Genomic DNA, 54,785 nt, shown 5'->3' on the forward strand with positions numbered 1-54,785 from the left:
CGCCTTCCTGGCCAAGTTCGCGAAGGTCGCCGTGGTGGCGGGCGGCGCGGCGCTGTGGGGCCTCACGAAGCTCTTCAAGAAGAAGAGCTGAGCCTGCAGCAGCCCGCCGCGCTCAGCGGCCCGAGAAGCGCGGCGCGCGCTTCTCTGTGAAGGCCTTCACGCCTTCGCGCCCATCCGCGCTGCCCGCGCGCTGGCGCAGCAGGCGGTGCTCCATCTCGAAGTGTTCTTCGATCGGGCGCACGGTGGCACCGCCGCACAGCGCCTTGATGCCCGCGAACGATGCGGTGGCACCGTTCGCCAGCCGCGTCACCAGCGCTTCGGCGGCCGCCGCCAGTTCGGCGTCCGGGTACAGCGCATCGACCGCACCCGCCGCCAGGCAGCGCGCGCTGTCGATCGCGTCGCTCAGCATCAGCCACTGCTGCGCGCGCACCGGCCCGATGCGGCGCGACAGGAAATACGAACTCCCCGCGTCCGGCGAGAGCCCGATGGCCGCGTAGCCCGTGCGCAGCTTCATCGACTCGGTGGCGAGCACGAAGTCGCCGCACAGCGCCAGCCCCACGCCGGCGCCGCCGACCGTGCCGTTCACCGCCACCACCAGCGGCGCCGGGTTCTGGGCCAGCCGCAGCAGCGCGGGATGCAGCCGGTCGAGGATGGCGTCGACCAGTTCGGGCAGCTTGTCGCCGGCCGCCACGAAGCTGTCGATGTCGCCGCCCGCGCAGAACACGCGGCCCTCGCCTGTCAGCAGGATGGCGCGCGGCGCCGCTTCGAGCACTTCGTCGATGGCGCGCGCCAGCGCGTGGCTGCTTGCCAGCGAGACCGAGTTGGCGCGCTCGGGCCGCTTCAGCACGATGCGGCCGATGCCGTCCTGCACGCCCCAGGCAATGCCTTCTTCGAACTGCATCTCAGATCCCCGTGAGCCCGCCGGTGCACATGAGCGTCTGGCCGCTCACGTAGTCCGACTCGGGCGCGCACAGCAGGTACACCGCGCCGGCCGCCTCTTCGGGCGTGCCGCCGCGGCCCAGCGGGATCGACTGCTCCATCATCGCCAGCAGGCCAGGGTTGACGCCGACCTTGATCTCGCGCCCCTCGATGTTCGCGGTGGTGGCCTCGGCCGTGCTGGCCGTGAGCCGCGTCTGGATGAAGCCGAAGGCCACGCAGTTCACCGTGACGTTCATGCGGCCCCACTCCTTGGCCAGCGTCTGCGTCATGCCGACGATGCCGGCCTTGGCGGTCGAATAGTTGGCCTGGCCCGCATTGCCGAAGAGCCCGGCCACCGACGAGATGTTGACCACCTTGCGCACCACGCGCCGGCCCGCTTCGCCCTCGGTTTTCGCCAGCGCGCGGATCACGGGCTGTGCGGCGCGCAGGATGCGAAACGGCGCCGTCAGGTGCACGTCGATCATGGCGTACCACTGCTCGTCGGTCATCTTCTGCACGACGCTGTCCCAGGTGTAGCCGGCGTTGTTGACGATGATGTCCAGGCCCTTGAACTCGTTCACCGCCGTGCCGACGAAGCGCTCGGCGAAGTCCGGCGCCGACACGCTGCCGACGCAGGCCACCGCCTGCCCGCCCGCGGCGCGGATGGCCTGCACGGTCTCTTCGGCCGGTGCGGCGTCGAGGTCGTTGACGACGACGCGTGCGCCTTCGCTGGCCAGCTTGAGCGCGATCGCGCGGCCGATGCCGCGGCCCGAGCCGGTGATGAGGGCGACCTTGCCTTCGAGTTTGGGTGTCATGTCTCTTCTCTCTTCTTTCTTTCGTTCGTTCAAGGGGTCAGCGCAGCGCCACCAGGGCTTCGCCCGCGATGCGCGTCTGGCCGTGCTGGTTGGCGCTGAGCACTTCCACGCGCACGCAGCGCTCACCGTTGTGTTCCAGCTTCTCGACCACGCGGCCGGTGCAGCGCACGGCATGGCCCAGGTGCGTGATGCCCTGGAAGCGCACGTCGAAGCGGCGCAACTGCGCCTGTGGCACCCACTGCGTGAGCAGCCGGCCGAGCCAGGCCATGCCCAGCATGCCCTGCGCGAACACGTCGGGCATGCCCGAGCGGCGTGCCATGTCGGTGTCGATGTGGATCGGGTTGTGGTCGCCCGAAGCGCCCGCGAAGAGCGCGAGCGTCGTGCGGTTCACCGGTGGGAGCTGCAGCGCGGGAAGTTCGTCGCCGACCTGCACGGTGTCGTAGCGGAGGGTCATCGCAGGTTCTTTCTTCAGTGGCGGCAGACGATGACCGTGCGCAGCTCGGCCACGAGTTCGTCGCGCTGGTTGGTGGCGCGCGAGGTCTTCACGACGAATTCGAGCGCGCCGTTCTTCTTGTCGTAGATGTCGCTGATGGTGGAACGCACCGTCACCGTATCTCCCACGCAGGCGGGGCGGTGGTAGCTGAAGCTCTGCTCGCCATGCAGCAGCTTCGACAACGGAATCTGCAGGTCGGTGAGCAGCTGGTCCGACGCACCCGAGTCCAGTTCGGCGGCGAACAGGAAAGTGGGCGGTGCCGGCAGGTCGGGGTAACCCGCATCGCGCGCCGCAGCGGCATCGGTGTAGACCGGATCGGTCTCGCCGATGGCCTTGGCGAAGAACTGCAGCCGGCTGCGCTCGATGGGCAGCACCGAGGCGGGCAGCTCGTGGCCGATCCATTTCTTGTCGATCATGGGTGGCCCTGCCCTCAGACGCGTTCGTACAGCGTGACCACGCAGGCGCCGCCCAAGCCGAGGTTGTGCTGCAGCGCCATCCGCGCACCTTCGACCTGGCGCTTCTCGGCCGTGCCGCGCAGCTGCTGGACCAGCTCCGTGCATTGCGCGAGCCCTGTCGCACCGAGCGGGTGGCCCTTCGACAGCAGCCCGCCGGACGGGTTGGTGACGACCTTGCCGCCGTAGGTGTTGTCGCCATCGACCACGAACTTCTCCGCGCCGCCGACCGGGCACAGGCCCAGCGCTTCGTAGCTGATGAGTTCGTTGTGCGCAAAGCAGTCGTGCAGCTCGACCACGTCGATGTCCTGCGGGCCGACACCGGCCGCGTCGTAGACCTTCTGCGCGGCTTCCTGCGCCATGCTGAAGCCGACCACCTCGCGCATGTCGCGCGCCTCGAAGGTGATGGCGCGGTCGGTGGTCATGGCCTGGGCCTTGATGCGCACGCTGCGGTCCAGCCCGTGGCGTTCGGCGAAGCGCGGCGAGCAGACGATGGCGGCTGCGGCGCCGCAAGTCGGCGGGCAGGCCATGAGCCGCGTCATCACGCCGGGCCACATCACGGGCGCGGCCATCACCTCGTCTTCGGTGACGACGGTGCGGAACAGCGCCACCGGGTTGTTCGACGCATGGCGGCTGGCCTTGGCGCGGATCTTCGCGAAGGTCGACATCTGCGTGCCGTACTGCTGCATGTGCGCCAGGCCGGCGCCGCCGAAGTAGCGCAGCGCCAGCGGCACCTGCTCGTTGCCGACCAGCTCGTCGGTGATCGACTCGAAGTGATCGAACGGGCTCGGGCGGTCGTTGAACACCGCGCCCAGCGCGCCGGGGCTCATGTGCTCGAAGCCCAGCGCCAGCACGCAGTCGGCCGCACCGCTGGCCACTGCCTGGCGCGCGAGGAACAGCGCGGTCGAGCCGGTGGAGCAGTTGTTGTTGACGTTGACGACCGGAATGCCGGTCATGCCCACTTCGTACAGCGCGCGCTGGCCGGCGGTCGAATCGCCGTACACGTAGCCGACGTAGGCCTGCTGCACCAGCTCGTAGCCGATGCCGGCGTCTTTCAAGGCGGCGTTGGTGGCGTGCGCGGCCATCTGCGGGTAGGGCTGGTTCGCGCCCGGCTTGGTGAAGGGGATCATGCCGACACCGACGACGTGGACATCCTGGCTCATGAGGGGCTCCTGAAGTGAATGAGTGAGTGAAATGGGAAGAGGAACAGGGCTCAGGCTACGCTTCGTTGGCGCCCTTGCCAAAACGGTTCGCGCAACCGGGTCTTGAGCACCTTGCCCGCACCCGACAGCGGCAGCGCCTCGACCACCGCCACGCTGCGCGGGCATTTGTAGTTGGCGATCAGCGCCTTGCAATGCGCAATGAGGGCGTCGGCCGCCAGCTGCTGGCCCGGCTTGAGCACCAGCACCGCATGCACGGCCTCGCCCCACTCCTCGCTGGGGATGCCGATGACCGCGCAGGCCGCCACGGCCGGGTGCTGGTTGATGGCGTTCTCGACCTCGGCCGAATAGATGTTCTCGCCGCCGCTGATGATCATGTCCTTCAGGCGGTCGACCACGAAGATGTAGCCGTCGTCGTCCATGTAGGCGCCGTCGCCCGTGTGCATCCAGCCGCCGCGCACGGCTGCGGCCGTCTGCGCGGGCTGGTTCCAGTAGCCCTGCATCACGTTGGGGCCGCGCACCGCGACCTCGCCCACCGTGCCGCGCGGCACCTCGAGGCCCTCGGCGTCGACGATGCGCACCTCGGTGCAGTAGCTGGCGCGGCCGGCCGAGCGCAGCTTGCCCCGGCGCTGGCCTTCGGCCGTGTGGTTGCGCGCGGGGTTGACGGTGGCCAGCGGCGACAGCTCGGTCATGCCGTAGGCCTGCACGAAGTCCACGCCCGGGAAGGCCGCCATCGCGCGGGTCAGCACCGCCTCCGAGATCGGCGAGGCGCCGTAGGTGATGCACTTCAGGCTGCCGAGGTCGCGCGGCTCGCGCATCGCCGGATGGTCCACCAGCATCTGGATCATGGTGGGCACTAGCAGCGCGTGCGTGACGCGGTCTTGTTCAATGGCGTTCAGCACCGCCTCGGGGTTGAAGGCCGGGATGATCGCGTGCGTGTTGCCCTCCAGCCAGTGCGGCGCGGCCAGGCCCATGTCGGCCAGGTGGAACATCGGCGCGGCATGCAGGTAGCAGCCCTCGGGCGAGGCCAGGCCTTCGGCATGCAAGGCCAGCCCCGAGCTGCCCATGTTGGTGTGGCTCAGCATCACGCCCTTGGGAAAACCCGTGGTGCCGCCGGTGTAGAAGATGCCGGCCAGATCGTCGTCGCAGCGGCCGGCGTCGGGCACGGGCGAGACGGCCTCCAGCAGCGCCTCGTAGCCGAGCATGCCGGGCGGCGTGGGGCCGTCGCCGCAGTAGATCACCTCGCGCAGGCTGGTCGCCTGCCCGCGCATCTGCTCGACCACCGCGCGGAAGGTGTCGTCCACCAGCAGCAGCGTGGAGCCCGAGTCGTCCAGCGAGTACAAAATTTCGGCCGCCGACCAGCGGATGTTGCAGGGGTTGAGCACGCCGCCGCCCCAGGGCACGGCCATCTGGTATTCGAGGTAGCGCGCCGAGTTGAGCGCCAGCATGGCGACGCGGTCACCCGCCTGCATGCCGAGCCCCTGCAGGGCGCCCGCCAGGCGCGCGACGCGCTCGGCATACGCACGAAAGCTCAGGGTACGGCCGGAAGCGCGCACGGCGATCCGGTCGGGGTGCTGCTGCACGCTGCGGTGCAGCGACTGGGTCTGGTACATGGCGGTTGTCTCCGTTCGGTTCTTGTGTAGGCGCATGGTAGAAACCGCGCCGTGCCGCGGCGATTGCGCTTCGCATCGCCCGCATGGCAGAAAACCTCAATCGACACCCGCGCCGCCACCGGGTCTGATCTGCTCACGCATGCTGCAACCGCCTGTCACCATCCCGATCGTGTTCGTCCAGGGCATGCTCTCGGGCGTGCGTGCGCGCGGCGACGACGCGCCCATCTGCATCGACACCGCGCTGCAGGACGCCGGCATCGCCCCCGCCCTGCTCGACGCGCCGGGCGCGCGCGTCACGGCCGAGCAGTACGTGGCGCTGTTCGCGCTGCTGATGGAGCGGCTGGACGACGAGGCCCTGTGCTTCCTGTCGCGCCGCCTGCGCCGGGGCAGCTTCGCGCTCATGACGCGCGCCACCCTGGGCGCCCCCACGCTCGAAGTGGCGCTGCGGCGCGTGGCCCGCACCTTCAGCCTGCTGCAGGACGACCTCGAGATGGTGCTGCTGCACGAAGGGCCGCTTGCGGGCTTCGGCCTGCGGGTGCAGGGCATGCCGAGCGCGCCGCTGAACTTCCTGCACGAGCTGATGCTGCGCGTGTACTGGCGGCTCTTTGCCTGGCTGCACGGCGGCCGACTGACGGCGCGCCGCTTCGACTTCGGCTTCGAGCAGCCGCCCTACGCCGCGCGCTACAACAAGGTGTTTCCCGCGCCGCTGCAGTTCGGCCAGCCGCTGTCGGCCGTGTGGTTCGACGCCAGCGCGCTGGCCACGCCGATCCACCGCGACGCGCGGGCCATGCGCGACTTCTTGGCGGCGGCGCCGGCGCACGTGATCCTGCCGCCGCTGGGCGAGCTGGCGGTGAGCGCGCGCGTGCGCACCGTGCTGCAGCAGCACCGCCCGGCCTGGGTCGACCTGGCCACGGCGGCGCGCAGCCTGCACATGTCGGTGAGCACGCTGCAGCGCCACCTGGCCACCGAGGGCACCTCGTTCCAGTCGCTCAAGGACCAGCTGCGGCGCGACGTGGCCATCGTGCGCCTGAACACCAGCACCGTGCCGCTGGCGGCGCTGGCCGAGGAGCTGGGCTTTTCGGACAGCGCGGCGTTCCAGCGCGCGTTCAAGACCTGGACCGGTGGGGCGCCGGGGTCGTACCGGCGCCGGCCGAATCCGGAATCGGGCACCGACCCGCAGGCTTGAGTTTTCAGACAATCCTGAAACTACAGCCATCTCGCGCGACAATCCACCGCATGGCTTCCGCACCCGACCTCCCTCCCCTCAACCGCCAGTTCGTCGCCCACTTCGGCGAGATGGGCAGCAAGTGGGGCATCAACCGCACCGTCGGCCAGATCTACGCGCTGATCTTCCTGTCGGAGCGCGCGCTCAATGCCGACGAGATCGCCGAGATGCTGGAGTTCTCGCGCTCCAACGTGAGCATGGGTTTGAAGGAGCTGCAGGCCTGGCGCCTCGTGCACCTGCGCCACCACGCGGGCGACCGCCGCGAGTACTTCGAGGCGCCGAAGGACGTGTGGGAAATCTTCCGCGTGCTGGCCGAGGAACGCCGGCGCCGCGAGATCGAGCCCACGCTCTCGATGCTGCGCAACGCGCTGCTCGAATCGCCCACCAGCGACGCCGAGCGCCACGCGCAGGCCCGCATGCGCGAGATGCACGACCTGATCGACCGGCTGATGAAATGGTTCGACGACGTGCAGCGGCTGGCGCCCGAGACTGCGATGCAGCTCATGGGCATGGGCGCGACGGTGACGAAGGTGCTGACGCTCAAGGACCGCCTCACGGGCGGTGCGTCCAAGAAGAGCGGCAAGGGCCCCGCGGGCGAAACCTGAGTCGCGCCACGAGGCGAAGGAAACAGGCGAAGGGCTACGCCTTCACAGCCGTCACAGCCGTTCCTGTCCCTGCGGGGTTTCCGGCGTGCCGAGCTTTTCCTTGCGGATGGCCTCGTCGTCCATCAGCTCGTACCACATGGCGTTGAGCACGGCGAAGGCGGCGGCCAGCGGCAGGCCGAGGATCCAGGCGAAGTACCACATGTCTTTTTCCTTCCCGTTTCAGTAGGCGTGTCCGCTCTCGTCGCGGATGGCTTGCTCGTCGACCTTGCCCCACAGCACGTGGTAGACCCAGGTGGTGTAGGCCACGATGATCGGGATGAAGATCGCGGTGACCACCAGCATGATGAACAGCGTCAGGTGGCTCGACGACGAATCCCACACCGTGAGGCTGGCGCGCGGGTCGATCGACGAGGGCAGGATGAACGGGAACATCGACGCGCCCACGCTCAGGATGATGCCGGCGATGCCCAGCGCCGCGGCCAACAGCGCGAATCCCGGCCGGCGCAGCACCAGCCCGAGCAGCGCACCCAGCGTGCCGACGAAGCCCGCCGCCGGCGCGGCGATGGTCCAGGGGTGCGCCGCGTAATTGCCCATCCAGGCGCCGGCATGCAGCTCGACGGTCTTGAGCATCGGGTTCGACGGGCCCACCGCGTCGACCACGCTGCTGATGCGAAAGCCCCCGATGCCCATCGCCAGCCACACGCCGGCCAGCGCATAGAACACGAGCGTGAGCACCGCCGCGACCATGCCGTAGCTGCGCGCGCGCTCGGCCACCGGGCCGGCGGTCTTGAGCAGCAGCCAGGCCGCGCCGTGCATCACCAGCATCGCCACCGACACCAGCCCGCAGAGGATGGCGAAGGGGTTCAGCAGGCCGAAGAAGCTGCCGTCGTAGAAGATGTGCATGTCGGCGCCGAAGCGGAACGGCACGCCCTGCAGCACGTTGCCCACAGCCACGCCGCAGATCAGCGCGGGCACGAAGCCGCTGAAGAACAGCACGCCGTCCCAGCGCGCGCGCCACTGCGGCGACTCGCGCTTGCTGCGGAACTTGAAGGCCACCGGCCGCAGGATCAGCGCCGACAAGATCACGAACATCGCCAGGTAGAAGCCCGAGAACGACACGGCGTACAGCTGCGGCCAGGCCGCGAAGACGGCGCCGCCGCCCAGGATGAGCCACACCTGGTTGCCCTCCCACACCGGGCCCACGCTGTTGATGACCACGCGGCGCTCGATGTCGTTGCGCGCGGCAAAGGGCAGCAGCATGCCGGCGCCCAGATCGAAGCCGTCGGTCACCGCGAAGCCGACCAGCAGCACACCGATCAGCAGCCACCAGATGAAGCGCAGGGTGTCGTAGTCGAGGAGTGTGTGGAGGATCATGCGGCGCTCCCGGTCGAGGCAGAAGAGGAAGACGTGGCGGCACGCGCCGGCGGAATGTGCGAGCGCGCATCGCCCTCGGTGGGCGCATGCTCGACCTCGGGCCCCTTGCGGATGGCCTTGAGCATCAGCTTCATCTCGATGATGAGCAGCGTGGTGTAGATCGCGATGAAGCCCGCGAGCGTGATCAGCAAGGTCGTCACGCCCAGGTTCGACACGGCCACCGCGGTCGGCAGCACGCCCTCGATCACCCAGGGCTGGCGGCCGAACTCCGCCACCAGCCAGCCGGACTCGATGGCGATCCACGGCAGCGGAATCGCCCACACCGCCACCTTCAGCAGCCAGCGGTGGCGGTCGAGCGCGCGGCGCGCCGACAGCACGAAGAAGGTGCCCGTCAACAGGATCAGCAGCATGCCGATGCCCACCATCACGCGGAACAGCCAGAACAGCGGCGCCACCTGCGGCACGGTGTCCCATGCGGCCTTGGCGATCTGCTCGTCGGTGGCCTGGCGCGGGTCGTCCACGTAGCGCTTGAGCAGCAGCGCGTAGCCCATGTTGATGCCGTTGTCCTCGAAGTCGCCGCGCACGCCCTGCGTGACCTTGTCGGCGCCGCCGGCCTCGCGGATCTTCTGCAGCGCGTCGTAGGCCTTCAGGCCCTCGCGGATGCGGGCTTCGGCGCGCTTCACGAGCTCGTCGATGCCGGGCATCACGGTGTTGAGCGAGCGCGTGCCGATGAGGCCCATCACCGCCGGGATGTGGATCGCGTAGTGCGTCTCGCGCGCCTTCTGGTCGGGGAAGCCGATCACGGTGAAGGCGGCGGGCGCGGGCTGCGTCTCCCACATGCCTTCGATGGCGGCCAGCTTCATCTTCTGGTGTTCGCCCGAGAGGTAGCCGCTCTCGTCGCCCAGCACCGCCACCGACAGCGCGGCGGCCAGGCCGAACGATGCGGCCACGGTCATCGAGCGCTTGGCCAGTTCGATGTGGCGGCCCTTGAGCAGGTACCACGCCGACACGCCGAGCACGAACACAGCGGCGCACACATAGCCGGCCGACACGGTGTGCACGAACTTGGCCTGCGCCACCGGGTTGGTCAGCACGGCGGCGAAGTCGGTCACCTCCATGCGCATGGTCGCGGGATTGAAGGCCGCCCCCACGGGGTTCTGCATCCAGCCGTTGGCAATGAGAATCCACAACGCCGAGAAGTTGGAGCCGATGGCCACGGCCCAGGTGGCCGTGAGGTGGCCTACCTTCGAGAGCTTGTCCCAGCCGAAGAAGAACAGGCCCACGAAGGTCGCTTCCATGAAGAAGGCCATGAGCCCTTCGATGGCCAGCGGCGCACCGAAGATGTCGCCGACGTAGTGGCTGTAGTAGCTCCAGTTCATGCCGAACTGGAACTCCATCACGATGCCGGTGGCCACGCCCATCGCGAAGTTGATGCCGAACAGCACGCCCCAGAACTTGGTCATGTCGCGCCAGATGACGCGCCCGGTCATCACGTAGACCGTCTCCATGATGGCCAGGATGATCGACAGTCCGAGCGTGAGCGGCACGAACAGGAAGTGGTACAGCGCCGTCACGGCGAACTGCAGGCGCGAGAGCGCGACGATGTCAAGGTCCATGGGGGCTTCCTTTATGTGTTCTGTTCGTTCGTTGCTCGGTCGGTCAACTCATCAATCGGGGCGCAGGCCGCGCAGCGCAGCCTCGAAGGCCTCCGTGCCACGGCGCAGGTCGGCGACGATGCGGCCCTGCGCCATGCACACGAGGCGGTCGGCCAGCGCGGCTTCTCGGCGCAGGTGCGTGGCGATCAGCAGCGTGCGCGCGCCGGCCTGCTGCGCCAAGCGCTGCAGCACGTCGTGCGCGGTGGCGGCGTCGAGCGCCTCGGTCGGTTCGTCGAGCAGCCACAGCGGCACCGGGCGCAGCAGCAGCCGCGCGAGCGCGAGCCGGCGCGACTGCCCGCCCGAGAGGCCGAGGCCGCCTTCGCCCAGGCGCGTGTCGAGGCCGGTGGCCAGCGCGCGCACGTCGGCGTCGAGGCCGGCGGCGAGCAGCACGGTCCACAGGCGCTCGTCGCTGGCTTGGGGATCAGCAAGGCGAAGGTTGTCGCGCAGGCTGTCCTGGAAGAGTTCGGTGCGTTGGGTCAGCAGACAGGCCGGTTGCGCCTGCACCTGACCGGCGCGTGGCGTGAGGTCGCCGGCGACCACGGAAAGCAGCGTGGACTTGCCCGCGCCGCTGGCGCCGACCAGTGCGACGCGCTCGCCCGCGTTCAGGTGCAGCGACACGCCGCTGAGCACTTCGACGAGGCTGCCGGGGTGCATGACGGTGAGCTGGTCGACCTGCACGGCTGCCGTCTGTACGTTGCGAGAGGGGCGTGCGCCCTCTTCCACTGAAGGGTCGAGCCGTGGTGCCAGCCGGCGCACGGCCAGCCACGTGCGCCCCGCGTCGAGCGCGCCACGCCGCAGCGCCGCGAACGGCTCGGTGGCAGTGAGCGCGATCAGCAACGCGAGCGCCGCGCCGGGGGCGCCGATGACGCCTTCGCTCACCAATGCGCCGACAGCCAGCAGCACGCCGACCAGCGTCAGCGTGCCCGCGCTGCCATAGGCGAAACCGGCCGCGGCTTCGAGCTTGTTCAGTGCGAGATCGGCCTGCGCGAGGTGCGCGTCGGCATTCATGAGCGCGGCGCGCTGGGCGTCGAGCCGGCCGGCCATCGCGAGATCGGCCTGGCCTGCGACCAGGTCGACGGCGCGCGCGCGCAGCGCTTCCACGGCATGGGCGCGCTGCCGCGCCGGCTGCCGCGCACGCCGCGCGATGAGGAACGCCAGCCCCCAGCCGACGGCGCAGAGCCAGAGCGCGATCACCACGCCCATCCCCACATGCATGAAGCCGAGCACGATGCCCGCCAGCAGCGCCGCGCCGAACGCCGCGGCGGCGGGCACGAACAGGCGCAGGTAGAGCGACTCGAGCGCGTCGATGTCGGACGTGAGACGGAACAGCAGCCGCGCCGGCCGCATCAGCAGGTCGCGCGCGGCCTCGGGGCGCGCCCAGCCGCGGAACAGCCGCACGCGCAGTTCGGCAAGCACGGCGAAGGTGGCGTCGTGCGTGACCAGCCGCTCGCCGTAGCGCGACCCCGTGCGCCCGAGCGCCAGCAGCCGGATGCCGGCCGAGGGCATGAAGACATCGAAGGTGAAGGCCGTGGCCGCATGCAGGCCCGCGAGTGCGGTCGCGGTGATGAACCAGCCCGACAGGCCCAGCAGCGCCATGCCCGCGAGCACGGTGACAGCGGCCAGCAGGCAGCCCAGCAGCAAGGCGCGCGGCTGGGTCGCGAGGAAGGGACGCAGCACGAGGCGCAGGTCGCGCCAGCGGGGGGAACGGGTGGCGTGGCGGCTCATGCGGCCTTCTCCACCGGCGGCTCGGGTCCGAGGCTCACCGTGCGGTCCATGCGCGCGGCCAGCACCGGGTCGTGGGTCGAGACGATCAAGGTCCGGCCACGGGCGAGCGCCACCAGTGCGTCGGCCACGCGCGCGGCGGTGGCGGTGTCCAGGTGGGCCGTGGGCTCGTCGGCCAGGATCAGGTCGGCATGCGGATGCACCGCGACGCGCGCCAGCGCCAGCCGCACGGCCTCGCCGCCCGACAGGCCGCTGCCGCCCTCGCCCAGCGCGGTGCCGGGATGGGCCTGCGCCACGTCGTCGAGCGCCGCGAAACGCATCGCCTCGGCGACCTCGGGCGCGCCGATGTCGGCGCGGCCCAGTGCCACGTTGGCTTCGACCGATCCGGCGAAGACGTGGGGCTTCTGTCCCATCCACGCCGTGCGCTGGCGCAATGCGGCGGCCGTGTGTTCGGTGAGCGGCACGCCGCCAATGGCGATCTCGCCGCGTGTGGCCGGCATCAGCCCGGCCAGCAGCGAGAGCAGCGCGGTCTTGCCCGATCCGCTCGGGCCGGCCAGCGCGACATGCTCGCCGGCACCGATGCGCAATTCATACCCGTCGAAGAGCGGCGTCGACTCGCCGGGCCAGGAGAAATGCAGCCCATGGACTGTCACCGCAGGCGCGGCCCCTGCACCGGCGGCGCCGGTGGCTGCGCGCGTGACCGCGACGCCCGCGCCGGGCAACGGCAGCGCGCCGCCTTGCATGTCGTCGAGCGCCTGCAGCGCCGCCTCGCCGGCCGCGCGGTCGTGCCAGACTGCCGACAGCTCGCGCAGCGGCTCGAAGAAGGCCGGCGCCAGCAACAGCACGAACAGGCCTTCGCCCAGGCTGAGTTGCTGGCCCCAGGCACCGAAGCCGAGCGAGCCCAGCAGATGGAAACCGATGTAGACCGCAACCAGCGCCACGCCCAGCGCGGAGAACAACTCCAGCACCGCCGACGACAGGAAGGCGATGCGCAGCACCGCCATCGTGCGCTGGCGCAGCGACTGCGCGGAGGCACCGAGCCGGTCGGCCGTGGCGTCGACCGCGTCCAGCGCGCGCAGCGTGGCCAGGCCGCGCAGGCGGTCGAGCAGGAAGGCGTTCATGCCGCCCATCTCGACCATCTGCGCCTCGCTGGCCGCCTTGGCGCGCCAACCGACGATGGCCATGAAGATCGGGATCAGCGGCGCCGCCACCAGCAGCACCAGCGCCGCAGCCCATGAGAACCAGGCCACGGCCGCGAGCAGGAAGAGCGGCACCACCGTCGCGCGCCAGCGCGCGGGCTGGTAGCGCACGAGGTACGGCACCAGCGCCTCGGCCTGTTCGGCGAGCACGCTGGCCGCAAGGCCGGAGGGCGCGCGTTCGCGGTCCAGCGGCGAACCGGCCGCCAATGCGGCTGCGGTCTGCGCGCGCAAGGCCGTCAATTGCGCCCGCGCGCGCCCGAAAGTGCGGCGCACGCCCCAGGCTTCGCAGCCCGCGCGCAGCAGGCCGAGCAAGAGGATGCCCACCGCCGGCCACAGCACGGCGGCCATGCCCTCGCCGCTGGCCAGGCCCTGCACCGCCATCGCCAGCAGCGCCGCCTGCGGCAGCCACGCGAGCGCCGCGACGCCTTGCACCACGCTGCCGATGTCGGGCGACGTGAAAGCCTTCAACGGCGATCGTGGCGGCGATGGTTCTGTCATTCCTTGAGTTTGTGTATTTTCAGTATTTACTGAAAGATTCACAATCATACACAACAGGGGCAGTTCGCGCAGACTGCCCGCTCTGAAGCCCGAAGGCAACAGATTTGCAAAGGAATGGGAAGAAAAAGGGCCGCACCGCAGCGGGTGCGGCGCGCTTCAGTACGACACGATGAGGCCGCTGACGAGCAATGCGGCAAAAAGTGTGCAGACGCTGCGCAGCGACGCCGGCCGGGCTTCGACCCCGCGGTACAGCAGCACCGCGGCGCCCACCGACAGGCCGAAGGTCGCGACCATGCCCAGCAGGTCGACCCATGGCCCATGCGGCCCCAGGCCCGCCACCAGCGCGTTCACGGCGAGCAGCACCGGGAAATGGATCAGGAACAGCGAGTACGAAATGCGCCCCAGCTGCTGCAGCGGCACGGCCGCCGCGGGCCAGTGCGCGGGCGACAGCCACTGCCGGCGCTGCGCCACCGCGATCAGCAGCGCAGTGATCAGTGCGATGGCGATGCGGCTGCGCCAGTCGATGGCGAGCGCACCCGCCCCCACCAGCGCCAGCAGCGCGACGGCGCTGCACCAGGTGCTGGTGCGCGTGGCGCGGCCGACCCAGAAGGCCAGCATGCCGAGCCCGTAGGCGCCGAAGAAATAGAACGCCGTTTCGTCCAGCCGCGCCTGCCGGTTGAACAGCGCGAGCGACGCCACGGCCACGATGAACACCAGCGCCACCGGCGCCCAGCGCGCGGCCGAAGTGGGTTGTCGCAGCACGGCGGGCAGCCCGACCAGTGCGAGCGCCAGCGCGAACAGCTGGAAGTCGATCGCCACATACCAGACGCCGGTCGACAGCGACTCGTAGTTCAGTAGGTCCTGCAGCAGCAGCCCGTGCGCCAGCAGCTGACCGAGGCTCGGCTCGGCCGGCACCACCTCCTCACCCAGCCATGGCCGCGCCACCTCGGCCACCAGCACGCAGACCGTGAGCGCCGCCAGGTACGGCATGACCAGCCGGCCATAGCGCTGGAAGATCCGCGAGAGCGGTCGGTCCACGCGCAGCACGCCGTCGGGCGCCAGGCTCGCCGTGGCCAGGAAGCCGGCGATCACGAGAAAGACCTGCACCGCGAGCCGACCGTCATTCGCCAGCCAGCCGAAGAAATCGGGCGCCAGCACCTGCGCGCCGGCCGGCATCGGGCCGTAGCGCGCGAGGTGGTGCCCCACGATCAGCGCACAGGCCAGGCCCTTGACCACGTCGAGCAGCGGCATGCGCCCCTGCCGCGCAGGCACGGCCCCGCCGCCACCGCTCGCAGCGGAGGTCGATGCCGGTGCGTGCGAACCGTTCAAAGTGCCAATCGCTGTCGTGCTTCCTGGTATTCGCGCTTGAGCTTCTCGATGAAGGCACCCGCGCTCGCCACTTCGGTGATCGCGCCGATGCCCTGGCCCGAGCCCCAGATGTCTTTCCAGGCCTTGGCCTTGCTGCCTTCGCCGCCGCCGAAGTTCATGGTGGTCACGTCGCCTTCGGGCAGGTTGGCCGGGTCCATGCCGGCCTTGACGATGCTGGGTGCCAGGTAGTTGCCGTGCACGCCGGTGAACAGGCTCGAATAGACGATGTCGTCCGAGTTGCCGTCCACGATGGCCTGCTTGTACTCCTCGCTCGCACGCGCCTCTTCGGTCGCGATGAAGGCCGTGCCGATGTAGGCGAAGTCGGCGCCCATGGCCTGCGCCGCGAGCACCGCGCCGCCGGAGGCGATGGAGCCAGACAGCGCGATCGGGCCGTCGAACCACTGACGGATTTCCTGCACCAGCGCGAACGGGCTCTTCACGCCCGCGTGGCCGCCGGCACCGGCCGCCACGGCGATGATGCCGTCGGCGCCCTTCTCGATCGCCTTCTGCGCGAACTTGTTGTTGATGATGTCGTGCAGCGTCACGCCGCCGTAGCTGTGCACAGCATCGTTCACGTCGGTGCGCGCGCCCAGCGAGGTGATCACGATCGGCACCTTGTACTTCACGACCATCTCCATGTCGTGCTCGAGGCGGTCGTTGCTCTTGTGCACGATCTGGTTGATGGCGAAGGGCGCGGCGGGCTTGTCCGGGTTGGCCTTGTTGTAGGCCGCCAGCTCCTCGGTGATCTCGATCAGCCACTCTTCGAGCTGGGCGGCCGGGCGGGCGTTGAGCGCCGGCATCGAGCCGACCACGCCGGCCTTGCATTGCGCGATCACGAGCTTGGGGTTGCTGATGATGAACAGCGGCGAGCCGATGATCGGCAGCGGCAGGTTCGCGAGGACAGAAGGCAGCTTGGACATGTCGTCTCCGGGAAGGGGTTCGGTTTTATAAGAGCAAGGGGCCGCTGCCGCCCGTCAGATGGGCGACAGCAGCGTGTGCGTCAGAACGCTTCGAGCGCCAGCGCCGTGACGCTCTCGGCGCCTTCGACGATGCTGTCGCGGATGCCCGGCACCTTGTTCAGGATGTGTTCGGCGTAGAAGCGCGCGGTGGCGATCTTGGCCTGCATGAAGGCGACGTCCACGTTGTGCGAGGCCTGGTCCTGCGCCACGATCAGCGAGCGCGCGAGCTGCCAGCCGGCCACGAGGTTGCCCGCGAGCATCAGGTACGGCACGCTGCCCGAGAACACGGCGTTCGGCGAAGCCTTGGTCTGGCCGGCGACGAAGTCGACCACGTCGATGAAGGCCAGGCGCGCAGCGGTCAGGCGCTTGAGGACGGCTGCGGCCGCGGCGCTGTCGCTCTTGGCCAGCTCGGCTTCGGTCTTCTCGATCTGCGCGGCGATCGCCTTGGCGGTCTGGCCGCCGTCGCGCGCGGTCTTGCGGCCCACGAGGTCGTTGGCCTGGATCGCGGTGGTGCCTTCGTAGATCGTGAGGATCTTCGCGTCGCGGTAGTACTGCGCCGCGCCGGTCTCCTCGATGAAGCCCATGCCGCCATGCACCTGCACGCCCAGCGAGGTCACTTCGAGGCTCATCTCGGTGCTGTAGCCCTTCACGAGCGGCACCATGAATTCGTAGAAGGCCTGGTTCTGCTTGCGCGCGTCGGCATCGGGATGATGGTGGGCGGCGTCGTAGGCGGCGGCGGCCACCGAGGCCATCGCGCGGCAGCCTTCGGTATACGCGCGCATCGTCATCAGCATGCGCTTGACGTCCGGGTGGTGAATGATGGGCGCGCTGGCATTGATCGAGCCATCGACCGGGCGGCTCTGCACGCGGTCCTTGGCGTAGGCCACGGCGTGCTGGTAGGCGCGCTCGGCGATCGCGATGCCCTGCATGCCCACGGCGTAGCGGGCCGAGTTCATCATGATGAACATGTACTCGAGGCCGCGGTTTTCCTGGCCCACGAGGTAACCCACCGCGCCGCCGTGGTCGCCGTACTGCAGCACGGCGGTCGGCGAGGCCTTGATGCCCATCTTGTGCTCGATGCTCACGCAGTGCACGTCGTTGCGCGCACCGAGCGAACCGTCGGCGTTGACCATGAACTTCGGCACCACGAACAGGCTGATGCCCTTCACGCCCTCGGGCGCTCCGGTCACGCGGGCCAGCACGAGGTGCACGATGTTCTCGGCCATGTCGTGCTCACCGTAGGTGATGAAGATCTTGGTGCCGAACACCTTGTAGGTGCCGTCGGGCTGCGGCTCGGCGCGGCTGCGCACCATGGCCAGGTCGCTGCCGGCCTGCGGCTCGGTGAGGTTCATCGTGCCGGTCCACTGGCCGCTCACGAGCTTCTCGAGGTACACGGCCTTGAGCTCGTCGGAGCCGGCGGTGAGCAGCGCCTCGATGGCGCCGTCGCTCAGCAGCGGGCACAGCGCGAAGCTCATGTTGGCCGAGTTGAGCATTTCGCCGCAGGCCGCACCGATGGTCTTGGGCAGGCCCTGGCCGCCGAAGTCCGCCGGATGCTGCAGGCCCTGCCAGCCGCCCGACACGTACTGCGCGAAGGCGTCCTTGAAGCCCTTGCTGGTGGTGACTTCGCCGTCCTTGAACGACGAAGGGTTGCGGTCGCCTTCAACGTTCAGCGGCGCCACCACGTCCTGGTTGAAGCGCGCGCACTCTTCGAGCACGGCCTGTGCGGTTTCGAGGCCGGCGTCTTCGAAGCCGGGCAGCTTGGCGATCTCGCCGATGTTGGCCAGGTGTTCGATGTCGAACAGCATGTCCTTGAGGGGGGCGGTGTAGCTCATGTCTTCTCTCCAGGGGCCGCGGTGGGGGCGGCAGATGTAAAAAAGGCATCGCGAACGATGCCTTCTGGCTCAATGCGTTGAAGCGATCAGAGCGCCTTCACGAGTTCCGGCACGGCCGTGAACAGGTCGGCCACGAGGCCATAGTCGGCCACCGAGAAGATCGGGGCTTCTTCGTCCTTGTTGATCGCGACGATGACCTTCGAGTCCTTCATGCCGGCCAGATGCTGGATGGCACCCGAGATGCCCGCGGCGATGTACAGCTGCGGGGCGACGATCTTGCCGGTCTGGCCCACTTGCCAGTCGTTCGGGGCGTAGCCCGCGTCCACTGCGGCGCGGCTGGCGCCCAGGCCGGCGTTGAGCTTGTCGGCCAGCGGCGTCATCACTTCGTTGAACTTCTCGGCGCTGCCCAGCGCGCGGCCACCCGAGACGATGATCTTGGCGGCGGTCAGTTCGGGGCGGTCGCTCTTCGTGACTTCACGGCCCACGAAAGCGCTCTTGCCGCTGTCGGCCACGCCTTCAGCCGTTTCAACGGTGGCGCTGCCACCGGTGGCAGCAGCTGCGTCGAAGCCGGTCGTGCGCACGGTGATCACCTTGGTGGCGTCGGTGCTCTGCACGGTGGCGATGGCATTGCCGGCGTAGATCGGGCGCTCGAACGTGTCCGGGCTGTCGACCTTGGTGATGTCGCTGATCTGCGCCACGTCGAGCTTGGCAGCCACGCGCGGAGCGACGTTCTTGCCGTTGGCGGTCGAGGGGAACAGGATGTGGCTGTAGTTGCCGGCGATCGCCAGCACTTGGGCGGCAACGTTCTCGGCGAGGTTCTCTGCCAGCGATGCGCTGTCGGCAGCGATCACCTTGGACACGCCGGCGATCTGCGCGGCGGCCTTGGCGGCTTCTGCTGCGTTGGCACCGGCCACGAGGACGTGGACGTCGCCACCGCAAGCCAGGGCTGCGGTCACGGTGTTGAGGGTGGCCGGCTTGATGCTGGCGTGGTCGTGTTCGGCAATGACGAGTGCGGTCATGTTCGTTTCTTCCTCAGATCACTTTGGCTTCGTTCTTGAGCTTGTCCACCAGGGTGGCGACGTCGGGCACCTTGATGCCGGCGCCACGCTTCGGGGGCTCGCTGACCTTGAGGGTCTTCAGGCGGGGCTTCACGTCCACACCCAGGTCTTCGGGCTTGAAGGTGTCCAGCTGCTTCTTCTTGGCCTTCATGATGTTGGGCAGCGTCACATAGCGCGGCTCGTTCAGGCGCAGGTCGGTCGTGATGACCGCTGGCAGCGTGAGCGTCAGGGTTTCCATGCCACCGTCGACTTCGCGCGCGACGGTGACCTTGTCGGCTGCGAGGTCGACCTTCGAGGCGAAGGTGGCTTGGGGCAGGTCGGCCAGGGCCGCCAGCATCTGGCCCGTCTGGTTGGCGTCGTCGTCGATGGCTTGCTTGCCCAGGATGATCAGCTGGGGCTGTTCCTTGTCGACCAGCGCCTTGAGCAACTTGGCAACCGCGAGAGGTTGCAGCTCTTCGCTCGTCTCGACCAGGATGCCGCGATCGGCGCCGATGGCCATCGCGGTGCGCAGGGTTTCCTGGCACTTGGCATCGCCGCAGGAGACGGCGATCACTTCCGTGACCAGGCCCTTTTCCTTCAGCCGCACCGCTTCTTCGACAGCGATCTCGTCGAAGGGGTTCATGCTCATCTTGACGTTGGCAATGTCCACCCCGGTGCCGTCGCTCTTGACGCGCACCTTCACGTTGTAATCGACGACCCGTTTGACAGGCACAAGAACCTTCATTGACTTGACTCCATTGGATTGCAAAAAGGGGGGCTTCGAGAGCAGCCGGCCATTTTAGGACGCCGGCCTTGGCTGCCTCTCCATTCTTCTTGTCGGCCTCAAGGGCTGAAAAAAGAACGATCGTGCTTTTCCGTGATTATAAAACAGCGGGAGGCGCTGCGGCCACTCCCGCCGGCAAAGATTCCACTCGCAGCACCCGCTGCGGATAGGGAATGTCAATGCGGGCGGCGCGCAGCCCTTCGAGGATGGCGATGTTGATGGCCGAGCGCACGTTGTCCTTGCCCTTGTCAGGGTCGGCGACCCAGAAGTTCAGGCTGAACTCCAGGCCGTCGGGCGCGAAGGTGACGAGGTAGGCGATGGGCGCCGGGTCGGTCATGACGCGCGGCTGGGCCTTGGCGGCGTCGCACAGGATGCCCTGCACCTGCGCCACGTCGCTCTCGTAGCCGACCACGATGTTGGTCGTGATGTTGAACTTGCGGTCGGCCAGCGACAGGTTCTCGACCCGGCCGGTGATGAGCGATTCATTCGGCACGATGGCCTCGCGCCCGTTGCCCGCGCGGATGAGCGTGTAGCGCGTCTTGATGTCGGTGATGCGGCCTTCGAAGGTGTCGACCTTCACGTTGTCGCCGATGCGGATCGAGCGCTCCAGCAGGATCACGAAACCACTCACGTAGTTGGCCGCCAGCTTCTGCAGGCCGAAGCCCAGGCCCACGCCGAGCGCGCCGCCCAGCACCGACAGCGCCGTGAGGTCGACCCCCACCGCCGACAGCGCGAACAAGAGGCCGATCAGCAGCAGGAAGGCACGCACCGCGTTCGACGCCACCTTGCGCATCGACAGGTCGCTCACGGCCTCGCGCAGGATGCGTTTTTCGATGGTGCTGGAGATCCACAGCGCGATCATCAGCACCAGCCCCGCCGACAGCGCGCCCTGGATGATGGTCTGCAGGCTCACGCGGGTCTTGCCGAAGGCCAGCGTGATGTCGTCCAGTTCGGCCAGCACCGGCGGCAGCAGCCCGACGATCCACAGCACGGCGGCGATCCAGGCCAGCCACGAGATGGTGCGCTCGATCAGCCGCACCAGGCTCGAAGTCGGGAACACGGCCCGCAGCACCCGCGCGAACAGCCGGATGACGGCCAGCGACAGGAACACCGGCACGGCGATGCGCAGCACCAGCACCACGGGCAGCACATCGAGCGCCACGCGACGCGCAATGCCGGTGAGCACCAGCGCGAGCAGCGGGAACAGCAGGCCGTCGAAGGTGCGTTCGCCGAACCAGATCGAATCCTTGGGCTGGTCGCGCCCGAACCATTTGCACACCGCCCATGCCACGGCCACGCAGGTCACGAGCACGGCGAGTTCGATGCCCAGGCCGTGCGCGTCGACCTGTCGCAGGCGCTGGAGGAAGTCGTCGAAATTGAAATTCATCGATGAAAGAAACAGGGCGCCTCGCGGGCGCCAACCGGGTTACAGGTCCGCCAGCACGCGGATGTGCGCTTCCACGCTGCGCGCCAGGGCGTCGAGGTGATAGCCGCCCTCGAGCAGCGAGACGATGCGCCCGCGCGCATGGCGCTTGGCGACATCGCGCACGCGGCCGGTGATCCAGGCGAAGTCGTTTTCGTTGAGGCCGAGCTGGCCCAGCTCGTCCTCGCGGTGGGCGTCGAAACCGGCGCTGATGAACACCATCTGCGGCTTGAAGGCCTCGAGCCGGGGCATCCAGATCGCCTCGACCAGCTCGCGCACGTCCATGCCCTTGGTGTAGGCCGGGATCGGCAGGTTCAGCATGTTCGACGCCGGGTGCTCGGTGCCGCTGTACGGATAGAACGGGTGCTGGAAGAACCCGACCATCAGCACGCGCGGGTCGTTCGACAAGATGTTCTCGGTGCCGTTGCCATGGTGCACGTCGAAATCGACGATGGCCACGCGGTCCAGGCCGTGCACCTCGAGCGCGTGCCGCGCGGCGATGGCCACGTTGTTGAAGAAGCAAAAGCCCATCGCCTGCTCCCGGCAGGCATGGTGGCCCGGCGGCCGCACGGGGCAGAAGGCGTTCTCGATCTCGCCGGCCATCACGGCATCGGTGGCCGCCACGGCGGCACCCGCGGCGCGGCGCGCGGCCAGCAGGGTGAAGCGGGTCAGCACGGTGTCGGGATCGACCTGCGCATGGTCGGGGCCGCCGGCGGGCGCGTCGGCCACGAGGCGCTGCTGCAACTCCTCGAGGTGTTCGACATGCGCGTGGCTGTGGGCCCGGGTGATCTGTTCCAGCGTGGCCAGGGGCACCTCGCCCCGCGCCAGCGCGTCGCCGACGCCGGTCAACAGCAGCCGGTCTTCGATGGCATCCAGCCGCTCGGGGCATTCGGGATGCCCGTTGCCCATGTCGTGCTTCCAGAAGTCGCGATGCGTGAAGTAGCCTGTCTTGCCCATCTCTCGCCGTGTCTCGTGTCGTCGCGTCTAGACCTCACGCAGCATGGGGCCGCAAGGTCTTACGGTATCGTTTGCATATGGATACAAATATGGACGTTGCTGCGAAGCTAGCCACTTTGCTGAGTCAGCTTAACACGGTGATTGTTGGCAAAGAGGCCCAGGTGCGCGACTGCGTGGCCTGTCTGCTGGCGGGCGGGCACCTGCTGATCGAGGACGTGCCGGGGGTCGGCAAGACCACCCTGGCCCATGCGCTGTCGCACACCTTCGGCCTGCAGTTCTCGCGCGTGCAGTTCACGGCCGACCTGATGCCGGGCGACCTGTCGGGCGTGGCGATCTACGACCGGGGCCAGCAGGCCTTCGTGTTCCACCCCGGGCCGATCTTCGCGCAGGTGCTGCTGGCCGACGAGATCAACCGCGCCAGCCCCAAGACCCAGAGCGCACTGCTCGAGGCGATGGAAGAAAAGCAGGTCACGGTCGAGGGCGAGACCCGCCCCCTGCCCTCGCCCTTCTTCGTGATCGCCACGCAGAACCCGCAGGACCAGCTCGGCACCTTCGCGCTGCCCGAGTCGCAGCTCGATCGCTTCCTGATGCGCATCTCGCTGGGCTACCCCGACCGCGCGGCCGAGCGCCAGCTGCTGGCCGGCGCCGACCGTCGCGAGATGCTCGCCGGCCTGCCCGCGATGCTGACCGCCGGCGAACTCACCGCCCTGCAGCAGCGCGTGCAGCAGGTGCATGCGGCCGAGCCGCTGCTGAACTACCTGCAGGACCTGATTGCCGCGACCCGCTCGGGCCGCTGGTTCCTGCAGGGCCTGTCGCCGCGCGCGGGCATCGCCGTGCTGCGCGCCGCCAAGGCCCAGGCGCTGCTGGCCAACCGGAACTACGTGGCGCCCGACGACGTGCAGGCCGTGCTGCCGCAGACCATCGCGCACCGCCTCACGCCCGTGGGCGACGCCGGCCGCGGCGCCGTCGAACAGGTGCGCGCCATGATCGCCGAGGTGCCGCTGCCGTGAGCCCTGTCGGCGTCCTGCGCTCGCGCATCGACGGCTGGTTCCTCTCGCGCCGGGCCCCGTCGGACACGCTCGAACTCACCCAGCGCAACGTCTACATCGTGCCCACGCGTGCCGGCTGGACGCTGGCGGCCACGCTGCTGGTGCTGCTGGTGGCGTCGATCAACTACCAGCTCAACCTGGGCTACCTGCTGACCTTCCTGCTGGCCGGCAGCGTCGCGGTGGGCATGCACGTGTGCCACGCCACGCTGCGCGGGCTGGCGCTGCGCATGGTGCCGCCCGAGGCGCAGTTCGCGGGCGCCGCGGCGGTGCTGCGCGTGGTGCTGCACAACGAACGACGCAGCGTGCGCTACGGCATCGGCATGGCCGTGCGCGGCAGCGGCCAGTGGGCCTGGACCGACGTGCCCGCCGAAGGCACGGCCACGGTGGAGATCGCCTTCCAGCCCGAGCGGCGCGGCCTGCACCCGGTGCCGCCGCTGACCGCCGAGACGCGCTTTCCGCTCGGCACCTTCCGCGTCTGGACGGTCTGGCGCCCGGCCGCGCAGCTGCTCGTGTACCCGACGCCCGAAGCCCATCCGCCGCCGCTGCCGGCGGGCGAGCCGCTCTCCGGGCCCGCCGCCGCGTCGGCCGCGGTGCGGGCGCAAAACGCCGGCGAGTACGACGGCGTGCGCGCCTACCGCCGCGGCGATCCGCTCAAGCTCGTGGTCTGGAAGAAAGCGGCCCGCGCGCAGGCCAACGGCTCCGAAGACCTGGTGAGCCGCGACACGCAACACACGCAGCGCGAAGAGCTCTGGCTCGACGCGCACGCCGCCGCGCTGCCTGACATCGAGGCCCGCCTGTCGCGCCTGTGCGCCTGGGTGCTGATGGCCGACCGGCTCGGCGTGGACTACGGCGTGCGCGTCGCCGGCCGCACGGTGAAGCCGTCGCAGGGCGAGGCGCACCGGCGCGCCTGCCTCGAGGCGCTGGCGCTGTGCGCATGAACGGGGCCGCCGCATGAACCGGGTCGTACGCGAACTCACCGCGCTGCCGAGGGACGCACGGGACACGCTGTTCCTGCTGTGCGTCATCGGCCTCATCCTGCTGCCGCAGGTGGACGAGCTGCCCTGGTGGTGCTCGGCCATCACCGCCATGGTGCTGTTGTGGCGCGCCTCGCTGGCGGTGCAGGCGCGCCCACTGCCCAGCAAGTGGTGGCGCATCGCGCTGCTGGCGCTGGCGCTGGCCGGCACCTACGCCACCCACCGCACGTTGCTGGGCCGCGACGCGGGCGTCACGCTGGTCGTGTGCCTGCTGGCGCTCAAGACGCTGGAGCTGCGCGCGCGGCGCGACGCCTTCGTGGTCTTCTTCCTGGGCTTCTTCGCGATGCTCACGAACTTCTTCTATTCGCAGTCACTGCTCACCGCCTTCACCATGCTGCTGGCGCTGCTGGGCCTGCTGACGGCGCTGGTCAACGCCCACATGCCGGTGGGCCGGCCGCCGCTGATGCAGGCCGCGCGCATGGCCGGCTGGATGGCGCTGGCGGGCGCGCCGGTGATGCTCGCGCTGTTCCTGCTGTTCCCGCGCTTCGCGCCGCTGTGGGGCACGCCCGGCGACGCCATGGCCGGGCGCACCGGCCTGTCGAACACGATGCGGGTCGGCACCATCGCCGAGCTGGCGCTCGACGGGAGCATCGCCGCGCGCATCAAGTTCGACGGCAACCGCGCGCCGCCGCAAAGCCAGCTGTACTTCCGCGGCCCCGTGCTGGCGCAGTTCGACGGCCGCGAATGGACGGCGCTGCCGACCTGGGCGCGCAGCGGGCAGTCGGTGTCGAACCTGCGCACGCGCGGCGAGCCGGTGCGCTACGAGGTCACGCTCGAGGCCAGCCAGCGCCCGTGGCTGCTCACGCTCGACGCTGCGCCACGTGCGCCCGAGGTGCCCGGCTACGAGGTCACCGGCACGCCCGACCTGCAGTGGTTCGTGAACCGGCCGATCACCGACCTCGTGCGCTACCGCGCCGAGAGCCATCCACAGTTCCAGAGCGGCCCGATCGTGCGCACCGGCAGCCGGCTCCAGCCCTACCTGGCGTTGCCGCCCGGCAGCAACCCACGCACCGCTGCACTCGCCGCCCAGATGCGCGCCGACCCCGCGCTGGCCGGCGCCGATGCCAACGCCTTCGTGCAGGCCGCCTTGCGACGCCTGCGCACCGGCGGCTACACCTACACGCTGGAGCCCGGCGTGTACGGCAACGAGACCGCCGACGAATTCTGGTTCGACCGCAAGGAAGGCTTCTGCGAACACATCGCCTCTGCCTTCGTGGTGCTCATGCGCCACCTGCAGATCCCGGCGCGCATCGTCACCGGCTACCAGGGCGGCGAGCTCAACAACGTCGACAACTACTGGGTGGTGCGCCAGAGCGACGCCCACGCCTGGGCCGAGGTGTGGCAAGAAGGCGCGGGCTGGGTGCGCGTCGACCCGACCGGCTCGGTCGCGCCGGGGCGCATCGGGCAGTTCCAGCGCCTCACGCCGCAGCCCGGACTGCTGGCCGGCGCCATCGGCGTCATGAGCCCGACGCTGGTGCAGAACCTGCGCGCCGCCTGGGAGGCCGTGAACAACGGCTGGAACCAGTGGGTGCTCAACTACACGCAGAGCCGCCAGCTCGACCTGCTCAAGACCCTCGGCTTCAACGCCCCGAGCCTGGAAGACCTGGGCTACGTGCTGCTGTACCTGCTGGTGGCCGCGAGCCTGGCCGGCGCCGGCTGGACGCTGTGGGAGCGCAGCCGGCACGACCCGTGGCTGCGCCTGCTGGGCCGGGCCCGCGCGCGCCTGGCCAAGGCCGGCCTGCCGCTGCCCGAGACGGCGCCGCCGCGCCAGATGGCCCAGGCCGCCGACGCCCGCTTCGGGCCCGCCGCGCAGGCCGTGCGCGACTGGCTGCTGAAGCTCGAAGCCCAGCGCTACGCGCCCGCCGCATCCGGCCCATCGGCCTCGCTCGCCGCGCTGCGCGCCGAGTTCCGCCGGCTGCGCTGGCCGCCCACGCCGCCGCGCGCCTGAAGCGCGGCTGCAACCACATGTGTCGCCCGAAAGTGCGCATGCGCACGGGCGGCACAATCGTGCCCATGTCACACGCCTTTCCCACGCCCTTGCGCGCCGCAGTGGCCGCCACCGCCCTCCTCGCCGCCTGCGTCGCCTGGCCCACGGGAGCCCTGGCCCAGAAGCCCCAGGCCAACGGCCGCCCCGCCGTCACGCCGGTGCGCGGCAGCACTCCGTACGCCACGCGCGACGACGCCATGGCGTTCGCCGACGACGTCGCCCAGCGCCGCAACCTCGACCGCGACTGGGTGCGCGCCACCATCGGTGCCGCGCGCTTCCTGCCCAACGTGCCGCGCCTGATGCTGCCGGGCCCGGTCGGCACGGTGAAGAACTGGCAGACCTACCGCAGCCGCTTCATCGACCCGGTGCGCATCGCGGCCGGCGTGCGCTTCTGGCGCGCCAACGCCGACACGCTCGCGCGCGCCGAGGCCACCTACGGCGTGCCGCCGGAAATCATCGTCGGCATCGTCGGCGTCGAGACCATCTACGGCCGCAACATGGGCAACTTCCGCGTGATCGATGCGCTGGCCACGCTGTCCTTCGACTTCCCGCAGGGCCACCCGCGCGCGGCCGAGCGCATCGCCTTCTTCCGCGGCGAACTCGAGAGCTTCCTGAGCACCGAAAGCCGCACCGCCGACGACCCGCTCACGCCCGTGGGCAGCTACGCCGGCGCCATGGGCATGCCGCAGTTCATGCCCAGCAGCATCGCCAAGTACGCGGTCGACTTCGACGGCGACGGCCGCATCGACCTCGTGAACAACCCGGTCGACGTGATCGGCTCGGTGGCAAGCTACTTCAAGGGCTTCGGCTGGACGCCAGGCATGCCGTCGATCTATCCGGTGCATTTCGAGGAAGCCCGCCTGAAGAAGGCGCTGCTGCTGGCGCCCGACATCCTGCCCACCTTCAGCGCCGACAGCTTCGTTGCCGCGGGCGCCGTGCCCGAGGGCGAAGGCCTGAAGCACAAAGGTCTGCTGGCGCTCATCGAGCTGCAGAACGGCCTCGACGCGCCGCCGACCTATGTCGCGGGCACGCGCAACTTCTACGTGATCACGCGCTACAACTGGAGCAGCTACTACGCGATGTCGGTGCTCGACCTCGGCCAGGAGGTCAAGGCCGCGATGGAGCAATAGCCGCAATGACACCGCAGGCGCTGCACGCGAACTGGACCGCCGCCTGGCAGGCGCTCGGCGTGGCCGCGCCCGACGACGCATTGCGGCTCGAACTGCAACGCCGCTACGGCGAGCCGCAGCGCCACTACCACACGATGCAGCACCTGGGCGAATGCCTCGCGTGGTTCGACCGGGAACAGGCGCTGGCCGAACGCCCCGGCGAAGTCGCGCTGGCGCTGTGGTTCCACGACGCCATCTATGACGTGCATGCGCACGACAACGAGGCACGCAGCGCGGACTGGGCGAGGCAGGCGCTGCAGGCCGCCGGTGCGAGCGATGCGTCGGCCGACCGCGTCCACGCGCTCGTCATGGCCACGCGCCACGACGCCGTGCCGGAGGGCCGCGACGCGGAGCTGCTGATCGACATCGACCTGTCGATCCTCGGCGCCGAGCGTGCACGCTTCGACGAGTACGAGCGCCAGGTGCACGCGGAATACGGTTTCGTTCCCGAGGAGATTCGCCTGCCGCGCCGGCGCGCGATCCTCCAGCGCTTTCTAGCTCGCCCGGCGATCTACGCCACGCCGCGCATGCACGCACTGCTCGAAGCGCGAGCGCGCGAGAACCTTCAGCGCTCGATCGCAGGCTGAACCGTCGGCACCAGCCGCCACCATTCGGAGCGCGGCGGCACGTCGCCGAACGTCTCCTCCACCACACCGAACAGCAGCCCGTCGCGCCCCGCGCCCAGCTGCGACAACGCCAGCGGCCGCGCGAGATCGCGGCACAGCATGAAGCTCGCGTCGCCCTGCCAGTCGAGGCAGCGGCCGACTTCCGCCAGCATCAGCGCGGGTTGGCCCTGCATGAAGGTGAAGGGCATCGGCAAGCCCGCATCGAGTTGCGCCAGCCCCGCGCGCGTGGCCTCCCACGCGCCGCGCCGGCTGGTCACGCGCAGGCGCGCGCCCGCCGGCAGCGCGGCTTCGCCGGCCGCGTCGAGGCAGCGCAGCGCGCCGTACATCGCCAGCTCGGTCCACAGGCCGACGCGGCGCGGCCGGCGGCCCAGGCGGGTCGCGAGCGCGTCGCGCCAGTCGTCGGGCGGCGGATGCGCCACGACGTGCGCGACAGTGCGCCAAGTCGGTGTGGTCATGCGGCGTTGCAATCCTTGAGCACCAGCGACGCATGCCCGCCGCCGAAGCCCACCACGTTGAGCAGGATGTGGCGCAGCCGCGCCGGCGGCCCGTCGCTCAGCGCGATGCCCAGCGTCTCGTCCAGCGCGTAGCCGACCGACGGCCAGGCGCCGCCTTCGATGCAGCCGACCAGCAAGGCCAGCTCCGCCGCCCCAGCCGCGCCGAGCGTGTGGCCGATCGCCGACTTGAGCGACACCAGCGGCGGCAGCGGCGCGAACACCTCCCGCAGCGCCTCGACCTCGATCGCGTCGTTGACCGGGCTGCCGGCCGCCTGCACCTTGACCAGGTCGATGTCCGCGGGCTGCAGGCCGCTGCGCGCCAGCGTGTCACGGCACATCGCGCGCACCGCGCTCGCCTCGGTGCCCGAGGGGTTGCGGCCGTCGACCACGTTGGCGCCGCCCAGCAGCGCCCAGCGCGCGGGTTGCGATCCGAGCCGCAGCGCCGCCACCGCTTCGCCGAGCACCAGCCCCTGGCGCCCCGCGCCGAAGGGCCGTGCGCTGTCGGGCGCCAGCAGCTGCATCGCGCCGAAGCCGGCCACGGTGAAGCGGTTGTCGAGCTCGGCGCCGATCACCAGTGCCTCGCGGGCCTCGCCCGCGCGCACCATGTCGGCCGCCGCCAGCATCGCGTTGAGCGCCGAGGTGCAGGCGGTCGAGACGGTGAAGACCGGGCCTTGCCAGTCGAGCGCGGCGGCGGCGATGTCGGCAAAGTCCTGCAGGTCGCCGCTCAGCCGCGCATCGTGCTGCGCATGCTCCATGGCCCCGATGTCGAGCGACGACGAGGCCACGAACAGCGGCCCCTGCCGGTCCAGCCCCTCGCCGGTCTGCGCGACCACGCGGCGCACCGTGTGCTGCACGCGCTGCGCCCAGTCGCCGGGCGGCACGGGCAGCATGTAGACCGGCCACTGCAGGCCCTCGGCCACCGTCACCGGCGTGGGCGGCACGCCGCCGCGCCGCAGTGCCGCGAGCGCCGACGGCACATCGTCGCCGAGCACGCAGGCCAGGCCCATGCCGGCCAGGTACACCGGACTCATGCCTTGCCCGCTTGCGCCAGGTGTTCCGCCAAGTGCGCGATCGACGTCATGGCACGCCGCGTGTCCTTGCTGTCGGGCATGCGCAGGCCGAAGTGCTGCTGGATCGCCATCGACACCTGCAGCGCATCGAGCGAGTCGAGGTCCAGGCGCGCCTCGGGGCCGAACAGCGGCTCGTCGTCGCCGAGGCCACCGGGCGGCGCGTCTTTTTCGACAGCCTCGAGCACGAGGGCCTTCAGGCGGGCGATGAATTCAGGAGAAGAAACGGTGCTCGTCACGGTGCGCGCCTGCGAAACAGAAAGACAGCCACGAAGAACATGAGGGCCGCGAACGCCACCAGCCGACCGACCTGCGGCAGCACCTCGGCCACGCCGCCGCCGCGCAGCAGCACGGTGAGCAGCGCTTCGAGCCCCCAGTTCATGGGAGAAATTTCGACCATGCGCTGCATGAAGCCCGGCATGACGAACTTGGGCACCATGATGCCGCCCGCCGCCGCCATCAGCACATTCACCATCGGCCCGAGCGTGGCGGCCTGCGCATGGCTCTTCACCAGGCAGGCCACCGCCAGCGACAGGCTCACCGCCGCCAGGCTCACGGCCGCGAGCGACAGCAGCAGACCGCCCCAGTGGATGCCCGCGAGCGAGAGCGCGTCGCCACCGATCAGCGGCATGAACCAGATGCCCGCTGCCAGCATCAGCAGCGCCTGCAGCGCGTTCACACCGAGGTAGGGCAAGGCCTTGGAGGCCAGCAGCATGGAACGCGACACGCCCAGGCTCTGCAACCGGCCGAGCGCGCCCGAGCCGCGCTCCTGCACGAACAGGCTGGACAGCGAGGCCACCACGAAGAACATACCGAACACCAGCCAGGCCGGCACGTTCTGCTGCACCGACGTGGGCCGCGGGCCGGCCGTGGCAAAGCGCTCGGCCTGCACCATCGCCTGGATGGACGCGTCGGGCGCGGGGCTGGCCGTGCCGGGTACCGCCAGCGCGAGCCGCGCCTTGAGTTCGCCCGACGCGCCGATGAGTTCGGCGCGCAGCGCGTTGAACAGGTTGGCGTCGATGCCGGGCTCGGCCAGCAGGCGGATGTGGGCGCGCGTGGAGAGCGCGGCCGATTCCAGCTCGTCCGACAGCCCGGGCTCCAGCACGATCACATACTTGAGCGTGCCGCTGCGCAGCCGCGCCTGCCAGTCGGCGCCCAGCGGCTGCGGCGCGCCGTGGCTGCGCTGCCAGATCTGCAGCAGCCACCTGGCGGGCGTGCCGCTGTCGCGCGCATCGACCGCGTAGCTCAGCTCGGCCAACGGCGGACGGTAGATGTCCTTCAGCGTGAGCGACATCAGCACGATGAACACCATCGGCATCACGAACAGCACGGCCAGCCCGTGCATGTCGCGCACGAGGGCCAGCAGTTCTTTCTTGATGAGCGCTAGGAGCATGGCGTTCGGTCAGTCGCGCAGCGAACGGTGCGTGAGCGCCATGAAGAGCTGCTCGAGGTCGTGGCGGCCGAACTCGGCCTGGCGCACCTCGATGCCTTCGGCTTCGAGCGCGGCCAGCACGGGGCCGGGGCCAGTGCCCGCGTTCAGGTGGATGCGCCAGTGCGCCGCGCCCTGCTCCACCGTGCCGAAGCGCGACAGCATCTGTGCGTCGAGCCCGTCGGCGGCCAGGGTCAGCAGCATCGCGCTTTGCGACAGCAGCGCGTCGAGCGGGCCTTCACGCAGCACGCGGCCCTGGTCGAGGATGGCGACGCGGTCGGCGATGGCCTCGATTTCTTCCATGTAGTGCGAGGCGTAGATCACCGCCGCCCCGGCCTGCGCCAGGCTCTTGATCGCATCGAGGATGAAGGCGCGCGACTGCGGATCGACGCCCACCGTCGGCTCGTCGAACAGCATCAGCTCGGGCTCGGGCAGCAAGGCGATCGCGAGGTTCAGGCGCCGCTTGAGGCCGCCCGAGAGCCGCTCGGCGCGCGCGCCCGAGAACTGTTCGAGCTGCGCGAACTGCGTGCAGGTGTCGATGCGCGACTTTTTTCGCACACCCGAGAGACCGCCGGCCGCGGCGAAGCAGGCCAGGTTCTCGGCCACGGTGAGCATCGGATAGAAGGCTTGGTCCTGCGGCGCCACGGCAATGCGCGTGGGCGCCTTGGCGCGCACCTGCTGCAGCGGCTGGCCGTCGATGCGGATGTCGCCCGACTGCACCGCGAGCGCGCCCGACAGGTGCGAGATCAGCGTGGTCTTGCCCGCGCCGTTCGGCCCCAGCAAACCCAGCACGCAACCGCGCGGCACGGCGAGCGACACGTCGGCCAGCGCGGCCTTGTCAGCGTGCGGGTAGCGGTAGCCGAGCTGGTGCAGCTCCAACATCAGGCAACAGCGGCCTTGAGGTCGCGGAAGAAGGTTTCCTCTTGCTGCGCCTGCTCGCGCAGCTTGCCGGCGAGTGCAACGGGATCGACCGGTTCGCGCCCTTTCACCATGCGCGCCGCCTTGAGCGCGAACGCACGCCAGCCGTCGCCGATGGCGATCAGGCGTTCGGACATCTGCGTGAGCTGCGGCTTGTCGAGCAGCTGCGCGGCCTCCTGCAGGAAGCCCGCGTAGATGAAGCGAAAGCCCGCCCCGCCCGTGCCGATCTCTTCCTGCATGCGCACCAGGTGGCCGATGAAGTCGACGCTGCGCGGATCGCTGGGCGACAGCTTCTGCATGCGCTTGGCCAGCGTGCGCATGCCGCGCACGCCCACGATGGGCACGGGCGCGAGCATGTTGCGCACGGTCTTGCGGATGGCCTGGGTCACCGAGGCGGCATCGACCGCCTTGCGCTCGATGGCCTGCGGGTAGTACATGAGGCCCTTGGGCGCCAGCACGCCCTTGGCGAAGCGGGCGCGCGACAGGTCTTCGCTCGCGCAGCGCACGGGTTCCTCGAACACCGGGTCGCTGATCAGGTAGTCGTCGCCGTCCTTGCCGTAGACCAGCAGGTTGTGCGCGTTGAAGTGAAAGCGCATGTTCGGCGGGAAGTACGGCAGCCAGTAGACCGAGGTCTGCAGGCCCACGAGCTGGCCGTCGGCCAGCAGCGCGTCGAGCCGCTGCTGCCCGGCCTGCGGGCTGCGGAAGGTCTCGAAGCGAAAGCGCGCGGCCATCGGTGCCAAAAGGCCCTTGATGATGGCCTTGGGCGGCATGCGGTACGAGATGAGCGGCAGGCCCGACAGCTTGATGAACGGCAGGTAGGCGAACGACAGCGCCGACGACAACCCCAGCGCCATCGCCTCGCTCATCGGCGCGCCGTGGTGGCGCATGAGGCTGGAGATGACGCCGCTTTCGCAGTGCGCCGCCTGTTGGTGTTGGAAGTTCACGGCAGGCCTTGCAGGGTGGAAACGGGCAGCCCCAGCGCCTGGCCGTAGCGGGCAAGCTGGGCCGGCGACAGCGCGGCGAAATGGCGCGGCAGCAGGTGGCGGCGCACGCGCCATTGCCAGAAGCCGCTGGTCTGCGAGAGCAGCGCCACGTCCATGCGACGCTCGTACATCCAGTACTCGAGCGGCGAAGCCAGCCCGGCCTTCACGCGCGCCTTGGCCTCCTGCGCCTGCTCGACCAGCACGTCGACCGCGTGGCTGGTGACGATCTCTTCCGCCTCCCAGCCCTTCGAGGTGGTGGTGACGACGCGGCCTTGCGCGTCGCGGGCGTACATCAGCTTGGAATGGCCGGCGAGGGTTGCGTTGCCCTCCTGTGGCACGGCATCGAGGTCCATGGCTACACAGCCTCCAGGTAGATGAAGCCGCTCGAAAAGCGGCCGCTTTCGGGCACGAACATCAGGAGCTTCTGGCCCGGCTTGATACGCCCCGAGCGGAACAGCTCGTCAAGCATGATGTACGGCGAGGCCGAGCCCGTGTTGCCCTTGGTCGCGAGGTTGCTGAACCAGCGCTCGCGCGGAATCGGCAGGCCCAGCGCGGCCAGGCTTGCGGCCACGGGCTCGACGAAATAGTGCGACGACAGGTGCGGCAGGAACCAGTCGATGTCGTCGGTCTTCAGCCCTCGACGCTCGATGATGGCCGCGAGTGGCTCGGCCAGCGTGGCGCGCACGATGTTGTCGTTGAGCAGTCGCACGTCCTGCTTGACGGCGAAGGTCGAGTCGCGCTGCCAGTCGGCCGGCGAGGTGCGGGCCCAGCCGTCGAGGCCGCCCTGTTCGTTCTTGTCGGCACCGGCATACATGCACACCGGCAGCTCGTGCGCCGCCGACGACAGTTCGATCCATTCGACGCGCAGCGACAGCGGCCCGCGCGGCTCGCGCTCCAGCAGCACCGCGCCGGCGCCGTCGGACAGCATCCAGCGCAGGAAGTCTTTCTCGAAAGCGATCTCCGGGCGCGCTTCGAGGGCCTCGAGCTTGTGCTCGAGCTCGGCTTCGAAGTTGATGCCGCGCATCACGGCCGAGGCCAGCTCGGAGCCCGTGGCGACCGCGCGGCGGGCGTCACCCGCACGCACCGACAGCCATGCATGCTTGAGCGCCGCCGCGCCGGCCAGGCAGATGCCGGCGCAGGCCACCACCTCGAGCCGGGGCCAGCCCAGTTCGCCGTGCACCATCACCGCGTGGTTGGGCATGAGCTGGTCGGGCAGCGAGGTGCCGGTGACCAGGCAGTCGACTTGGCCGATGTCGTCGCCCAGCGCGCGGATGGCCGCGGCGGTGAGCTGTGCGTTGGTCATGGCCAGCTGGCCGGTGGCACGGTCGATGGCGTAGTGGCGCGACTGGATGCCGTTGCTGCGCAGGATGAGGCGTCGCGCACGCGACACCTTGCCGCCGATGCGGCCCAACACTTCTTCGATGTCTTCGTTGCTGACCGGAGAAAAAGGCAGGAAGGCAGCGGTGCGGGTCAGGAAAACATCAGTCGTCATAGAGAGGGAGCCGGTCCGTGGCAGAGCCCGACGGGCGCTCGAATTGAGCCGTCATTTTAGTCAGCCACCCTCGGAACAACGGCCGCAGCAGGGCCTGCAGCGTCAGGCTCACCGGCACGACGGTGACGATCAGTGCCAGCAGAAACAGCACGTACAGCAAGAGCAGCGGTTTGCGCACCGCCGCGCCCGGCCCGCCGGCCGCCATGATCAGCTTGCCCCACAGGTAGAAGCTGCGCGTGCCGGCCTTCTCGCTGATGAGCAACCGCGCCTGGGCGCGCACCGCGCCCAGCCCGGCCAGCAAGGGCGCATCGCCCTGCTCGCGGCCTGCGTGCAGCGCGTCGCGCAGGGCCCGGCCGAAACGGCCGCAGCCGCGGATCTGTTCCTCGCTCAGCCCCGCGTCGGGCATGCCCCAGAAGCCGCGCTTGCGGCCCCAGATGAGCCAGGCCGGCGTGGTGAAGAAGGTGGCGAGCGTGGGGCCCGGGTCGGTGAGCACCACGTTGTCGATCAGGCGCGCGCCGGTGGCGGCGAGCAGGCCCTTGAGCTTTTCGTGGGCCAGCAGCCACATGTTGCGACAGGCGATGACCGTGACCACGGGTTTTCCCTTGAGCAGCCGTGCCGCCACGGGGTGCTGCAGGAAGGCCACGACCGGCTGCGCAGGCGCCAGGAACCAGACCTGGTACGGCAGGATGACGAGGTCGAAGTCTTCGTCGCCCGTGAGCGTCAGCGGCGCCAGCGGGCCCGGCTTCAGGTGGGCCGACTCGGGGAACGCGTCGAAGAAGGTCAGGAACGGCCAGGGAAAGGGAAAGCGCTGCAGCGGCCGCAGCGTTTCCACACGCAGTTCAACGCCCGGGTCGGCGCGCAGCGGCGCGGCGATCTGCCCGGCCACGCGGTCGAGTTGCCCGGTCTGCGAGTACTGGATCAGCAGGACGCGTTTGACACGCGCGCTCGGGGTGGCAGGAGGGCTGGCGGTGGGGCTGGAAGAACTTGGATTCACTGGCGGGCCGTGGCGGGGGCCGTCGAATGTAAGCGAACCTTTTCAAAGGTGCATCTGCCATAGGTCATGGCGTCGCGTGAATCCGACGAACCAAGGCGCCAGAAAGCGAAAAAGGGCCGCACCTCGCGGCGCGGCCCTTGTTTGCAATTGCTGCTGGCGAAGCGCCGATCAGCGCACCTTGCCGGCCTTCCAGGCGCTCAGCAGCTTGTTGTAGTCGATGGTCTCGCCCTTGGGCTTCTCGTTGGCCAGCTTCTTCCACGGGGCGTGCTGGTCGCTGAGCCACTTGTTCGGGTCGCCCTTGGCGTTGAGCTTGGGCGCGCAGTGGGCCATGCCGGCGCGTTGCAGGCGGCCCATCACGTTGTCCATCTCGTCGGCCAGGTTGTCCATGGCTTTCTGCGGGGTCTTCTCGCCCGTGACGGCCTCGGCCACGTTCTTCCACCACAGCTGCGCCAGCTTGGGGTAGTCGGGCACGTTGGTGCCGGTGGGCGTCCATGCCACGCGGGCCGGGCTGCGGTAGAACTCGACCAGGCCGCCCAGCTTGGGCGCCATGTCGGTCATGGCCTTGCTCTGGATGTCCGATTCGCGGATCGGGGTCAGGCCCACGATGGTCTTCTTGAGCGAGACGCTCTTGGAGGTCACGAACTGGGCGTAGAGCCAGGCGGCGGCGGTCTTGTTGGCGTCATGGCCGTTGAAGAACGACCACGAACCCACGTCCTGGTAGCCGTTCTGCATGCCCTGCTTCCAGTACGGGCCGTTCGGGCCGGGCGCCATGCGCCACTTGGGCGTGCCGTCCTCGTTCACCACGGGCAGGCCCTTCTTGGTCATGTCGGCCGTGAAGGCCGTGTACCAGAAGATCTGCTGGGCGATCTGGCCCTGCGCGGGCACCGGGCCGGCTTCGCCGAAGGTCATGCCCATGGCTTCCTTGGGCGCGTACTTCTTCATCCAGTCGATGTACTTGGTGAGCGCGTACACGGCGGCCGGCGAGTTGGTCGCACCGCCGCGCGACACGGCCGCGCCCACGGGCGTGCACTTGTCGTCGGCCACGCGGATGCCCCATTCGTCGATCGGCATGCCGTTGGGGGTGCCGATGTCGGCGGTGCCGGCCATCGAGAGCCACGCATCGGTGAAGCGCCAGCCCAGCGACGGGTCCTTCTTGCCGTAGTCCATGTGGCCGTAGATCGGCTTGCCGTCGATGGTCTTCACGTCGACGCTGAAGAACTCGGCGATGTCCTCGTAGGCGCTCCAGTTCAGCGGCACGCCCAGGTCATAGCCGTACTTGGCCTTGAACTTGTCCTTCAGGTCCTTGCGATCGAACAGGTCGGCGCGGAACCAGTACAGGTTGGCGAACTGCTGGTCGGGCAGCTGGTAGAGCTTGCCGTCGGGCGCGGTGGTGAACTTGGTACCGATGAAGTCCTTGAGGTCGAGCCCGGGGTTGGTGTACTCCTTGCCCGCACCGGCCATGTAGTCGGTGAGGTTCATCATCTTGCCGTAGCGGTAGTGCGTGCCGATCAGGTCGGAGTCGGAAATCCAGCCGTCGTAGATCGACTTGCCCGACTGCATCGAGGTCTGCAGCTTCTCGACCACGTCGCCTTCCTGGATCAGGTCGTGCTTGACCTTGATGCCGGTGATTTCCTCGAAGGCCTTGGCCAGCGTCTTCGATTCGTATTCATGCGTGGTGATGGTCTCCGACACCACCGAGATTTCCTTGACGCCCTTGGCCTGCAGCTTCTTGGCCGCGTCGATGAACCACTTCATCTCGGCCGCCTGCTGGTCCTTGCTCAGGGTCGACGGCTGGAACTCGCTGTCGATCCATTTCTTGGCTTCGGGCTCTGCGGCCCATGCGCCGTGCGCGGCGACCATCGCCGCCGCCATTGCCAATGCCGTGTAGCGCATCTTCATGAATGTGTCTCCTCGGTTGTGCTTCCCCGGTTTTTTCATCGCGGCTCCGGGGAGGCGGAGAGCCGGACGCGTTGACGAAATCGGTGGGCTAGCCTTTGCGCATCACGAGCGCCAGCACGAGCATCGACAGCACGAAGCCGATCCAGATCGAGGGCTCGGCCTCCAGGCTCAGCCACTCCTGCACCTTGCCGGCCAGGCCGACGAAGATCAGGTTGACGTAGGCCGCGGACAAGAGGCCGATGAAGAGCCGATCGCCGCGCGTGGTGGCAATGGGCAGCCAGCCGCGGCGCATCGTGGTGGGCGACTTGAATTCCCACACGGTCATGCCGACCAGCATGAGCGCGATGCAGCTGAAGAAAACGGCCACCGGGGTGGTCCAGACCATCCAGTCGAACATGTCTCGGTCTCCTTAGACGCGGCCCATCGCAAAGCCTTTTGCGATGTAGTGGCGGACAAACCAGATCACGATCGCGCCCGGCACGATGGTGAGCACGCCGGCCGCGGCCAGCGTCGCCCAGTCCATGCCCGAGGCGCTCACCGTGCGCGTCATCGTCGCGACGATGGGCTTGGCGTTCACGCTCGTGAGCGTGCGCGCCAGCAGCAGCTCGACCCAGCTGAACATGAAGCAGAAGAACGCCGCCACGCCCACGCCGGCCTTGATGAGCGGCAGGAAGATGGTGAGGAAGAAGCGGGGGAACGAGTAGCCGTCGATGTACGCCGTTTCGTCGATCTCGCGCGGAATGCCGCTCATGAAGCCTTCCAGAATCCACACCGCCAGCGGCACGTTGAACAGCAGGTGCGCCAGCGCCACGCCCAGGTGGGTGTCCATGAGGCCGACGGTGCTGTACAGCTGGAAGAACGGCAGCAGGAACACCGCGGGCGGCGTCATGCGATTCGTCAGCAGCCAGAAGAACACGTGCTTGTCGCCGAGGAACGAATAGCGCGAGAACGCGTAGGCCGCCGGCAGCGCCACGGTGAGCGAGATCACCGTGTTGATCGCCACGTAGATCAGGCTGTTGATGTAGCCCGAGTACCACGACTCGTCGGTGAAGATGCGCGCGTAGTTGGCCCAGGTGAGCTGCTGCGGGAAGAACGAGAAGCTCGACAGGATCTCCTCGTTCGTCTTGAAGCTCATGTTGACCATCCAGTAGATGGGCAACAGCGCGAACAGGATGTACAGCAGCAAGAAGATGCTGCGCTTGTGGAAGCGTTTTTCAGACATGTTGACCCCCTTGGCGCTGCGCGCCGTCCCCCCGAGAGGGAGCATCCGCCTTGAGGCGGCTCGGCGACGGATTCATTGTTCTTTCTCCACTTCTTGCGTGCCCACGCGCTGCATCCAGTTGTAGAGCACGAAGCAGAACAACAGGATGATCAGGAAATAGATCAGCGAGAACGCCGCCGCCGGCCCGAGGTCGAACTGCCCCACCGCCTTCTGCGTGAGGTACTGGCTCAGGAAGGTGGTCGCATTGCCCGGCCCGCCGCCCGTCAGCACGAAGGGCTCGGTGTAGATCATGAAGCTGTCCATGAAGCGCAGCAGCACCGCGATCATCAGCACGCCGCGCATCTTGGGCAGCTGGATGTAGCGGAACACCGCGAACTTGCTGGCGCCGTCGATGCGCGCGGCCTGGTAGTACGCATCGGGAATCGAGCGCAGGCCGGCGTAGCAGAGCAAGGCCACCAGCGGCGTCCAGTGCCACACGTCCATCACCAGCACCGTCAGCCAGGCGTCGGTCGCACTGCCGGTGTAGTTGTATTCGATGCCCATGACCTGCAGCGCGTGGCCCAAGAGGCCGATGTCGGCACGGCCGTAGATCTGCCAGATGGTGCCCACCACGTTCCATGGAATGAGCAGCGACAGCGCCACCACCACCAGCACCGCCGACGACTTCCAGCCCGTGGCCGGCATCGACAGCGCGAGGGCGATGCCCAGCGGAATCTCTACCAGCAGCACCGAGAGCGAGAAGCCCAGCTGGCGCCACAGCGCCTGGTGCAGCTCGTCGTCGCGCATCACGGCGGCGAACCATTCGGTGCCGACGAACACACGCCGGTCGGGCGAGATGATGTCCTGCACCGAGTAGTTGACCACCGTCATCAGCGGCACGATGGCCGAGAAGGCCACGCAGATCAGCACCGGCAGCACCAGCCACCATGCCTTCTGGTTGATCGGCTTGTTCGTCGGGTTCATGCGACCAGTTCCTCGTCCTTGTAGTAGCAGGTGTGGGTGTCGAGCACCCGCAGCCACACCGTGTCGCCCACCGAGGGCGGCTGTTCGTCCGAATGCATGCGCACCTTGACCACGCCGCCGTCGACTTCGGCGCTGAGCATCGCGTGCGTGCCGACGTCCTGCACCTGCTTCACCACCGCAGGCACGGCACCCGCCGCCCCCGCGTTCGACAGGCGCAGGTACTCGGGCCGGATGCCGATCTTGAGCGCGCCGGGCGGCAGCTCGCGCGTGGGCACCAGCGGCGTGCCCGCCACTTCGAGCGCACCGTTGGCGCTGTGGGCCGACAGGAAGTTCATGCCCGGCGAGCCGATGAAATGGCCGACGAAGGTGTGGGCCGGACGCTCGAACAGCGCCTCGGCGCTGCCCACCTGCACGGCCTTGCCGCGCGTCATGACCACCACCTCTTCGGCGAAGGTGAGCGCCTCGACCTGGTCGTGCGTCACGTAGATCAGCGTGAGCTTGAGCTCGCGGTGGATCTGCTTGAGCTTGCGGCGCAGCTGCCACTTCAGGTGCGGATCGATCACGGTGAGCGGTTCGTCGAACAGCACCGCCGACACGTCGCTGCGCACCAGCCCGCGGCCCAGCGAGATCTTCTGCTTGGCATCGGCCGCCAGGCCCGCGGCGCGCTGGTTGAGCTGGCCGCTCACGTCGAGCATTTCGGCGATCTCGCCGACGCGCTTCTTGATCTGGTCTTCGGGCACCTTGCGGTTGCGCAGTGGAAACGCGAGGTTCTCGGCCACGGTCATGGTGTCGTAGATCACCGGGAACTGGAACACCTGCGCGATGTTGCGCTCCTGCGGCGTGGCGCGCGTCATGTCGCGGCCATCGAAGCTCACGCTGCCCTGCGAAGGCACGAGCAGGCCCGAAATGATGTTGAGCATGGTCGTCTTGCCGCAGCCCGAGGGGCCGAGCAAGGCGTACGCGCCACCGTCGCGAAAGCTCATCTTGAGCGGAAGCAGCGCGTAGTCGCTGTCCTGCGTGGGGTTGGCGCGGTAGGCGTGGGCCAGGTCGAGGTCGATGCGTGCCATGACTAGCTTCCTTTGCGCCATGCCGGCGCCAGTGCCAGCTTTTCGCCGGCATCGAACACATAGGCTTGCGACGCGCTGAAGTACAGCGTGATCGAAGCGCCCAGCTCGAAGCGGTGCACACCGGTGAGCTGCGCCACCAGTTCGCCCACCGCCGTGTCGACGTGCACGAAGGTGTCGGAGCCCGAAATCTCGGCCAGCTCCACCTTGCCGGGCAAGGCGATGTCGCCCTCCCCCGCGTTCACGTTCAAGGCACTCGCGCGCAGGCCGACGGTGACCGCGCCCGACACGCTGTCAGGCAGGGCCAGCGTGAGCGCGGGCCCGCCCGCGAGCTGCACGCGGCCGGCCGCGGCCGTGCCCGCCAGCAGGTTCATCGGCGGATCGCTGAAGGCGCGCGCCACGCGCAGCGACTGCGGCGCGTGGAACACCTCGGCGGTCGGGCCGTATTGCAGCAGCTCGCCGGCGTCCATCACGGCCGTGTAGCCGCCCAGCAGCAACGCTTCGCCGGGCTCGGTGGTGGCGTAGATGACGGTCGAGTCGCCGGTGGCGAAGAGTTGCGTGAGTTCTTCGCGCAGGCCTTCGCGCAGCTTGTAGTCGAGGTTGACCAGCGGCTCGTCGAGCAGCATGAGCGGTGCGTTCTTGGCGAGCGCGCGCGCCAGCGCCACGCGCTGCTGCTGGCCGCCCGACAGCTCCTGCGGGTAGCGGTCGAGGAACATGCCGATGTGCAGCTTGTCGGCCAGCGCCTTCACCCGCGCGTCGATGTTCGACTCGCCGCGCAGCTTCAGCGGCGAGGCGATGTTGTCGGCCACCTTGAGGGAGGGGTAGTTGATGAACTGCTGGTAGACCATCGCGACATTGCGCTCGCGCACCGGCGTGCCGGTGACGTCCTTGCCATCCACCAGCACACGCCCGGTGCTGGGCGTGTCGAGCCCGGCCATGAGGCGCATCAGGCTGGTCTTGCCGGCCTGCGTGGCGCCGAGCAGCACGGTCACCGCGCCGCTTTTCGGCGCAATGCTCTGCTCGTAGAGCCAGGTTTGCGCGCCGACCTTCTTGGTGACGCGCTCCAGAGTCAGCTGCATCAGCTCACCTCCACTTCCACGGTGTCGTTGTTGTTCTTTGCGTTGGCCTGCAGCCAGATCGCCACCTGCTCGCGCTCGGCGGGCGTGTAGTGCAGGCCGAGCTTGGTGCGACGCCAGAGCACGTCGTCCGAGCTCACGGCCCATTCGCGCGCCTGCAGGAAGCGCAGCTCGCGCTCGTACAGGCCGGGAGCCACCTCGGCGCCCATGTCGGCCAGCGACTGGGCCTCGCCGACCAGTTCGGCCACGCGCGCGCCGTAGCCGCGCGCCAGCCGCAGCGCGACCTGGGCATCGAGCCAGGGGTACTTGGCCTGCACGGCGGCCACGAAGCGGGCGAAGTCGTCGTCGGGGCGCTTGGGCGCGCCGATCCAGGCCGACAGGTCGCCGCCGGCCAGGAAGGCGCCGTCGGTCCAGGCCGGACGCTGCGCGCCCGACTGGCCGAGCATCTTGCCGACCTCGTCGGCCGCGTCCTCGGCCAGCTTGCGGAAGGTCGTGATCTTGCCGCCCCACACCGACAGCAGCGGCGCGGCGGTGGTGTTCGACTCGAGCAGGTAGTCGCGCGTGACGGCCGAGGGGTCGCCCGAGGCGTCGTCCAGCAGCGGGCGCACGCCCGAGTAGGTCCAGACCACGTCGGCCGGCACGATGGCCTTGTCGAAGTAGCGGCTGGCCTGGGTGCACAGGTAGTCGATTTCTTCCTGCGCGATGCGCGCGGCGCCGGGGTCGTCGCCGCTGATCTCGATGTCGGTGGTGCCGATCAGCGTGAACGCGCCCTGGTAGGGAATGGCGAAGATGATCCGCTTGTCGGGGTTCTGGAAGATGTAGGCGTGGTCGTGGTCGAACAGGCGCGGCACGATGATGTGGCTGCCCTTCACGAGCCGCAGGCTCTTGGTGGCCAGCGCCTCGCCGCGCGCCGACTGGGCCACGCCGCGCAGGAAGGATTCGGCCCAGGGGCCGGCCGCGTTCACCACGGCGCGTGCGCGCACGGTGCGGTGCGCGCCGTCGGGGCCTTCGAGCGTGGCGACCCAGCCGTCGGCGCCGCGCTGCGCATGGATGCAGCGCGTGCGCGTGAGCACTTCGGCGCCCTTCGAACGCGCATCGATGGCGTTGAGCACCACCAGCCGCGCGTCGTCGACCCAGCCGTCGGAGTACACGAAGCCGCGCTTGTACTGCGCCTTGAGCGGCGCGCCGGCCGGATGCTGGCGCAGGTCGATGCCGCGCGACGGCGGCAGCACCTCGCGCTTGGCGAGGTGGTCGTACATGAACAGGCCGATGCGGATCATCCAGGCCGGGCGCATCGAGGGGTCGTGCGGCATCACGAAGCGCAGCGGCCACATGATGTGCGGCGCGCTCTTGAGCAGCACCTCGCGCTCCTGCAGCGCCTTGCGCACCAGCGAGAACTCGTAGTACTCGAGGTAGCGCAGCCCGCCGTGGATCAGCTTGGTGGACGACGACGAGGTGTGCGAGGCCAGGTCGTCCTTCTCGCACAGGACCACGCGCCAGCCCCGGCCGGCGAGGTCGCGCGCAATGCCGCAGCCGTTGATGCCACCGCCGACGATCAGCACATCGCAATCGGTGGCGGGTTCGGCCGCTGGAGAGGAGAAATCGGTCACAGGCTGGAGGTCCGTAGGTTCGTGACTTTTGTCAGCAAAGGCCGAGATTGTATTTTCGCGTTTTTTCATTTGGATTCCTTTTGGCGCGATTTTCCTCCGAGTTTTCCCTTACTCGGCTTCGTTTTCTTTCGTTTTAAAGTGACGCGGCCTGTACCCTCGCACCAGTCTTTCCGCTTTCCACGACGCCTCTGTGAACTCCAACCCGCGCCAGATCAACCTCCTCGACACCGTGCGCGCGCGCGGTTCGGTCACCGTCGAACAGCTCGCCGACATGCTGGGCGTCACGCTGCAGACCGTGCGGCGCGACGTGCAGCGGCTGGCCGATGCGGGCTTGCTCACGCGCTTCCACGGCGGCGTGCGCGTGCCCAGTTCGACCACCGAGAACATCGGCTACCAGCAGCGCGAAACACTCAACGCCGACGGCAAGGCGCGCATTGCGCGCCGCGTGGCCGAGCTGGTGCCCAACGACTGTTCGCTGATCCTGAACATCGGCACCACCACCGAGGCCATCGCCAAGGCGCTGATGCGCCACACGGGCCTGCGCGTGATCACCAACAACCTGAACGTGGCGACCATCCTCAGCGGCAACACGGCCTGCGAGGTGATCGTGGCCGGCGGCTCGGTGCGCCCGCGCGACCGCGCCGTGGTGGGCGAGGCCACCATCGACTTCATCCGCCAGTTCAAGGTCGACATCGCGCTCATCGGCGTGTCGAGCATCGAGGCCGACGGCTCGCTGCGCGACTTCGACCTGCGCGAAGTGAAGGTCGCGCAGACCATCATTGCCCAGGCGCGCGAGGTGTGGCTGGCGGCCGACGCGAGCAAGTTCAACCGGCCGGCCATGATCCAGCTGGGCACGCTCTCGCAGATCGACCGCCTGTTCACCGACGCCGCGCCACCGCCGCCGTTTCCCGACCTGCTGCATGCTGCGCAAGTGCGCCTCGAGATCGCGCGCGACAACTGAACCCCATCCCATCCATCGAATGACCACCTACCTGCTTGCCCTGGACCAGGGCACCTCCAGCTCGCGCAGCATCGTGTTCGACCGCGAAGGCCGCATCGTCGCCATCGCGCAGAAGGAACTCACGCAGATCTACCCGCAGCCGGGCTGGGTCGAGCACGACCCGATGGAAATCTGGCGCAGCCAGCTGGCGACCGCGCGCGAGGTGCTGGCCAAGGCGAAGCTGCAGCCCGCCGACATCCACGCCATCGGCATCACCAACCAGCGCGAGACCACCGTGCTGTGGAACCGCACCACCGGCCAGCCGGTGCACCACGCCATCGTCTGGCAGGACCGCCGCGCCGAGCCGCTGTGCGCGCAGCTGCGCGAGCAGGGCCTGAGCGACACCATCCGCGAAAAGACCGGCCTGGTCATCGACGCGTATTTCTCGGGCACCAAGCTGCGCTGGCTGCTCGACAACGTGCCCGGCGCGCGCGCCCAGGCCGAACGCGGCGAGCTGGCCTTCGGCACGGTCGACAGCTGGCTCATGTGGCAGCTCACCGGCGGCAAGGTGCACGTGACCGACGTGAGCAACGCCTCGCGCACGATGCTCTTCAACGTGCACACGAACGACTGGGACGCCGACCTGCTGAAGGTGCTGGACATCCCCGCCGCGCTGATGCCGAAGGTGCAGCCCTCGAGCTCGCACTTTGCCGACACCGACGCCGCGCTGCTGGGCCACGCGCTGCCCATCGGCGGCGTGGCCGGCGACCAGCAAAGCGCCCTCTTCGGCCAGGCCTGCTTCGAGGCCGGCATGGCCAAGAACACCTACGGCACCGGCTGCTTCTTGCTGATGCACACGGGCGGCGCGTTCCAGCCCTCGCACAACGGCCTGCTCGTGACCAGCGCCGCGCAGACCGACGCGACGCCGCAGTACGCGATGGAAGGCAGCGTGTTCGTCGGCGGCGCCGTGGTGCAGTGGCTGCGCGACGGCCTCAAGGCCATCAAGGGCAGCGCCGAGGTGCAGTCGCTCGCCGAGAGCGTGCCCGACGCGGGCGGCGTGATGATGGTGCCGGCCTTCACCGGCCTGGGCGCGCCCTACTGGGACGCGGACGCGCGCGGCACGATCACCGGGCTCACGCGCGGCACCACGGTCGCGCACATCGCGCGCGCCGCGCTGGAAAGCATCGCCTACCAGAGCGCCGCGCTGCTGCAGGCCATGAGCCGCGACGCGGTGGCCGCGGGCGGCAAGCCCGTGGCCGAGTTGCGCGTGGACGGCGGCGCGAGCGTGAACGACCTGCTGATGCAGTTCCAGGCCGACCTGCTGGGCATTCCGGTGGTGCGGCCCGAGGTGGTCGAGACCACCGCGCTGGGCGCGGCCTACCTCGCGGGACTGTCGACCGGCGTCTACACCGACGCGCGCCAGCTCTCGAAGCTGTGGAAGGTGGAGCGCCGCTTCATGCCGACCATGGGCCGCGCGCAGGCCGAGGAATCGATGGCGCGCTGGGAGCGCGCGGTGCGCCAGGCCACCGCGACCTGAGCGCCCTCGGCTTCACCAGCCCCAGAGGGAGCGCTTCAGCACCCAGCCGGTGGCGCCGCCTTCGTGGCGCACCTTCACCCAGTCGCCGCGGCGCTCAAGGGTGCGCAGCACGTCGCCGTACACGGCCTTCTTCACGACCGGGCTGCGCGCGCCGGGTGCGCGGCGCAACTGCGCGGTCTTTGCCTTCACGACGTGGTGCGGCGTCTTGCTCGTCATCGAACGGAAGACCCAGGCCTTGTCGTTCTCGAAGTCGGTGACGCGCAGCCAGTCGCCCTTGCGGCCGATCACGCGCAGCGGATAGCCCCGGCTCACTGTCCAGTGCGCCTCGGCGCGCTGGCTGGGGGCGGTGCGCATGTTCAGGGTCTTGACCGCGACACTGACCATCTGCGGCTGCGCGGCAAAGGCGGACGGCAGCACCATCCACGAGAAGAAGAATGCGAGCAGGAGCGCGGGCAGTCGGCGGCTGAATCGGGCCATGGGGCGAGGGTTCCTTTCGAGAAGACACGGGAGGTCCGGCAAATGCCGGTCGAAGCCCCCTCTGGGACGCTGAGCGCCGATAAGTTCCGCGGGGATATCCCTGAGCCGCACTCCAAAGACCCCGCAAGGGTCGGGACACTGGCCGTGTCGCCGCAGGGTGCGGGGCAGAATTCGCCCGCCCTCGACTCCCCGCGCCGCGCTTGACACATCCCGCCATCGACGCCCCGCGTCCTCCCTCCAGCGCCCTGCTGGCCTGTGGCGTGGTCGGCGCAACGCTGCTGGCACTCATCGCCCTGGGCCACGACGGCCGCCGCATTGCCCAGCTCGCGGTGCTCGCCGCGCCGCCCGTGCTCTGGCTGCTGTGGCCGCTGCACAGCGCGCGCCTGCGGCGCTGGCGCACGGCGCTGGTGTGGCTCTGGGTCATGGGCTTCGGCCTGGACGCCGTGGTCCGCGCCTACCTGCTCGACACCTACCAGGCCGCGCCCGACAGCGCCATGGTGCTGGGCGCCGCGGCCAACACCAATGCACGCGAAAGCGCCGAGTACCTGCGCATGCACTGGCGCTCTGCGGTCGTCTGGTCGGCCGCGCTCGTGGCGGCGGGCCTGCTGGCGGGCCTGTTCGCGCGGCGCGGCGCCACGGCGCCACGTGCGCGTCGGCCGTTCTGGGCGCGCTCGTTGCTGCTGCTCATCCTGCTCGTCGCCTGCGTGGCCTACGTGAGCAAACCCTGGCGCCGGCTGCACCCGGCCGTCTTCTGGACCCAGTGGTCGCAGTCGCTGCACGACCAGCGCACCGCCTGGGCCGACCAGGAAAAGACTCGCGATGCGCAGATGGCCCAGGCCCGGCAGATCGCACCGGTGATCACGCGCGAGGGACCATCCACGGTCGTGCTCGTCATCACCGACAGCATCAACCGCGACAACATGGGCCTGTACGGCTACGGCCGCCCGACCACGCCGCGCCTGCAGGCGCACAAGGCGCAGGAAGGCGACCGCATGGCCGTGCTGCGCAACGCGTGGTCGGTCGACGCGAGCACCCTGCCTGCGCTGCGCAACATGTTCCATTTCGGCCAGCCCGCGAATGGAAACGACGGAAACAACGGGAACGGCGACAGCCCGCCCCACCTGCTGGCCCTGGCGCGCGCCGCCGGCTACAAGGTCTGGTGGATCAGCAATCACGACGACCTGGCCATCGAGCAGCAGCACGCGCGCTACGCCGACGTGGTCGACATGGTGAACCGCACGCCGGGCCGCGCCAGCGCCTCGCTCGACGGCGAGATCCTCGATTGCGTGCAGGAGGCTTTTGCCGACACCAGCACCGAGCGCAAGCTCATCGTGGTCCACCTGATGGGCGCGCACCCGCACTACAGCCTGCGCTTTCCCGAGAACGCCAACCCCTTCGACGACAGCGTCGACGCGGTCGAAAACGGCCTCGTGAAGGACGGCCGCTCGGCCTGGGTGCGCCACTTCCGCCAGGAGTACGACGCGGCCCTGCTGTACCACGACTTCGTGGTGTCGGAACTGCTGCAGCAGACCCGCAGCACCGGCAAGCCGGACGACTACCGCGCCTGGATGTACCTGTCGGACCACGGCCAGGAAGTCGGCCACGGCAGCAACCGCGCAGGCCACAGCCCCGCCACCGCCTCGGGCTACCGCATCCCGGCCGTCGTCTGGCGCAACCGCGAACCGCTGCCCACCGGCGCCGCCACGCAGCAGCCCTTTCGCGCGGACTGGGCCGGCTGGAGCCTGATGGACCTGCTGGGCATCCGCTGGAGCGGGCAGAAGGCCGAGCGCAATGTGCTGGGCGATGCCTACCAGTGGCAGGCGCCGGAGATTCCGGTGGTGGTGGAGTCGTTCTCGCGCTAGCGACGCGCACTCCTGCGTGGAGGCGAAACGTGGTGGGCAGTCTTCATTCCAGCCCACACTCCCGCCGCCTACTTCTTGGTGACCTCCTCCGGTCCCGAATAGGTGTACGCATCGACTTTCTGCCCCTTGCACAACGATTGCAGATCACGGGCAACGGCTGGCAGCAGGTTGTTCAGGCCATAGTTCATCGTGGTCACGTACTCCGAGTCCGCGCCCCACATGTTGGATTTGTCGCCATGGGCCCGGTAGTACTTCTCCTGCAGCACCCCGTTGCGGTCGATGAATTGGGCCTTGAGCGCCACCATGCTGAAGATCTTGACACTCAGGTGCCACGTGTAGGCACGGGTCAGGCTGGTCTTGACCGTGATCCCTGCGGCCGGTGGGTCCAGGCTGCTGGTTTCGTCGACCACATAGCCATAGTCCTTGAGGGCGATCAGGCCATCTGCCACCCAGCGGCCGATGTCTCCCGTCAGAAGCGCTCCGCTGCCCGACTGGCCGATCGTCTCCTTGTTCTGGCGCGCATCCTCCGTCAGCACGATATGGACAGGGCACGTGCTCTGGTACGGCTGGAGCGCATAGGTCTCGCGCGCGCCCCGGTCGTACTTCATGTCGACCTTTGAGCCGTAGTCCGTGCTGGTCGCCGATGCAACCGATGCCATGCCGAGCATCAGCGCAGCCCCGAGGCACGAGGAAATCAAGACGTTCTTCTTCATGTGTCTCTCCGCGGTCATTGGGCTGCGGCTGTGCTTGCCGAGCGGCTTGGCCTGGGCAGCGAATAGAGCTTCTTGTCGCTGGCGAGAACGATCGCGCGGGTATCGCCGTCCTTCACGACCTGGCCCTTCAGCTTCGTCGTGATGGTGCCGTTGTTGAAGGAGAACTCCTCGAGACTTCCCGTCTTGGCGACAGGCTCCACGGCCACATCGAGGTCGATGAGAGCCATGCGCAGCGTCTCCGTGATCGACTCACGCATGGTGCTGCGAAACAGGACCGCATCCTGCGCGCCCCAGATATCCAGCGATTTCTTGCCGCCTGCACCGACAGGTTGAGATTGAAAGTAAAGCACGCTGCGCTGGATCGGCACATTCATGCCACCCGCGGCACTGGGACTGTCCGAACGGCTCCATATGGACACATGCGACTCCGCGTCGAAGTTCCGGAAATCCGCGGTCAACGAGTACCGCGGATGGATCAGAAGCAAGGCCTGCCCCGGCGGAAGCTGGTTGCGCAACTTGGCCAGGATGTCCATGTTCACTGCACGTGGCGTGGTCGTGACCGTGGCGACCTTGATCTGGTAGTTGGCCAGTTCACTGCGAATCGCGTCGTTGAACTCCTTGCGGTAGTCCACATCCTCGATCACCGCGTAGAACGAACCCAGTGCTTGCTGGGACTCTTTGACCCGGCTGTTGGCGATCGACGCATCGATCATGGCGCCGATCAGACCACCGGTCGCGGCCCCCGCGTTGGGCGGCTGCACGGCGGCGATCACCTCGTCCTGCACGATGACAACATGGGCAGCAAGCGCCGTGATCTTGCTTCGCTCCTCTGGCTTCAGCCCGATTCGCAGAGGCACCGCACAAGCCCCCAGCAGCGACGCCATCGACACCACCATGCAAACGCGCAGCAGGCGCGTTGAGATCAGCCGCATTGAATCCTCCCTTTTTTGAATTCACCTTTATGCAACAAAGATGATACGAGGGCGATTCAATTTTCCGACACTGGTGCAACTACCTGTGTTGCAAACAGCCTGCAGCCATCGGCATACAGGCCTGTGCGCCTCGCGGTGCGGTTCCAGCTCAGTGCGCCGGCACCAGGAAGTCCTGGCTGATGCGCCCGCCCAGCTCGTTTACCCGGTCGAGGAACTGCGTGAGGTAGGCGTGCAAACCCGTCGCCAGGATCTCGTCGACGCGTGCGTACTGCAGGTCGGCCAGCAGCTTGCCGGCGCGGCGCTGGGTTTCGGCGCTCTGCTCGTTCTGCACTTTGGCGAGGTTGTTGACCACCTCGACCAGGCTGGCGTGCAGCGAGCGCGGCATGTCGGCGCGAAGAATGAGCAGCTCGGCCACGCGCTCGGGCTTGATCACGTCGCGGTACACCTTGCGGTAGACCTCGAAGGCCGAGACGCTGCGCAGGATCGCGCTCCAGTGATAGAAGTCGTACTCCTGGTCTTCCTCGGTGGCGGCGCCGAAGAACTCGCTGTTGAGCGCGTGGAACTTCACGTCGACCAGGCGCGCCGTGTTGTCGGCACGCTCCAAAAAGGTGCCAAGGCGCGAGAAGTAGAACGCCTCATCCTGGAGCATGGTGCCCAGCGTGACGCCGCGCGACAGGTGCGAGCGGAACTTGACCCACTCGAAGAACTGGCCCGGGTCGCGCTCGAAGTCGCCGGCGCGCAGCATGCGGTTCACTTCGAGCCAGGTGGTGTTCTGCGTTTCCCAGGCCTCGGTGGTGAGCGCGCCGCGCACGGCACGCGCGTTCTCGCGCGCGGCCTTCAGGCAGGAGACGATCGACGACGGATTGCTCTCGTCCTTGACCATGAACTCCATGACTTCGTTGGGCGTGATCTGGTCGTACTTCTTGCTGTACCAGGGCAGCAATTCGCTGATCGAGAGCACGCCCTGCCAGCCGTACTTGGCAACCTCGGCCGACTGCGGCAGCAGCGAGGTCTGGTAGTTGACGTCGAGCATGCGCGCCGTGTTCTCGGCGCGCTCGGTGTAGCGCGACATCCAGTAGAGGTGGTCTGCGGTGCGGGACAGCATCGTGGGTGCTCCTACTGCGATTGGCTTTGCGACTGCGTGGCCGCCTTCGGCTTGGCCGTGCGGTCCGCTTCGAGAATCCAGGTGTCCTTGGTGCCGCCGCCCTGCGACGAGTTGACCACCAGCGACCCTTCCTTGAGCGCCACGCGCGTGAGGCCGCCGGGCACCATCTGCACCTCGCTGCCCGAAAGCACGAAGGGACGCAGGTCGATGTGGCGCGGCGCAATGCCGGCGTCGACGAAGGTCGGCGAGGTCGACAGGCTCAGCGTGGGCTGGGCGATGTAGCCGTCGGGCTTGGCGATGACGGCCTTCTTGAAGTCTTCGATCTCGGCCTGCGTGGCGGCCGGGCCGATGAGCATGCCGTAGCCGCCGGCGCCGTGCACCTCCTTGACGACCAGGTCCTTCATGTTGTCGAGCGTGTACTGCAGCTCGTCTTTATTCCGGCACATGTAGGTGGGCACGTTCTTCAGGATCGGCTTCTCGCCGAGGTAGAACTCGACCATCTTCGGCACGTAGGGGTAGATCGACTTGTCGTCGGCCACGCCGGTGCCCACGGCATTGCAGATCACGACGTTGCCCTGGCGGTAGGCGCGCATGAGGCCCGCGCAGCCGAGGGTGGAGGTCGGGCGGAACACCTCGGGGTCGAGGAAGTCGTCGTCGACGCGGCGGTAGATCACGTCGACCCGCACCGGGCCGCGCGTGGTGCGCATGTAGACGAAGTCGTCCTTGACGAACAGGTCTTGCCCCTCGACCAGCTCCACGCCCATCTGCTGGGCCAGGAAGGCGTGCTCGAAGTAGGCGCTGTTGTACATGCCGGGCGTGAGCACCACCACCGTGGGCTCGGCCGTGGCCGGCGGCGCGCTGGCGCGCAGCGTTTCGAGCAGCAGGTCGGGGTAATGGGCGACCGGCGCGATGCGGTTCTGGTTGAAGAGCTCCGGGAAGAGCCGCATCATCATCTTGCGGTTCTCGAGCATGTAGCTCACGCCGCTGGGCACGCGCAGGTTGTCTTCGAGCACGTAGTACTCGCCGTTGCCCTGGGCATCGGGGGCGCGCACGATGTCGATGCCCGAGATGTTCGAGTAGACGTTGTGCGGCACGTTCACGCCCATCATCTCGGGGCGGAACTGGGCGTTGTTCAGGATCTGCTCGGCCGGGATGATGCCGGCCTTGATGATTTCCTGGTCGTGGTACACGTCGTACAGGAAGCGGTTGAGCGCCGTGACACGTTGCACCAGCCCCTTTTCCATGCTCTCCCACTCGTGGGAGGGAATGATCCGGGGCAGCAGGTCGAACGGGATCAGCCGCTCGGTGCCGGAGCCGTCCTCGTCCTTGGCGCCGTACACCGCGAAGGTGATGCCGACCCGGCGGAAAATCATTTCCGCCTCTTCACGCCGCGATCGCATCACCTCACCGGGTTGCTTCGCAAGCCATTGGTCGTAGCGCTTGTAGTGCTGTCGGATTGCAGCGCCCGCATAGGGGAGCTGCTCATACATCTCGTCGAATTTGTGCATGGAACGACCAATCTCCTTGAGCCATAGCTTAGCAAGTTCGAGGCCAGTAGAAGCCCTAGGTTTGGGCCCGATGCGAGGGCATTTCGCGTTTCGGACCGTCATGGCATGCGGTGGCGCCAGTAGCGCAGGTCGTGCGCGCGTTCACACTTCAGCTCGGCGGGCAGCTGGCTTGCCCAGTGGGCGGCGCCGCAGCGCGGGCTGTCGACCACCTGAACGCCGCGTTCGACGTAGCGCGCCACCACCTCGGGCGCGGGGTGGCCGAAGCGGCTGCGGTAGCCGGCCTGCACGAGCGCGATGCGCGGGCGCACGGCGTCCAGGAAAACCTCGCTCGACGAGGTCTTGCTGCCATGGTGCGGCACCAGCAGCACGTCGGCCGCAAGCCCAGGCGTTCGCGACACCAGCGCGGCCTCCTGCAGGCGCTCGATGTCGCCGGCCAGCAGCACCGTGGCGCGGCCGTTGCCGATGCGCAGCACGCACGACACGGCGTTGGGCCGCGTGAAGCCGAGGTAGTCGCTGTCATAGGGAAACAGCACCTCGAAGTCGACGCCGTCCCAGGTCCAGCGCTGCCCGGCCTCGCAGCGGCGCGCGGGGCGCAGCGCCTGCAGCGGGTGCCCGGCCTCGATGGAGCTCAGCAGTGCCGCCTGCGGCTGCATGGCGAGCACGGCGGGTGCGCCGCCGGTGTGGTCGATGTCGCGGTGGCTCAGCAACAGCAGGTCGAGCCGTTCGCCGCGTGCGCGCAGCAGCGGCACGAGCACGCGGTGGCCCGCGTCGCTGTCGAGCCCGTAGCGCGGGCCGGCGTCGTACAGCAGGCTGTGCGTGGCGGTGCGCACGAGCACCGCGTTGCCCTGCCCGATGTCGGCGGCGAGCAGGTCGAACTCACCCACCGCAGGTCGCGCCGGCTGCCACAGCAGCACCGGCAACAGCAGCGGCAGGCCAAGCGCGCGCACCGACCACGGCAGGCGCATCGCCAGCAGCACGCCGCCCGCCACGCCGCTTGCGGCCAGCCACGGCGGCGGCGCGGCCATCGACAGCGTGGCGAACGGCAGGCCGGCGAGCGCCTGCAGCAGCAGCGCGAACAGCTTCACCGCCCCGGCGGCCACGTCCCACAGCGGCGGCACCGCCACGCCGAGCATCGCCAGCGGCGTGATCACCAGCGTCACCCACGGGATCGCGAGCGCGTTGGCCACCAGCCCGACCGCCGACACCTGCTGGAACAGCAGCAGGCTCAGCGGCGTGAGCGCCAGCGTGATCGTCCATTGCTCGCGAAAGAAGCGGCCCAGGCGCACGAACGCGCCCACCCTGCCCTCGCCCGGCACGGCCGTGGCGGAGGCGAACAGCACCGCCACCGCCACGAAGCTGAGCCAGAAACCGGCCTGCAGCAGCGCCCACGGATCGGCGGCCACCACGACCGCCGCCGTCAGCAGCCAGACGTGCGGCCATGGCCAGCGCCGACCGGTCAGGCGCAGCAGCGCCACGACCGCGAGCATCCAGACCGTGCGCTGCGAGGGCACGCCCCAGCCGCTGAAGAGCGCATAGAGCGCGGCCAGCAGCACCCCGCCGGCGAGTGCGGCCTGTTGCGCGGGCAGCCGCAGCATGAGCCGGCTGCTGCGCCGCCAGAGCGCGCCCATCACATGCGCCGCGAACCACGCGAACAAGGTGATGTGCAGGCCCGAGATCGACATCAGGTGGGCGACGCCGGTGGCACGGAACACGTCCCAGTCGGCACGGTCGATGGCGCCCTGGTCGCCGGTGACGAGCGCGGCGATCACGCCGGCCTGGCGCCGGTCGTCCACGCGGGCGAAGACCGCATCGCGCACGGCCTCGCGCGCCCGCTCGATCGGGTGCAGCCATGTGGTGCCCAGCAGGCGCGGCGCGGGGTCGCGCGCCCCGGCCCGCACATGGCCTTGGGCATGCACGCCCTGCTCCCACGCCCACAGTTCGCTGTCGAAGCCATGTGGGTTGAGGTTGCCGTGCGGCGCGCGCAGGCGCACGGTCAGTTGCCAGCGCTGGCCGGCGTGCACCTCGCCCACGGTGCGTGCGACGGAGGCACGCCGCTCGGCGGGCTGCTCCCACATCCCGCTGTACTCGCCATACCAGGAGAGTGCGATGCGCGAAGGCACCTTCGGCGGCGCATCGCCGCGCGAGGCCTCGACCCACTGCGCCGTCTCCACATCGAAACGGAAGCGCGTTCCGATCTCGCCGGGTTGTGGCATCTGCGAGACCACGCCCGTGAGCCGCAGGTCGCGTCCTTCGAGCTGCGGCTCCAGCGCCCCTTGCGCGTAAGCCGTGGCGCGCCATCCGGCCAGGCCCGCGCCGGCCATCGCACCGCAGGCCAGCGACAGCATCAGCACGAACAGCCGAAGCCCACGCCACCGCCACAACAGCCATCCGCCGCCGAGCCCCACGAGCAGCAACGCGACGTAGACACCCGCCGCCCACAGCAGCGGCTGGCGCAGCTGCACCGCCGCGCCGAGCAGCGTGCCGCCCAGCGCAACGAAGGCCCCCGACCCACCCGCGACAGCCTCGGACGCACGCCGCGACTGCCC

Annotated in this window: 51 protein-coding genes (1 of these 51 only partly in view); 11 read left to right on the forward strand and 40 right to left on the reverse strand. The window is 68.9% G+C overall.

Features of this window, described 5'->3' with window-relative positions; all coding sequences use genetic code 11:
* Nucleotides 1-91, forward strand: the 3' portion of a protein-coding gene (locus tag AC3WQR_RS07635; RefSeq protein ID WP_492741640.1) for a DUF2167 domain-containing protein. It extends 827 nt beyond the left edge of the window; 91 of the gene's 918 nt are visible here — the last part of the coding sequence; the start codon falls outside the window, past its left edge; the stop codon is at nt 89-91.
* A gap of 21 nt (nt 92-112) precedes the next feature.
* On the opposite strand, the gene AC3WQR_RS07640 is transcribed toward AC3WQR_RS07635, so the two are convergent.
* The 6 genes from AC3WQR_RS07640 to AC3WQR_RS07665 are packed head-to-tail and all read right to left on the reverse strand — an operon-like array spanning nt 113 to nt 5,451.
* Nucleotides 113-901, reverse strand: a complete 789-nt coding sequence (locus AC3WQR_RS07640) for an enoyl-CoA hydratase/isomerase family protein (protein WP_492741641.1) — start codon at nt 899-901, stop codon at nt 113-115.
* Between the two features lies 1 nt (nt 902).
* Entirely contained in the window at nt 903-1,733 is an 831-nt protein-coding gene (locus AC3WQR_RS07645) for an SDR family NAD(P)-dependent oxidoreductase (protein WP_070059439.1), read from the reverse strand.
* Between the two features lie 37 nt (nt 1,734-1,770).
* Nucleotides 1,771-2,187: a MaoC family dehydratase gene (locus AC3WQR_RS07650; RefSeq protein WP_492741642.1), complete on the reverse strand. Its 417-nt coding sequence runs from the start codon at nt 2,185-2,187 to the stop codon at nt 1,771-1,773.
* A gap of 14 nt (nt 2,188-2,201) precedes the next feature.
* Entirely contained in the window at nt 2,202-2,642 is a 441-nt protein-coding gene (locus AC3WQR_RS07655) for a MaoC family dehydratase N-terminal domain-containing protein (RefSeq protein ID WP_070059441.1), read from the reverse strand.
* Nucleotides 2,643-2,656: 14 nt separating this feature from the next.
* Nucleotides 2,657-3,841, reverse strand: a complete 1,185-nt coding sequence (locus AC3WQR_RS07660) for a lipid-transfer protein (RefSeq protein WP_159272320.1) — start codon at nt 3,839-3,841, stop codon at nt 2,657-2,659.
* 50 nt (nt 3,842-3,891) lie between these two features.
* The gene (locus AC3WQR_RS07665) at nt 3,892-5,451 is read right to left on the reverse strand and encodes a long-chain-fatty-acid--CoA ligase (protein ID WP_492741644.1); all 1,560 of its coding nucleotides are present in this window, start codon (nt 5,449-5,451) and stop codon (nt 3,892-3,894) included.
* Nucleotides 5,452-5,590: 139 nt separating this feature from the next.
* Between AC3WQR_RS07665 and AC3WQR_RS07670 the strand changes: the two genes are divergently transcribed.
* Nucleotides 5,591-6,637: an AraC family transcriptional regulator gene (locus tag AC3WQR_RS07670; RefSeq protein WP_492741645.1), complete on the forward strand. Its 1,047-nt coding sequence runs from the start codon at nt 5,591-5,593 to the stop codon at nt 6,635-6,637.
* Nucleotides 6,638-6,687: 50 nt separating this feature from the next.
* The gene (locus tag AC3WQR_RS07675; RefSeq protein WP_492741646.1) at nt 6,688-7,281 is read left to right on the forward strand and encodes a GbsR/MarR family transcriptional regulator; all 594 of its coding nucleotides are present in this window, start codon (nt 6,688-6,690) and stop codon (nt 7,279-7,281) included.
* Nucleotides 7,282-7,332: 51 nt separating this feature from the next.
* On the opposite strand, the gene cydX is transcribed toward AC3WQR_RS07675, so the two are convergent.
* The 12 genes from cydX to AC3WQR_RS07735 form a co-directional block, all read right to left on the reverse strand.
* Nucleotides 7,333-7,482: a cytochrome bd-I oxidase subunit CydX gene (cydX, locus tag AC3WQR_RS07680; RefSeq protein ID WP_062475789.1), complete on the reverse strand. Its 150-nt coding sequence runs from the start codon at nt 7,480-7,482 to the stop codon at nt 7,333-7,335.
* An 18-nt stretch (nt 7,483-7,500) separates the two neighbouring features.
* The gene (gene cydB / locus AC3WQR_RS07685; RefSeq protein WP_159277448.1) at nt 7,501-8,655 is read right to left on the reverse strand and encodes a cytochrome d ubiquinol oxidase subunit II; all 1,155 of its coding nucleotides are present in this window, start codon (nt 8,653-8,655) and stop codon (nt 7,501-7,503) included.
* A complete protein-coding gene (locus AC3WQR_RS07690) occupies nt 8,652-10,271 on the reverse strand; it encodes a cytochrome ubiquinol oxidase subunit I (RefSeq protein WP_095947372.1) in 1,620 nt (539 codons plus the stop codon). The genes cydB and AC3WQR_RS07690 overlap by 4 nt, the downstream gene beginning before the upstream one ends.
* A 51-nt stretch (nt 10,272-10,322) precedes the next feature.
* Entirely contained in the window at nt 10,323-12,035 is a 1,713-nt protein-coding gene (gene cydC, locus AC3WQR_RS07695) for a thiol reductant ABC exporter subunit CydC (protein ID WP_492741647.1), read from the reverse strand.
* Entirely contained in the window at nt 12,032-13,729 is a 1,698-nt protein-coding gene (gene cydD, locus AC3WQR_RS07700; protein ID WP_492741649.1) for a thiol reductant ABC exporter subunit CydD, read from the reverse strand. The genes cydC and cydD overlap by 4 nt, the downstream gene beginning before the upstream one ends.
* 156 nt (nt 13,730-13,885) lie before the next feature.
* Nucleotides 13,886-14,980 (reverse strand): acyltransferase family protein, encoded by a 1,095-nt coding sequence (locus AC3WQR_RS07705; RefSeq protein WP_492741664.1) that lies wholly within the window; start codon nt 14,978-14,980, stop codon nt 13,886-13,888.
* 74 nt (nt 14,981-15,054) lie between these two features.
* The gene (locus AC3WQR_RS07710) at nt 15,055-16,017 is read right to left on the reverse strand and encodes an NAD(P)H-dependent flavin oxidoreductase (RefSeq protein WP_062482679.1); all 963 of its coding nucleotides are present in this window, start codon (nt 16,015-16,017) and stop codon (nt 15,055-15,057) included.
* A gap of 80 nt (nt 16,018-16,097) precedes the next feature.
* Nucleotides 16,098-17,888 (reverse strand): acyl-CoA dehydrogenase, encoded by a 1,791-nt coding sequence (locus tag AC3WQR_RS07715; protein WP_062482680.1) that lies wholly within the window; start codon nt 17,886-17,888, stop codon nt 16,098-16,100.
* 86 nt (nt 17,889-17,974) lie between these two features.
* Complete coding sequence (locus AC3WQR_RS07720; protein WP_095947368.1) at nt 17,975-18,907, reverse strand: electron transfer flavoprotein subunit alpha/FixB family protein; 933 nt, start codon at nt 18,905-18,907, stop codon at nt 17,975-17,977.
* A 13-nt stretch (nt 18,908-18,920) separates the two neighbouring features.
* Nucleotides 18,921-19,670: an electron transfer flavoprotein subunit beta/FixA family protein gene (locus tag AC3WQR_RS07725; protein WP_354345839.1), complete on the reverse strand. Its 750-nt coding sequence runs from the start codon at nt 19,668-19,670 to the stop codon at nt 18,921-18,923.
* Nucleotides 19,671-19,806: 136 nt separating this feature from the next.
* Nucleotides 19,807-21,096 carry a mechanosensitive ion channel family protein gene (locus AC3WQR_RS07730; RefSeq protein ID WP_307694091.1) on the reverse strand — a complete coding sequence of 430 codons (1,290 nt, stop codon included), beginning with the start codon at nt 21,094-21,096 and terminating at the stop codon, nt 19,807-19,809.
* A 39-nt stretch (nt 21,097-21,135) separates the two neighbouring features.
* Nucleotides 21,136-22,089, reverse strand: coding sequence for a histone deacetylase family protein (locus AC3WQR_RS07735; protein ID WP_062482261.1), 954 nt, complete (start codon nt 22,087-22,089; stop codon nt 21,136-21,138).
* An 89-nt stretch (nt 22,090-22,178) separates the two neighbouring features.
* On the opposite strand from AC3WQR_RS07735, the gene AC3WQR_RS07740 reads away from it, so the two are divergent.
* From AC3WQR_RS07740 to AC3WQR_RS07760, 5 genes are all read left to right on the forward strand, one after another.
* Nucleotides 22,179-23,099 (forward strand): AAA family ATPase, encoded by a 921-nt coding sequence (locus AC3WQR_RS07740; RefSeq protein ID WP_062482262.1) that lies wholly within the window; start codon nt 22,179-22,181, stop codon nt 23,097-23,099.
* Nucleotides 23,096-24,076 carry a DUF58 domain-containing protein gene (locus AC3WQR_RS07745; protein WP_095947365.1) on the forward strand — a complete coding sequence of 327 codons (981 nt, stop codon included), beginning with the start codon at nt 23,096-23,098 and terminating at the stop codon, nt 24,074-24,076. The genes AC3WQR_RS07740 and AC3WQR_RS07745 overlap by 4 nt, the downstream gene beginning before the upstream one ends.
* A gap of 13 nt (nt 24,077-24,089) precedes the next feature.
* Nucleotides 24,090-26,120, forward strand: coding sequence for a transglutaminase TgpA family protein (locus AC3WQR_RS07750; protein WP_492741651.1), 2,031 nt, complete (start codon nt 24,090-24,092; stop codon nt 26,118-26,120).
* Nucleotides 26,121-26,185: 65 nt separating this feature from the next.
* Nucleotides 26,186-27,289: a lytic murein transglycosylase B gene (mltB, locus tag AC3WQR_RS07755; protein ID WP_492685263.1), complete on the forward strand. Its 1,104-nt coding sequence runs from the start codon at nt 26,186-26,188 to the stop codon at nt 27,287-27,289.
* A 5-nt stretch (nt 27,290-27,294) separates the two neighbouring features.
* Entirely contained in the window at nt 27,295-27,915 is a 621-nt protein-coding gene (locus AC3WQR_RS07760; RefSeq protein ID WP_492741652.1) for an HD domain-containing protein, read from the forward strand.
* Here AC3WQR_RS07760 and AC3WQR_RS07765 read toward each other — a convergent pair.
* The 16 genes from AC3WQR_RS07765 to glpD all read right to left on the reverse strand — a co-directional run bounded on the left by AC3WQR_RS07765 (nt 27,894) and on the right by glpD (nt 43,234).
* On the reverse strand, nt 27,894-28,409 hold the full coding sequence (locus AC3WQR_RS07765; RefSeq protein ID WP_492741653.1) for a hypothetical protein: 516 nt from the start codon (nt 28,407-28,409) through the stop codon (nt 27,894-27,896). The two genes, AC3WQR_RS07760 and AC3WQR_RS07765, sit on opposite strands and share 22 nt — an antisense overlap.
* Nucleotides 28,406-29,479, reverse strand: a complete 1,074-nt coding sequence (locus AC3WQR_RS07770; protein ID WP_492741654.1) for a beta-ketoacyl synthase N-terminal-like domain-containing protein — start codon at nt 29,477-29,479, stop codon at nt 28,406-28,408. Before AC3WQR_RS07770 ends, AC3WQR_RS07765 begins: the two co-directional genes overlap by 4 nt.
* The gene (locus AC3WQR_RS07775; protein WP_062476711.1) at nt 29,476-29,754 is read right to left on the reverse strand and encodes an acyl carrier protein; all 279 of its coding nucleotides are present in this window, start codon (nt 29,752-29,754) and stop codon (nt 29,476-29,478) included. The genes AC3WQR_RS07770 and AC3WQR_RS07775 overlap by 4 nt, the downstream gene beginning before the upstream one ends.
* On the reverse strand, nt 29,751-30,908 hold the full coding sequence (locus AC3WQR_RS07780; RefSeq protein ID WP_159272350.1) for an ABC transporter permease: 1,158 nt from the start codon (nt 30,906-30,908) through the stop codon (nt 29,751-29,753). The genes AC3WQR_RS07775 and AC3WQR_RS07780 overlap by 4 nt, the downstream gene beginning before the upstream one ends.
* A gap of 9 nt (nt 30,909-30,917) precedes the next feature.
* Complete coding sequence (locus AC3WQR_RS07785) at nt 30,918-31,826, reverse strand: ABC transporter ATP-binding protein (RefSeq protein ID WP_492741655.1); 909 nt, start codon at nt 31,824-31,826, stop codon at nt 30,918-30,920.
* Entirely contained in the window at nt 31,826-32,806 is a 981-nt protein-coding gene (darH, locus tag AC3WQR_RS07790) for a BtrH-related acyltransferase DarH (protein ID WP_095947357.1), read from the reverse strand. The genes AC3WQR_RS07785 and darH overlap by 1 nt, the downstream gene beginning before the upstream one ends.
* Complete coding sequence (locus AC3WQR_RS07795; RefSeq protein WP_070059463.1) at nt 32,803-33,198, reverse strand: DarG family dialkylresorcinol biosynthesis protein; 396 nt, start codon at nt 33,196-33,198, stop codon at nt 32,803-32,805. Before AC3WQR_RS07795 ends, darH begins: the two co-directional genes overlap by 4 nt.
* Nucleotides 33,199-33,200: 2 nt before the next feature.
* Nucleotides 33,201-34,337, reverse strand: a complete 1,137-nt coding sequence (locus AC3WQR_RS07800; RefSeq protein WP_492741656.1) for a beta-ketoacyl-ACP synthase III — start codon at nt 34,335-34,337, stop codon at nt 33,201-33,203.
* Nucleotides 34,327-35,331 (reverse strand): dialkylrecorsinol condensing enzyme, encoded by a 1,005-nt coding sequence (locus AC3WQR_RS07805; protein WP_255221137.1) that lies wholly within the window; start codon nt 35,329-35,331, stop codon nt 34,327-34,329. Before AC3WQR_RS07805 ends, AC3WQR_RS07800 begins: the two co-directional genes overlap by 11 nt.
* 168 nt (nt 35,332-35,499) lie before the next feature.
* On the reverse strand, nt 35,500-37,230 hold the full coding sequence (locus tag AC3WQR_RS07810) for an ABC transporter substrate-binding protein (RefSeq protein ID WP_070059465.1): 1,731 nt from the start codon (nt 37,228-37,230) through the stop codon (nt 35,500-35,502).
* Between the two features lie 88 nt (nt 37,231-37,318).
* Nucleotides 37,319-37,627, reverse strand: a complete 309-nt coding sequence (locus tag AC3WQR_RS07815; protein ID WP_095744796.1) for a DUF2160 domain-containing protein — start codon at nt 37,625-37,627, stop codon at nt 37,319-37,321.
* Between the two features lie 12 nt (nt 37,628-37,639).
* A complete protein-coding gene (locus AC3WQR_RS07820; protein ID WP_159272355.1) occupies nt 37,640-38,452 on the reverse strand; it encodes a carbohydrate ABC transporter permease in 813 nt (270 codons plus the stop codon).
* 72 nt (nt 38,453-38,524) lie between these two features.
* Entirely contained in the window at nt 38,525-39,415 is an 891-nt protein-coding gene (locus tag AC3WQR_RS07825; RefSeq protein ID WP_062476737.1) for a carbohydrate ABC transporter permease, read from the reverse strand.
* Nucleotides 39,412-40,482: an ABC transporter ATP-binding protein gene (locus AC3WQR_RS07830; protein WP_492741657.1), complete on the reverse strand. Its 1,071-nt coding sequence runs from the start codon at nt 40,480-40,482 to the stop codon at nt 39,412-39,414. The genes AC3WQR_RS07825 and AC3WQR_RS07830 overlap by 4 nt, the downstream gene beginning before the upstream one ends.
* A gap of 2 nt (nt 40,483-40,484) precedes the next feature.
* The gene (locus AC3WQR_RS07835; protein ID WP_487849154.1) at nt 40,485-41,558 is read right to left on the reverse strand and encodes an ABC transporter ATP-binding protein; all 1,074 of its coding nucleotides are present in this window, start codon (nt 41,556-41,558) and stop codon (nt 40,485-40,487) included.
* Entirely contained in the window at nt 41,558-43,234 is a 1,677-nt protein-coding gene (glpD, locus tag AC3WQR_RS07840) for a glycerol-3-phosphate dehydrogenase (protein WP_307583875.1), read from the reverse strand. The genes AC3WQR_RS07835 and glpD overlap by 1 nt, the downstream gene beginning before the upstream one ends.
* A 121-nt stretch (nt 43,235-43,355) precedes the next feature.
* Between glpD and AC3WQR_RS07845 the strand changes: the two genes are divergently transcribed.
* Nucleotides 43,356-44,126 carry a DeoR/GlpR family DNA-binding transcription regulator gene (locus AC3WQR_RS07845; RefSeq protein WP_062476748.1) on the forward strand — a complete coding sequence of 257 codons (771 nt, stop codon included), beginning with the start codon at nt 43,356-43,358 and terminating at the stop codon, nt 44,124-44,126.
* A gap of 19 nt (nt 44,127-44,145) precedes the next feature.
* A complete protein-coding gene (gene glpK / locus AC3WQR_RS07850) occupies nt 44,146-45,642 on the forward strand; it encodes a glycerol kinase GlpK (protein WP_492741658.1) in 1,497 nt (498 codons plus the stop codon).
* Nucleotides 45,643-45,654: 12 nt separating this feature from the next.
* Here the strand turns inward: glpK and AC3WQR_RS07855 are convergent, their stop codons facing one another.
* Entirely contained in the window at nt 45,655-46,119 is a 465-nt protein-coding gene (locus tag AC3WQR_RS07855; RefSeq protein WP_095744792.1) for an SH3 domain-containing protein, read from the reverse strand.
* Nucleotides 46,120-46,319: 200 nt separating this feature from the next.
* Here AC3WQR_RS07855 and AC3WQR_RS07860 point away from each other — a divergent pair, with 200 nt between their 5' ends.
* Nucleotides 46,320-47,981, forward strand: a complete 1,662-nt coding sequence (locus AC3WQR_RS07860) for a sulfatase-like hydrolase/transferase (protein ID WP_492741659.1) — start codon at nt 46,320-46,322, stop codon at nt 47,979-47,981.
* A 68-nt stretch (nt 47,982-48,049) separates the two neighbouring features.
* Here AC3WQR_RS07860 and AC3WQR_RS07865 read toward each other — a convergent pair whose 3' ends face one another.
* The 5 genes from AC3WQR_RS07865 to AC3WQR_RS07885 form a co-directional block, all read right to left on the reverse strand.
* Nucleotides 48,050-48,694, reverse strand: a complete 645-nt coding sequence (locus AC3WQR_RS07865; protein WP_492741660.1) for a hypothetical protein — start codon at nt 48,692-48,694, stop codon at nt 48,050-48,052.
* A gap of 14 nt (nt 48,695-48,708) precedes the next feature.
* A complete protein-coding gene (locus AC3WQR_RS07870) occupies nt 48,709-49,626 on the reverse strand; it encodes a hypothetical protein (RefSeq protein ID WP_492741661.1) in 918 nt (305 codons plus the stop codon).
* Between the two features lie 148 nt (nt 49,627-49,774).
* Nucleotides 49,775-50,731 carry an alpha-E domain-containing protein gene (locus AC3WQR_RS07875; protein WP_062476763.1) on the reverse strand — a complete coding sequence of 319 codons (957 nt, stop codon included), beginning with the start codon at nt 50,729-50,731 and terminating at the stop codon, nt 49,775-49,777.
* An 11-nt stretch (nt 50,732-50,742) separates the two neighbouring features.
* A complete protein-coding gene (locus AC3WQR_RS07880; RefSeq protein ID WP_062476766.1) occupies nt 50,743-52,239 on the reverse strand; it encodes a circularly permuted type 2 ATP-grasp protein in 1,497 nt (498 codons plus the stop codon).
* A gap of 98 nt (nt 52,240-52,337) precedes the next feature.
* Nucleotides 52,338-54,728, reverse strand: a complete 2,391-nt coding sequence (locus AC3WQR_RS07885) for a DNA internalization-related competence protein ComEC/Rec2 (protein ID WP_492741665.1) — start codon at nt 54,726-54,728, stop codon at nt 52,338-52,340.
* Between the last annotated feature and the right edge of the window lie 57 nt (nt 54,729-54,785).

This window comes from Variovorax sp. FW305-3-2-15-B-LB1 (assembly GCF_058787635.1).

Coding starts and splice junctions, on each gene's coding strand:
- AC3WQR_RS07640 (WP_492741641.1), bottom strand. CDS start 901: ATGCAGTTCGAAGAAGGCATTGCCTGGGGCGTGCAGGACGGCATCGGC.
- AC3WQR_RS07645 (WP_070059439.1), bottom strand. CDS start 1,733: ATGACACCCAAACTCGAAGGCAAGGTCGCCCTCATCACCGGCTCGGGC.
- AC3WQR_RS07650 (WP_492741642.1), bottom strand. CDS start 2,187: ATGACCCTCCGCTACGACACCGTGCAGGTCGGCGACGAACTTCCCGCG.
- AC3WQR_RS07655 (WP_070059441.1), bottom strand. CDS start 2,642: ATGATCGACAAGAAATGGATCGGCCACGAGCTGCCCGCCTCGGTGCTG.
- AC3WQR_RS07660 (WP_159272320.1), bottom strand. CDS start 3,841: ATGAGCCAGGATGTCCACGTCGTCGGTGTCGGCATGATCCCCTTCACC.
- AC3WQR_RS07665 (WP_492741644.1), bottom strand. CDS start 5,451: ATGTACCAGACCCAGTCGCTGCACCGCAGCGTGCAGCAGCACCCCGAC.
- AC3WQR_RS07670 (WP_492741645.1), top strand. CDS start 5,591: ATGCTGCAACCGCCTGTCACCATCCCGATCGTGTTCGTCCAGGGCATG.
- AC3WQR_RS07675 (WP_492741646.1), top strand. CDS start 6,688: ATGGCTTCCGCACCCGACCTCCCTCCCCTCAACCGCCAGTTCGTCGCC.
- cydX (WP_062475789.1), bottom strand. CDS start 7,482: ATGTGGTACTTCGCCTGGATCCTCGGCCTGCCGCTGGCCGCCGCCTTC.
- cydB (WP_159277448.1), bottom strand. CDS start 8,655: ATGATCCTCCACACACTCCTCGACTACGACACCCTGCGCTTCATCTGG.
- AC3WQR_RS07690 (WP_095947372.1), bottom strand. CDS start 10,271: ATGGACCTTGACATCGTCGCGCTCTCGCGCCTGCAGTTCGCCGTGACG.
- cydC (WP_492741647.1), bottom strand. CDS start 12,035: ATGAGCCGCCACGCCACCCGTTCCCCCCGCTGGCGCGACCTGCGCCTC.
- cydD (WP_492741649.1), bottom strand. CDS start 13,729: ATGACAGAACCATCGCCGCCACGATCGCCGTTGAAGGCTTTCACGTCG.
- AC3WQR_RS07705 (WP_492741664.1), bottom strand. CDS start 14,980: ATGCCGCTGCTCGACGTGGTCAAGGGCCTGGCCTGTGCGCTGATCGTG.
- AC3WQR_RS07710 (WP_062482679.1), bottom strand. CDS start 16,017: ATGTCCAAGCTGCCTTCTGTCCTCGCGAACCTGCCGCTGCCGATCATC.
- AC3WQR_RS07715 (WP_062482680.1), bottom strand. CDS start 17,888: ATGAGCTACACCGCCCCCCTCAAGGACATGCTGTTCGACATCGAACAC.
- AC3WQR_RS07720 (WP_095947368.1), bottom strand. CDS start 18,907: ATGACCGCACTCGTCATTGCCGAACACGACCACGCCAGCATCAAGCCG.
- AC3WQR_RS07725 (WP_354345839.1), bottom strand. CDS start 19,670: ATGAAGGTTCTTGTGCCTGTCAAACGGGTCGTCGATTACAACGTGAAG.
- AC3WQR_RS07730 (WP_307694091.1), bottom strand. CDS start 21,096: ATGAATTTCAATTTCGACGACTTCCTCCAGCGCCTGCGACAGGTCGAC.
- AC3WQR_RS07735 (WP_062482261.1), bottom strand. CDS start 22,089: ATGGGCAAGACAGGCTACTTCACGCATCGCGACTTCTGGAAGCACGAC.
- AC3WQR_RS07740 (WP_062482262.1), top strand. CDS start 22,179: ATGGACGTTGCTGCGAAGCTAGCCACTTTGCTGAGTCAGCTTAACACG.
- AC3WQR_RS07750 (WP_492741651.1), top strand. CDS start 24,090: ATGAACCGGGTCGTACGCGAACTCACCGCGCTGCCGAGGGACGCACGG.
- mltB (WP_492685263.1), top strand. CDS start 26,186: ATGTCACACGCCTTTCCCACGCCCTTGCGCGCCGCAGTGGCCGCCACC.
- AC3WQR_RS07760 (WP_492741652.1), top strand. CDS start 27,295: ATGACACCGCAGGCGCTGCACGCGAACTGGACCGCCGCCTGGCAGGCG.
- AC3WQR_RS07765 (WP_492741653.1), bottom strand. CDS start 28,409: ATGACCACACCGACTTGGCGCACTGTCGCGCACGTCGTGGCGCATCCG.
- AC3WQR_RS07770 (WP_492741654.1), bottom strand. CDS start 29,479: ATGAGTCCGGTGTACCTGGCCGGCATGGGCCTGGCCTGCGTGCTCGGC.
- AC3WQR_RS07780 (WP_159272350.1), bottom strand. CDS start 30,908: ATGCTCCTAGCGCTCATCAAGAAAGAACTGCTGGCCCTCGTGCGCGAC.
- AC3WQR_RS07785 (WP_492741655.1), bottom strand. CDS start 31,826: ATGTTGGAGCTGCACCAGCTCGGCTACCGCTACCCGCACGCTGACAAG.
- AC3WQR_RS07795 (WP_070059463.1), bottom strand. CDS start 33,198: ATGGACCTCGATGCCGTGCCACAGGAGGGCAACGCAACCCTCGCCGGC.
- AC3WQR_RS07800 (WP_492741656.1), bottom strand. CDS start 34,337: ATGACGACTGATGTTTTCCTGACCCGCACCGCTGCCTTCCTGCCTTTT.
- AC3WQR_RS07810 (WP_070059465.1), bottom strand. CDS start 37,230: ATGAAGATGCGCTACACGGCATTGGCAATGGCGGCGGCGATGGTCGCC.
- AC3WQR_RS07815 (WP_095744796.1), bottom strand. CDS start 37,627: ATGTTCGACTGGATGGTCTGGACCACCCCGGTGGCCGTTTTCTTCAGC.
- AC3WQR_RS07820 (WP_159272355.1), bottom strand. CDS start 38,452: ATGTCTGAAAAACGCTTCCACAAGCGCAGCATCTTCTTGCTGCTGTAC.
- AC3WQR_RS07825 (WP_062476737.1), bottom strand. CDS start 39,415: ATGAACCCGACGAACAAGCCGATCAACCAGAAGGCATGGTGGCTGGTG.
- AC3WQR_RS07830 (WP_492741657.1), bottom strand. CDS start 40,482: ATGGCACGCATCGACCTCGACCTGGCCCACGCCTACCGCGCCAACCCC.
- AC3WQR_RS07835 (WP_487849154.1), bottom strand. CDS start 41,558: ATGCAGCTGACTCTGGAGCGCGTCACCAAGAAGGTCGGCGCGCAAACC.
- glpD (WP_307583875.1), bottom strand. CDS start 43,234: ATGAAAAAACGCGAAAATACAATCTCGGCCTTTGCTGACAAAAGTCAC.
- glpK (WP_492741658.1), top strand. CDS start 44,146: ATGACCACCTACCTGCTTGCCCTGGACCAGGGCACCTCCAGCTCGCGC.
- AC3WQR_RS07855 (WP_095744792.1), bottom strand. CDS start 46,119: ATGGCCCGATTCAGCCGCCGACTGCCCGCGCTCCTGCTCGCATTCTTC.
- AC3WQR_RS07865 (WP_492741660.1), bottom strand. CDS start 48,694: ATGAAGAAGAACGTCTTGATTTCCTCGTGCCTCGGGGCTGCGCTGATG.
- AC3WQR_RS07870 (WP_492741661.1), bottom strand. CDS start 49,626: ATGCGGCTGATCTCAACGCGCCTGCTGCGCGTTTGCATGGTGGTGTCG.
- AC3WQR_RS07875 (WP_062476763.1), bottom strand. CDS start 50,731: ATGCTGTCCCGCACCGCAGACCACCTCTACTGGATGTCGCGCTACACC.
- AC3WQR_RS07880 (WP_062476766.1), bottom strand. CDS start 52,239: ATGCACAAATTCGACGAGATGTATGAGCAGCTCCCCTATGCGGGCGCT.